General features: G+C 72.8%; 51 protein-coding genes (1 of these 51 running past the window's edge). 28 read left to right on the top strand and 23 right to left on the bottom strand.

Annotated elements, in window-relative coordinates; translation table 11 throughout:
• Positions 1 to 114: the 3' end of a WYL domain-containing protein gene (locus ACFY93_RS10485; protein WP_391355830.1), read on the top strand. The gene continues 606 nt to the left of window position 1, outside the view; 114 of the gene's 720 nt are visible here — the last part of the coding sequence; its start codon lies off the left edge, out of view; the stop codon is at positions 112 to 114.
• A gap of 143 nt (positions 115 to 257) precedes the next feature.
• Positions 258 to 1,151: a GNAT family N-acetyltransferase gene (locus ACFY93_RS10480; protein WP_391355829.1), complete on the top strand. Its 894-nt coding sequence runs from the start codon at positions 258 to 260 to the stop codon at positions 1,149 to 1,151.
• A gap of 1 nt (position 1,152) precedes the next feature.
• Here ACFY93_RS10480 and ACFY93_RS10475 read toward each other — a convergent pair whose 3' ends face one another.
• Entirely contained in the window at positions 1,153 to 3,084 is a 1,932-nt protein-coding gene (locus tag ACFY93_RS10475) for a SpoIIE family protein phosphatase (protein WP_391355827.1), read from the bottom strand.
• Positions 3,085 to 3,147: 63 nt separating this feature from the next.
• Positions 3,148 to 3,828, bottom strand: a complete 681-nt coding sequence (locus ACFY93_RS10470; RefSeq protein ID WP_391355824.1) for a methyltransferase domain-containing protein — start codon at positions 3,826 to 3,828, stop codon at positions 3,148 to 3,150.
• A 563-nt stretch (positions 3,829 to 4,391) separates the two neighbouring features.
• Here ACFY93_RS10470 and ACFY93_RS10465 point away from each other — a divergent pair.
• The 3 genes from ACFY93_RS10465 (at position 4,392) to ACFY93_RS10455 (ending at position 7,235) form a co-directional block, all read left to right on the top strand.
• Positions 4,392 to 4,733, top strand: coding sequence for a hypothetical protein (locus ACFY93_RS10465; protein ID WP_391355821.1), 342 nt, complete (start codon positions 4,392 to 4,394; stop codon positions 4,731 to 4,733).
• Positions 4,734 to 5,004: 271 nt separating this feature from the next.
• On the top strand, positions 5,005 to 5,922 hold the full coding sequence (locus ACFY93_RS10460) for an NAD-dependent protein deacetylase (protein ID WP_391355818.1): 918 nt from the start codon (positions 5,005 to 5,007) through the stop codon (positions 5,920 to 5,922).
• A 272-nt stretch (positions 5,923 to 6,194) separates the two neighbouring features.
• Positions 6,195 to 7,235 (top strand): VWA domain-containing protein, encoded by a 1,041-nt coding sequence (locus ACFY93_RS10455; RefSeq protein WP_391355816.1) that lies wholly within the window; start codon positions 6,195 to 6,197, stop codon positions 7,233 to 7,235.
• A gap of 56 nt (positions 7,236 to 7,291) precedes the next feature.
• Here the strand turns inward: ACFY93_RS10455 and ACFY93_RS10450 are convergent, their stop codons facing one another.
• From ACFY93_RS10450 to ACFY93_RS10440, 3 genes are all read right to left on the bottom strand, one after another.
• Positions 7,292 to 9,346: a SpoIIE family protein phosphatase gene (locus ACFY93_RS10450; RefSeq protein WP_391355813.1), complete on the bottom strand. Its 2,055-nt coding sequence runs from the start codon at positions 9,344 to 9,346 to the stop codon at positions 7,292 to 7,294.
• Between the two features lie 331 nt (positions 9,347 to 9,677).
• Positions 9,678 to 11,042: a PQQ-binding-like beta-propeller repeat protein gene (locus tag ACFY93_RS10445; RefSeq protein ID WP_391355810.1), complete on the bottom strand. Its 1,365-nt coding sequence runs from the start codon at positions 11,040 to 11,042 to the stop codon at positions 9,678 to 9,680.
• A complete protein-coding gene (locus ACFY93_RS10440) occupies positions 11,039 to 11,590 on the bottom strand; it encodes a SigE family RNA polymerase sigma factor (RefSeq protein WP_391355808.1) in 552 nt (183 codons plus the stop codon). The genes ACFY93_RS10445 and ACFY93_RS10440 overlap by 4 nt, the downstream gene beginning before the upstream one ends.
• Positions 11,591 to 12,177: 587 nt before the next feature.
• On the opposite strand from ACFY93_RS10440, the gene ACFY93_RS10435 reads away from it, so the two are divergent.
• The 4 genes from ACFY93_RS10435 to ACFY93_RS10420 are packed head-to-tail and all read left to right on the top strand — an operon-like array spanning position 12,178 to position 16,065.
• Entirely contained in the window at positions 12,178 to 13,302 is a 1,125-nt protein-coding gene (locus tag ACFY93_RS10435) for a GH3 auxin-responsive promoter family protein (RefSeq protein ID WP_391355806.1), read from the top strand.
• Positions 13,299 to 14,162, top strand: a complete 864-nt coding sequence (locus tag ACFY93_RS10430; RefSeq protein WP_391355804.1) for an SAM-dependent methyltransferase — start codon at positions 13,299 to 13,301, stop codon at positions 14,160 to 14,162. Before ACFY93_RS10435 ends, ACFY93_RS10430 begins: the two co-directional genes overlap by 4 nt.
• Positions 14,159 to 15,328 carry a hypothetical protein gene (locus ACFY93_RS10425; RefSeq protein WP_391355803.1) on the top strand — a complete coding sequence of 390 codons (1,170 nt, stop codon included), beginning with the start codon at positions 14,159 to 14,161 and terminating at the stop codon, positions 15,326 to 15,328. The genes ACFY93_RS10430 and ACFY93_RS10425 overlap by 4 nt, the downstream gene beginning before the upstream one ends.
• Before the next feature lie 2 nt (positions 15,329 to 15,330).
• A complete protein-coding gene (locus ACFY93_RS10420) occupies positions 15,331 to 16,065 on the top strand; it encodes a DUF6182 family protein (protein ID WP_391355800.1) in 735 nt (244 codons plus the stop codon).
• A 63-nt stretch (positions 16,066 to 16,128) separates the two neighbouring features.
• On the opposite strand, the gene ACFY93_RS10415 is transcribed toward ACFY93_RS10420, so the two are convergent.
• From ACFY93_RS10415 to ACFY93_RS10400, 4 genes are all read right to left on the bottom strand, one after another.
• A complete protein-coding gene (locus ACFY93_RS10415) occupies positions 16,129 to 16,485 on the bottom strand; it encodes an anti-sigma factor antagonist (RefSeq protein WP_391355798.1) in 357 nt (118 codons plus the stop codon).
• Positions 16,482 to 17,747, bottom strand: a complete 1,266-nt coding sequence (locus tag ACFY93_RS10410; RefSeq protein WP_391355796.1) for a SpoIIE family protein phosphatase — start codon at positions 17,745 to 17,747, stop codon at positions 16,482 to 16,484. Before ACFY93_RS10410 ends, ACFY93_RS10415 begins: the two co-directional genes overlap by 4 nt.
• On the bottom strand, positions 17,744 to 18,556 hold the full coding sequence (locus tag ACFY93_RS10405) for an alpha/beta fold hydrolase (protein ID WP_391355793.1): 813 nt from the start codon (positions 18,554 to 18,556) through the stop codon (positions 17,744 to 17,746). The genes ACFY93_RS10410 and ACFY93_RS10405 overlap by 4 nt, the downstream gene beginning before the upstream one ends.
• 137 nt (positions 18,557 to 18,693) lie before the next feature.
• Positions 18,694 to 19,449, bottom strand: a complete 756-nt coding sequence (locus ACFY93_RS10400; RefSeq protein ID WP_391355791.1) for a helix-turn-helix domain-containing protein — start codon at positions 19,447 to 19,449, stop codon at positions 18,694 to 18,696.
• Positions 19,450 to 19,682: 233 nt separating this feature from the next.
• Between ACFY93_RS10400 and ACFY93_RS10395 the strand changes: the two genes are divergently transcribed.
• The 3 genes from ACFY93_RS10395 to ACFY93_RS10385 are packed head-to-tail and all read left to right on the top strand — an operon-like array spanning position 19,683 to position 22,107.
• Positions 19,683 to 20,348 (top strand): DUF4097 family beta strand repeat-containing protein, encoded by a 666-nt coding sequence (locus ACFY93_RS10395; protein WP_391355788.1) that lies wholly within the window; start codon positions 19,683 to 19,685, stop codon positions 20,346 to 20,348.
• An 11-nt stretch (positions 20,349 to 20,359) separates the two neighbouring features.
• A complete protein-coding gene (locus ACFY93_RS10390) occupies positions 20,360 to 21,319 on the top strand; it encodes an ATP-binding cassette domain-containing protein (protein WP_391355786.1) in 960 nt (319 codons plus the stop codon).
• Positions 21,316 to 22,107, top strand: a complete 792-nt coding sequence (locus ACFY93_RS10385; protein ID WP_391355784.1) for an ABC transporter permease — start codon at positions 21,316 to 21,318, stop codon at positions 22,105 to 22,107. The genes ACFY93_RS10390 and ACFY93_RS10385 overlap by 4 nt, the downstream gene beginning before the upstream one ends.
• Before the next feature lie 91 nt (positions 22,108 to 22,198).
• On the opposite strand, the gene ACFY93_RS10380 is transcribed toward ACFY93_RS10385, so the two are convergent.
• Both ACFY93_RS10380 and ACFY93_RS10375 read right to left on the bottom strand, forming a co-directional pair.
• A complete protein-coding gene (locus tag ACFY93_RS10380) occupies positions 22,199 to 23,074 on the bottom strand; it encodes a GDSL-type esterase/lipase family protein (protein ID WP_391355782.1) in 876 nt (291 codons plus the stop codon).
• 128 nt (positions 23,075 to 23,202) lie between these two features.
• Entirely contained in the window at positions 23,203 to 23,733 is a 531-nt protein-coding gene (locus tag ACFY93_RS10375) for a MarR family transcriptional regulator (RefSeq protein ID WP_391355779.1), read from the bottom strand.
• A 74-nt stretch (positions 23,734 to 23,807) separates the two neighbouring features.
• Here ACFY93_RS10375 and ACFY93_RS10370 point away from each other — a divergent pair, with 74 nt between their 5' ends.
• The 4 genes from ACFY93_RS10370 (at position 23,808) to ACFY93_RS10355 (ending at position 28,479) form a co-directional block, all read left to right on the top strand.
• A complete protein-coding gene (locus tag ACFY93_RS10370) occupies positions 23,808 to 25,922 on the top strand; it encodes an MMPL family transporter (protein WP_391355777.1) in 2,115 nt (704 codons plus the stop codon).
• Positions 25,923 to 26,024: 102 nt separating this feature from the next.
• Positions 26,025 to 27,398 (top strand): FAD-binding domain-containing protein, encoded by a 1,374-nt coding sequence (locus tag ACFY93_RS10365; protein WP_391355775.1) that lies wholly within the window; start codon positions 26,025 to 26,027, stop codon positions 27,396 to 27,398.
• Between the two features lie 210 nt (positions 27,399 to 27,608).
• Positions 27,609 to 27,827 (top strand): hypothetical protein, encoded by a 219-nt coding sequence (locus ACFY93_RS10360; RefSeq protein ID WP_391355773.1) that lies wholly within the window; start codon positions 27,609 to 27,611, stop codon positions 27,825 to 27,827.
• 367 nt (positions 27,828 to 28,194) lie between these two features.
• The gene (locus ACFY93_RS10355) at positions 28,195 to 28,479 is read left to right on the top strand and encodes a hypothetical protein (protein WP_391355771.1); all 285 of its coding nucleotides are present in this window, start codon (positions 28,195 to 28,197) and stop codon (positions 28,477 to 28,479) included.
• A 45-nt stretch (positions 28,480 to 28,524) separates the two neighbouring features.
• Here ACFY93_RS10355 and ACFY93_RS10350 read toward each other — a convergent pair whose 3' ends face one another.
• The 3 genes from ACFY93_RS10350 to ACFY93_RS10340 all read right to left on the bottom strand — a co-directional run bounded on the left by ACFY93_RS10350 (position 28,525) and on the right by ACFY93_RS10340 (position 31,122).
• Positions 28,525 to 29,688, bottom strand: coding sequence for an oxygenase MpaB family protein (locus ACFY93_RS10350; RefSeq protein WP_391355768.1), 1,164 nt, complete (start codon positions 29,686 to 29,688; stop codon positions 28,525 to 28,527).
• 110 nt (positions 29,689 to 29,798) lie between these two features.
• Positions 29,799 to 30,854, bottom strand: a complete 1,056-nt coding sequence (locus ACFY93_RS10345; RefSeq protein ID WP_391355766.1) for a polyprenyl synthetase family protein — start codon at positions 30,852 to 30,854, stop codon at positions 29,799 to 29,801.
• Complete coding sequence (locus ACFY93_RS10340; RefSeq protein WP_391356234.1) at positions 30,844 to 31,122, bottom strand: polyprenyl synthetase; 279 nt, start codon at positions 31,120 to 31,122, stop codon at positions 30,844 to 30,846. The genes ACFY93_RS10345 and ACFY93_RS10340 overlap by 11 nt, the downstream gene beginning before the upstream one ends.
• Positions 31,123 to 31,376: 254 nt before the next feature.
• On the opposite strand from ACFY93_RS10340, the gene ACFY93_RS10335 reads away from it, so the two are divergent.
• The 5 genes from ACFY93_RS10335 to ACFY93_RS10315 all read left to right on the top strand — a co-directional run bounded on the left by ACFY93_RS10335 (position 31,377) and on the right by ACFY93_RS10315 (position 37,110).
• Entirely contained in the window at positions 31,377 to 33,065 is a 1,689-nt protein-coding gene (locus ACFY93_RS10335; protein ID WP_391355764.1) for a hypothetical protein, read from the top strand.
• Positions 33,066 to 33,321: 256 nt separating this feature from the next.
• Positions 33,322 to 33,465 (top strand): hypothetical protein, encoded by a 144-nt coding sequence (locus ACFY93_RS10330; protein ID WP_391355762.1) that lies wholly within the window; start codon positions 33,322 to 33,324, stop codon positions 33,463 to 33,465.
• A 1-nt stretch (position 33,466) separates the two neighbouring features.
• Positions 33,467 to 35,617, top strand: a complete 2,151-nt coding sequence (helR, locus tag ACFY93_RS10325) for an RNA polymerase recycling motor ATPase HelR (protein WP_391355760.1) — start codon at positions 33,467 to 33,469, stop codon at positions 35,615 to 35,617.
• A 111-nt stretch (positions 35,618 to 35,728) separates the two neighbouring features.
• Entirely contained in the window at positions 35,729 to 36,469 is a 741-nt protein-coding gene (locus ACFY93_RS10320; RefSeq protein WP_391355758.1) for an SDR family oxidoreductase, read from the top strand.
• 119 nt (positions 36,470 to 36,588) lie between these two features.
• Positions 36,589 to 37,110 carry a DUF4396 domain-containing protein gene (locus ACFY93_RS10315; RefSeq protein ID WP_391355756.1) on the top strand — a complete coding sequence of 174 codons (522 nt, stop codon included), beginning with the start codon at positions 36,589 to 36,591 and terminating at the stop codon, positions 37,108 to 37,110.
• Between the two features lie 50 nt (positions 37,111 to 37,160).
• On the opposite strand, the gene ACFY93_RS10310 is transcribed toward ACFY93_RS10315, so the two are convergent.
• Positions 37,161 to 37,967, bottom strand: coding sequence for a methyltransferase domain-containing protein (locus ACFY93_RS10310; protein WP_391355753.1), 807 nt, complete (start codon positions 37,965 to 37,967; stop codon positions 37,161 to 37,163).
• Positions 37,968 to 38,115: 148 nt separating this feature from the next.
• Positions 38,116 to 38,931, bottom strand: coding sequence for an inositol monophosphatase family protein (locus tag ACFY93_RS10305; protein ID WP_391355752.1), 816 nt, complete (start codon positions 38,929 to 38,931; stop codon positions 38,116 to 38,118).
• 229 nt (positions 38,932 to 39,160) lie between these two features.
• Here ACFY93_RS10305 and ACFY93_RS10300 point away from each other — a divergent pair, with 229 nt between their 5' ends.
• Both ACFY93_RS10300 and ACFY93_RS10295 read left to right on the top strand, forming a co-directional pair.
• A complete protein-coding gene (locus ACFY93_RS10300) occupies positions 39,161 to 40,183 on the top strand; it encodes a substrate-binding domain-containing protein (RefSeq protein WP_391355749.1) in 1,023 nt (340 codons plus the stop codon).
• A 437-nt stretch (positions 40,184 to 40,620) separates the two neighbouring features.
• Entirely contained in the window at positions 40,621 to 41,757 is a 1,137-nt protein-coding gene (locus tag ACFY93_RS10295) for a cellulose binding domain-containing protein (protein WP_391355745.1), read from the top strand.
• A 25-nt stretch (positions 41,758 to 41,782) separates the two neighbouring features.
• Here ACFY93_RS10295 and ACFY93_RS10290 read toward each other — a convergent pair whose 3' ends face one another.
• On the bottom strand, positions 41,783 to 42,916 hold the full coding sequence (locus tag ACFY93_RS10290) for a cupin domain-containing protein (RefSeq protein ID WP_391355742.1): 1,134 nt from the start codon (positions 42,914 to 42,916) through the stop codon (positions 41,783 to 41,785).
• 101 nt (positions 42,917 to 43,017) lie between these two features.
• On the opposite strand from ACFY93_RS10290, the gene ACFY93_RS10285 reads away from it, so the two are divergent.
• Positions 43,018 to 43,935, top strand: coding sequence for an MBL fold metallo-hydrolase (locus tag ACFY93_RS10285; protein ID WP_391355739.1), 918 nt, complete (start codon positions 43,018 to 43,020; stop codon positions 43,933 to 43,935).
• Positions 43,936 to 44,179: 244 nt separating this feature from the next.
• Here the strand turns inward: ACFY93_RS10285 and ACFY93_RS10280 are convergent, their stop codons facing one another.
• The 3 genes from ACFY93_RS10280 to ACFY93_RS10270 all read right to left on the bottom strand — a co-directional run bounded on the left by ACFY93_RS10280 (position 44,180) and on the right by ACFY93_RS10270 (position 47,067).
• Entirely contained in the window at positions 44,180 to 44,656 is a 477-nt protein-coding gene (locus tag ACFY93_RS10280; protein WP_391355737.1) for a spore-associated protein A, read from the bottom strand.
• 220 nt (positions 44,657 to 44,876) lie between these two features.
• On the bottom strand, positions 44,877 to 45,890 hold the full coding sequence (gene ppk2 / locus ACFY93_RS10275) for a polyphosphate kinase 2 (RefSeq protein ID WP_391356231.1): 1,014 nt from the start codon (positions 45,888 to 45,890) through the stop codon (positions 44,877 to 44,879).
• Between the two features lie 85 nt (positions 45,891 to 45,975).
• Entirely contained in the window at positions 45,976 to 47,067 is a 1,092-nt protein-coding gene (locus ACFY93_RS10270) for a YhjD/YihY/BrkB family envelope integrity protein (protein ID WP_391355736.1), read from the bottom strand.
• Positions 47,068 to 47,382: 315 nt separating this feature from the next.
• Here ACFY93_RS10270 and ACFY93_RS10265 point away from each other — a divergent pair, with 315 nt between their 5' ends.
• Positions 47,383 to 49,215, top strand: a complete 1,833-nt coding sequence (locus tag ACFY93_RS10265) for a glycoside hydrolase family 15 protein (protein WP_391355733.1) — start codon at positions 47,383 to 47,385, stop codon at positions 49,213 to 49,215.
• 121 nt (positions 49,216 to 49,336) lie between these two features.
• Here ACFY93_RS10265 and ACFY93_RS10260 read toward each other — a convergent pair whose 3' ends face one another.
• Together ACFY93_RS10260 and ACFY93_RS10255 are read right to left on the bottom strand one after the other, a co-directional pair.
• A complete protein-coding gene (locus tag ACFY93_RS10260; RefSeq protein ID WP_391355731.1) occupies positions 49,337 to 49,834 on the bottom strand; it encodes a peptidylprolyl isomerase in 498 nt (165 codons plus the stop codon).
• Positions 49,835 to 49,998: 164 nt separating this feature from the next.
• Positions 49,999 to 51,564, bottom strand: coding sequence for an alpha/beta fold hydrolase (locus ACFY93_RS10255; RefSeq protein ID WP_391355728.1), 1,566 nt, complete (start codon positions 51,562 to 51,564; stop codon positions 49,999 to 50,001).
• A gap of 92 nt (positions 51,565 to 51,656) precedes the next feature.
• Between ACFY93_RS10255 and ACFY93_RS10250 the strand changes: the two genes are divergently transcribed.
• The 3 genes from ACFY93_RS10250 (at position 51,657) to ACFY93_RS10240 (ending at position 54,590) form a co-directional block, all read left to right on the top strand.
• Positions 51,657 to 52,619: a MerR family transcriptional regulator gene (locus ACFY93_RS10250; protein WP_391355726.1), complete on the top strand. Its 963-nt coding sequence runs from the start codon at positions 51,657 to 51,659 to the stop codon at positions 52,617 to 52,619.
• 182 nt (positions 52,620 to 52,801) lie between these two features.
• Positions 52,802 to 54,187: a diaminopimelate decarboxylase gene (locus tag ACFY93_RS10245; RefSeq protein WP_391355724.1), complete on the top strand. Its 1,386-nt coding sequence runs from the start codon at positions 52,802 to 52,804 to the stop codon at positions 54,185 to 54,187.
• Between the two features lie 34 nt (positions 54,188 to 54,221).
• Entirely contained in the window at positions 54,222 to 54,590 is a 369-nt protein-coding gene (locus ACFY93_RS10240) for a DUF4440 domain-containing protein (RefSeq protein WP_391355721.1), read from the top strand.
• 178 nt (positions 54,591 to 54,768) lie between these two features.
• Here the strand turns inward: ACFY93_RS10240 and ACFY93_RS10235 are convergent, their stop codons facing one another.
• The gene (locus tag ACFY93_RS10235) at positions 54,769 to 55,767 is read right to left on the bottom strand and encodes a polysaccharide deacetylase family protein (protein ID WP_391355719.1); all 999 of its coding nucleotides are present in this window, start codon (positions 55,765 to 55,767) and stop codon (positions 54,769 to 54,771) included.
• Positions 55,768 to 55,897: the final 130 nt, after the last annotated feature.

The following is a 55,897-nucleotide window of genomic DNA, read 5'->3' as shown; positions in this document are numbered from 1 at the left end:
GCCGCGACCGGTGAACGGGCGCGCCCCCACGACCTGTCCGGCCTGCTGCTCGGCTCGGCCGCCTCCGGCGCGCTGCGGCCCACCGCGCTCGCTCCGCTCGCACCCCCGCCGTGACAGCCGCGACTCCTCCTCACCGCCCCTCGCGTGGCCCGCCCGGGCCGGAGCCGGGTCACCTGTCCGGGCACCACGCGGCGGGCGACGGGGACCTGTTCGGGACAAGGCCTCCCGCCGGGTCGTCGCGTCAGGGAACATGAGGCATGCGTTCGGACGACTGGCACCTCACCGAAGACATCGACGACTTCCTCGCCCGAGCCGGCGGCTTCCTGCGCTCGCGCCCCGCCCTGCACAACACGCCGCTGACGGACATCGAGAGAATCCGGACACGCGGGGCCGCGACGCACGGCTCGGACGCCACGGTCTTCGGCCGGCTGGAGTCGGCAGGCGGGGTCCGTGCCGTCTTCTACCGCACCGAGCGCGGCCGCCTGACCCTCACCGCCCTTTCCGCCGAGCAGGCCGGCACTCTCGCCGCCCACCTGGCCCGCCTGGGGCACTCGCCCTCCGCCGTCATCGCGGACCACGACACCGCCACCGCGTTCGCCGGGGCATGGCAACGGCACACGGGTGCGGCATCGGAACGTTTCTGGCGCGCCCGCCTGTACCGTCTCGGCACGCTCACGCCGCCGCAGCCGCGCCCGGCGGGCCGGGGCCGCGTCGCGGGCGAGCGGGACCACGAGCACGTCGTGCGCTGGTGCCGTGAGTTCTGCGCCGACGTCCGGGAGAAGGTCTCCCTGGACGCCATCGATGCCGGCTCCTGGGCCGACACCCGCTTCGCGGACAAGCACTTCACGTTCTGGGAGACCGCGGACGGGGTTCCCGTCTCCATGGCGGGCTCGACGTCGATGGTCGGCGGCATGGTCCGGGTGGACCCCGTCTCCACCCCGGCCGCCCTGCGAGGCCGCGGCTACGCGGGGGCGGTGACGGCGGAGGTGAGCGGGGCCGCCCTCGCAGCCGGCGCGACGGACGTCGTGCTGTTCGCGGACCCGGACAATGCCACCAGCAACGCCCTCTACCAGCGTCTCGGATACGTCCCGGTCACCGACTTCACCGGGTACAGGCTCTCGCACGACGCGCGAGAGGGGCTCCCGCGGTGAATCAGTGAGGCACGTCCCCGGCGGGGGCCGGACGGCCCGGCAGATTCTGTTCGAACCACACCACCTTGCCCGTGCTCACCCGGGTCGCTCCCCAGCGGTCGGCGAGCTGGTCGACCAGCCAGAGGCCGCGGCCGCCCTCGTCGCTCAGTTGCGCGTGCCGCATCCTCGGTACCTGGGGCGAGTCGTCGCCGACCTCGCAGCGCAGCACGTCCGTGCGTACGACCCGCAGGCTGATGGGCTGGTTCGCGAACCGTACGGCGTTGGCGACCACCTCGCTGATGAGCAGCTCGGTGGTCTCCACCAGGGGTTCCAGGTCCCAGCGCCGCAGCACCCTGCGGACGAGCCTTCGGGCCTGTCCCGCGGTCTGCAGGTGTGGGGCGAGGTACCAGTACGAGACGGCTTCCGGACGCAGCCCCTCCATACGGGCCGCGAGCAACGCGACGTCGTCGTCCCGGCCGCCCCGGCCGAGCGAGCCGAGCGCCCGGTCGCAGAGCGCTTCGGGGCCGGGCCGCGCGCCTGCGGGGAAGTCCTCGAGGCGGGCGATCAGGCGTTCGATACCCACTTGCAGGTCGTATCCGCGCGACTCGATGAGGCCGTCGGTGAACAGCATCAGGGTCGTCCCGGGCGGCGCCGGCATCTCGGTGGACTCGAAGGCGCCGCCACCGATGCCGATCGGCAGCCCGGACGGGATGTCCATGACGTCCACGGTGCCGTCCGCCCGCACGAGCAGCGGTGGCGGGTGCCCCGCGTTCGACACGAGCAGGCGCTGCCGCACCGGGTCGTACGTCGCGTACAGACAGGTGGCCATGTGCTGGCTCCCCAGGCGCTCCGCCTGCTCGTCCAGGTGGTGCATGACCTCGTCCGGCGGCAGGTCGAGGCCGGCGAGGGTCTGCACGATCGTACGCAGCTGGCCCATGATCGCGGCCGACGTCACCGAGTGGCCCATCACGTCGCCGATGACCAGCGCCACGCGGTTGCCGGGCAGCGGGATGGCGTCGTACCAGTCGCCTCCGACCTGGGCGGTGCGCGAGGCCGGCAGATAGCGGCTGGCGAGCCGGATGCCGGTGGGTTCGGGCAGCGAGCGCGGCAGCATGGCCCGCTGCAGCGCGTCCGCCACGGAGGCCTCACGCCCGTACAGGACGGCCTTGTCGATGCCCAGGGCGGTGTGCGTGGCCAGCTGGGAGGCCACGATCAGGTCGTCCTCGGTGAAGGCCTCGCGCCGGGCCTCGCGCAGCAGGACGACGCAGCCCATGGGCTGGGCCCTGCACGGCAGCGGGGCCACGATCGACCGCCGTCCCGGTCCGATGGCCGCGGGGACACCGGACGCCGTCAGCATCTCGGACACCGTGCCGGCCGTCGTACCGTCGGCGAAGACGGGACGCCCGGTGCGCAGCAGTTGGGCGAGCCGGGCCACGACAGCCGCAGGAACGGCCGCGCGGCCCGCCCGGGGCGCACCGTACGGAGGCGCCGGGGCGCCCGGGCCGGGGCACGTCTCCGTCCCGGGGCCCTCGAAGCAGTGCGGTCGCAGGACGGTGGCGGCGTCCGGGGTCTCCTCCCCCACGGGCAGAGGGTCGGCCAGGAACACGCAGGCCTGGTCGGCGAAGGCCGGCACGGCCGCACCGACCAGCTCGTTCAGGGTCTCGTCGAGGTTCATGCCGCGGGCGATCCGCCGGGTCGCCACGTCCAGGTAACGGAGCCGGCCGGACTCCAGGCCGCCGAGCAGCGGCCTGGCACCGTACGGCCGTCCGTCCTGTGGTCCGGCGCCCCGCAGCCGGACCACAGGGCCACTGCGCCCGACGGCTCCGGGCAGTGCGCCGTCGCCCCGGGAATCGCGCGTGAGGGACGGGGGCCGGACCGCGTGGACGCCTCGGCGACCACCGGCCGCGGAGCCCGCTCCGGCGGTGTCGTCCTGGGACGGGGAGTGCTTCGTCACGCGGGTCGCTTCCCTTACTCGGCTTCCCTCTGGGTTCCGCTCGTGCCGTCGGCCGGGGCCACCTCAGTCCGCTCGCCTGCAGCGCAGGAAGATGTGTTCCTCCGGCTGGACGTCCGCGCTGGCCGGGGCGTAGCTGTACGAGGCCTCGTCGACGATGACGAAACCCTCCGCCTCCACCACCCCGCGCAGATCGTCCCGCAGGTACCCGGACACGCGGATACGCCCGCCGAGGAAGGGCAGCGGGAAGTCGTCCAGGTCGGCCTCCACCATGGACAGCGTGAACAGGCCACCGGGCCGCAGCAGGTGACGGACCGTGCGGAGGGCGAGGGGGATCTCGGCGCGCGGCAGCATGAGCAGGGAGAAGAAGGCGGCGACCGCGTCGAAGCGGCCCAGGTCGCACGGGCCGCCCGGACGCAGATCGGCGATGTCGACGCGGTGGAACGCCGCCTCGGGCACCCGGTCGCGGGCCAGTTCGACCATCCGGTTGGACAGGTCGACTCCGACGACCTCGAGCCCGGCGTCGGCGAGCTGCCGCGCGGTCGGCAGTCCGGTGCCGCATCCCAGGTCGAGCACGCGGGACCCGGCGGGCAGGGACCGGCTGAGCCATTCGGCGGCCTGGACCTGTCCTTCCTTGTGCGGGAAGGCGTCGTCGTAACGGTCGCCGATGGCGTCGAAGGCCTCGGCCTGGCCCACGCGATCGAGCCGCAGGGCCTGGTAACCGAGATCGTCGGTGGGGCTGCTCATTCGAATCTCCCCTTGGAGCCTCGTGGTGTGATTTTGCCACACGGGATACGGCTGCGAGGTTTGGCAAGCTACCGACCCGCAACGCGCGACACGCCGCAGCGCGCGGAACGGCCGCCATCGAAATGCCTGGTCGAAGCGCTGTGTCACTCCACGGCGACGGTGAGTACCGAGGCGGAGGCACGCACACTCCCGGGTGCCGCCCGCATGCCTCCCGACCCGGCCTGGCCGGGGTGCGCCACGGGGCGCGGGAGGCGGCGGTCGGGCCCGCGGCGGACGGGACGTACGCGGAACAGGGTGCTCCCGCGAACGGGTGACCGCCATCGGGACCGGGCCCGCGTTCGGACGGGCGGGTCCGCCGTTCGGACGGGCGGGGGTCCAGCCCCCAGCCCCCAGCCCCCAGCCCCCAGCCCCCAGCCCCCAGGGTTGAACGCGTTCAAATTCAGTGGGAGTATCGCGCACAACCACACTGGGGGGCGAGCATGACGGACAAGACAGCACGTGAGGCTTAGGCGACCGAGTGGAGGCCCGCCGAACTGACCGCGGCGTCCCTGCTGTGGGCCGCGGTGATCGCCGTCAGCCCTTGGCTGCCCAGCACCCTGGGCATCCTGGATCTGTCGGGCATCACCGCGATTCTGAGCATGCTGCTCTGCGGAATCCTTCCGTCCCTGCTGCTGGGGGCACTCCTCGGACGCGCTCGTGCCTGCCGCCTGCTGGCGGCGTGCGGCGCCGCGGGCCCCCTGCTCTGGATTCTCGACTTCACGGTCTTCAGCGATCCCGATGTCCAGTCGTCGGACGCCTTGGCCGTCGTCATCGCGGCCTTCCTGGCCCTGTGGCTGGTCAGCGCCCCTCTTGCGGCGGGTGCCGCGGCGGGCCGCGGCTGCCGTCGTTGCGGCACGGCCCGGTAGGCGGACAGCGAGCCGGGCGGTAGACGCACCGATCACCGCCCCCGAAAGGGCGCCAACCCCGAGACGCCCGTCTCCTGCACCGGCCTGCTGCCGACGCCGGCACCCTCCGGTCGCTCCGCCCGTACCGGCATGACCCTGCTCGCGCTCACGCACGTGCGTCTGCCTCCCCGTGCCGCCGCGGGGCTCCGGCCGGCGTGGGCGGCCGGGGCCGGGTGCGGATGCGGGGCCGCCGGGGAGGCAGGGGCGATGGCCGGTTCCGTACTCTGGCAGCATGCGGATGCGCCCCACCCTGAGCTGGACCCCCACCCAGGACCTGCCGCCGGGCACCACGGACCCGGAGCCGGTCGCCACGACGCTGAAGACCGGCGGCGTCCTGGTGCTCAGCGGTGCGGGACTCTCCACGGAGTCGGGCATCCCCGACTACCGCGGCGACGGGGGGAGCCTGAGCCGGCACACCCCCATGACCTATCAGGACTTCACCGCCGACGCCCAGGCCAGGCGCCGGTACTGGGCGCGCAGCCACCTCGGCTGGCGCACCTTCGGCCGCGCCCGCCCCAACGCCGGGCACCGGGCCGTGGCCGCCTTCGAGCGCCACGGCCTGCTCTCGTCCGTGATCACGCAGAACGTCGACGGACTGCACCAGGCCGCCGGCAGCGAGGGCGTCGTGGAGCTTCACGGCAGCCTGGCCCGGATCGTCTGCCTGTCCTGCGGCTCCTTCAGCCCGCGCCGTGAACTCGCGGCGCGCCTCGAGGCCGCCAACCCGGGCTACGCGCCGGTGGCCGCCGGTATCAACCCGGACGGTGACGCCGACCTCACCGACGAGCAGGTCGGCGACTTCCACGTCGTGCCCTGCACGCTCTGCGGCGGCGTTCTCAAGCCGGACGTGGTGTTCTTCGGTGAAGCGGTTCCCCGGCGGCGCGTCGAGCACTGCCGGGAGCTGGTCCGGCAGGCGACCGCGGTGCTCGTCCTGGGGTCCTCGCTGACGGTGATGTCCGGGCTCCGGTTCGTCCGCCAGGCGGCCCAGGCCGAGAAGCCGGTGCTGATCGTCAACCTCGACCCGACCCGGGGTGACCCGCACGCCCTCACCCGGGTCGCCCTCCCGCTGGGCACGGCCCTCACCGCCGTCGCCGACCGACTGGGCATCCCCGTCGACGACCGGACGACGGCGGCGGACCCTCGGGTGCGGTGAACCGAGACTTGGGTCCCGGTCCCGGTCTCGGTCCCGGTCCCGGACCTCGGTCCCAGTGTCCCGGGTCCCACAGCACCGCGGCTGGTCCGCCCTCGACGTCAGGGGGCGAACTACCCTTCCACATCAGGCAGTTGGACTGTCCGGTTCACCCGTGGCGCTTCCCGGGCCGGCACGTCCCCGAGTCGGCTCATCGCTCCGGATCGCGACCAAGATCAATTGTCAGTGGCGCGTGAGACGGTAACACCATCGAGTCGGAACGAGGGGGAGCTGCCATGTCCGGAACGCAGAACTACATCAATCACGTTGCCCTTGTACTGGACGCCAGTTCGTCCATGTCGCACCTGAGCAGCAAGGTCGTCGACGTCGCCGACCAGCAGATCGCCTATCTCGCCCGCCGGTCCGGGGAGCTGGACCAGGAAACGCGCGTCACGGTGTACGTCTTCGCCGACAAGGTGGAGTGCGTCATCTACGACAAGGACGTGCTGCGGATGCCGTCGCTGAAGCAGTTGTACCGAGTCGGAGGCATGACCGCCCTGCTCGCGGCCTCCCTCAAGTCGCAGCGGGAGCTGGCGCAGACGGCCCAACTGTACGGCGACCACAGCTTCCTGACGTTCGTCCTGACCGACGGGCAGGAGAACGCGAGCCATCGCGGTCCGGACGCCCCCGCCAAGAACCCGCGCGAACTGGTGCAGGCGGTGGCCGAGATGATCCGGACGCAGGAGGACAACTGGACACTGGCCGTCCTCGTGCCGGACCAGATGGGCAAGCGCGAGGCCATGCAGTGCGGTTTCCCGAAGGACAACATCGCGATCTGGGACGCCACGAGCACACAGGGGCTGGAGGAGGCCGGGCAGGTCATCCGGCAGGCCACCGAGAACTTCATGGTGGCGCGCACCCGTGGCATCCGGGGATCGCGGGCGGTGTTCTCCACGGGCGCGGACGCGGTGAACAGGGACACCATCAAGGCGGCCGGCCTCACCCCGGTCGACCCGTCGGAGTACCAGCTGATACCGGTGGCCCGTGACGCGGCGATCCGGGACTGGGTCGTCGAGTGCGGGCACACGTACCGCACGGGGGGCGCGTTCTACCAGCTGAGCAAGTCGGAGAAGATCCAGGCCCGCAAGCAGATCGCTGTGCTGGAGAAGAAGACGGACCGCGTGTACTCGGGTCCCGAGGCCCGGAAGCTGCTCGGCCTGCCCGACACGGAGGTACGCGTCAAGCCCGACCACAACGACGACTTCACGATCTTCGTGCAGTCCACCAGCGTGAACCGGAGGCTCGTCGCGAACACGCGCCTGCTGCTGATGCTCTGACTTCGGCGCCGCCCGCCCGGCCTTCGAAGGCTCCGCCGTCCCGGGGCGGCATGCGCTCATTCGCTGGGGCTGATGAGGAGGAGGGCGATGTCGTCGCCGGGGGTGGGCGCGTGCCGGACGAGGATGTCGGCCATGGTGTCGAGGTCGTCGGGGTCCGCGTGTTCGATGAGTCCGGCCAGCGCGGCGGTGGCGTCGTCGATGTCGACTCCCGGGGCCTCGACCAGTCCGTCCGTGTACAGGGCGAGCACACTGCCGCGTGGCAGGGCGAAGTCCAGCTGCGGATAGCGGGTGTCGGGTTCGATGCCGAGCAGCAGGCCGGGCGGGACCCGGGGAAGTTCGACGCGCCCGTCGGCATGACGCAGAAGGGGCGCCGGGTGGCCTGCCGTGGCCAGGCAGGCGCGGTGGGTGACGAGGTCGAAGCGGACGTAGGCACAGCTGGTGAACCGGCCCGGGTCCAGATCGATGAGCAGGCGGTTGGCACCGGCCAGGACGTCGTGAGGGGACGCTCCGGCGGTGGCGTGGGCGTGGACGGCGGTACGGACCTGACCCATGAGGGCCGCCGCGTCCACGTTGTGGCCCTGGACGTCTCCGATGGCCGCGCCGACCGTGTGCGCGTCGAGGCGGATGAGGTCGTAGAAGTCGCCGCCGACGCCCAGGCCCCGGGCGGCCGGCAGGTACCGGGCGGCGACCTTCAGGCCGTGGATCTCGGGGAGGGTGTGCGGAAGCAGGGCCGACTGCAGGCGGTGGGCCAGGTGGTCCTTGGCGTCGTAGAGACTGGCACGGTCCAGGGCCTGCCCGATCAGACCGGCCAGTGACGTGAGGACGGCGCGTTCACCGGACGGGAAGACGTGGGGCCGGGCGTAGGCGAGGAGGAGGGAGCCGATGGGGCGGCCGGACGCGATCAGCGGCAGGATCGCCCAGGACGCCATCCCGTCCTCGTGCACGGTGGTCGGGTAGGCGTGCACGAGGTCGGAGAAGGACGCGAAGAAGCCCGGAACGCCCGTGGTCAGGACCTTGACGCCAGGGATGTCCAGGCTCAGCGGGATGGTGTCGAAGCGGCCCATGAGTTCGTCGCTGTAGCCCCGGTGGCCGACGATCCTCAGGCGGCCGTCCTCGGCGGTCATCAGGACCATGGCCTGTGCGCCCAGAGCGGGCAGCAGCTGGTCGGCGGTCTGCTCGACCACGTCCTGCACGCCGACGGCCTCGGTCAGCGTGGAGGCCAGATGCATCAGGTGGTAGAGCACGGTGGCGCGGCTGGGGCCCGCGGGCTGCGACGCGGGGGCCCCGTCGGACGGGTCGCTCCTCGTGATGCGGACGCTGAGGCCGGAGGAGTCCGGGAAGAGCTCGAAGGACAGCCACGCGTCCGGGGGCCGCAGCACGGTGAAGGTCTGCGGCAGGCGGCTGACCAGTGCGGCCCGGTAGCGGTCCTCGACGTGGGGGACGTCCATCCACGGCAGCGCCTCCCAGGGCAGGGCCCCGACCAGTTCGGCCACCTCGGAACCGAGGAGCTCGGCCGCGTCCGGGGTGATGAACGTGATGCGGCCGTTCAGGTCCAGTGCGCAGGAGCCTCCCGGCAGCCGGTCGAGAAAGGCCGAGACGGCGGCCGCCTCGCCCGGTGAGGAAGCGCGCCCGGTCGGCGGCGGCACGATGCGCGGCCGGTCCGTGGGCAGCAGCGGATCTCCGCGCTCCGCGGCCTCGTGCAGGAGGCCGCCCAGGCGGCGGCAGCCGGTTTCGATGGCGTCCCGCTCGTCCGGGCCGAGCTGCGGTGGGTGATCGCCGGGCCAGAGCAGTATCAGCCCGCCCCGGACGGTGCCGCCCCAGGTGACCGGGGCGGCGGCGAAGGCGAAGTCGTACGGCAGCACGAGCGCGAGCCGGGGATAGTGGCGCGCCATCTGCTCCCGGTCCCCGCTCCACACCAGGCGCCGCTCGCGCACGGCGTCCGCCAGCGGCATGGGGTCGGTGAGCGCGACCCGCCTCCAGGGGACCGTCATCTCGTACGGTGCGCCCGCCACCGTCACCAGCCACAAGGCGTTCCCGTCTGGCGCCAGCACGTACAGGAGGCCACCGAACGCACCGCTTTCCCGCACCACGGCGGCGAAGGCGGTGTCCATCAGCTGTCCATCCCGATCCGCGGCGGCTGAGCGCTCGGTCCTGGGCGGTGGTGTCGGCGGTCGTGTCCTGTCGTCTCCGGCAGGGCTGCATGACACCAGCCACACCGAACATCATTCATATACGGACATTATGCCCGTCGCGCCGTGAGGGCATCCAGGCGTCGGAGTGGCATGGGCCGGGGCCCACCGGGTCCTCAAGGTTCACCGGGTTCACCGGGTGATGCGGGATGAGGGGCGCGGTGAGCGGACCCGTGCTCCGGCGATCAGGTGCGGGCCCGGGCCCGCAGAACGGCTCCCCCGCCGGGCCCGCGCCGCGTCCTCTCACCGGGGGCTACGAGCCCGCGGTGGCCGGCCGCGGCACGATCCGGAACAGCTCGCCGCCGACCTGGCCGACGAGCCCGTGGTCGTAGGCCATCAGCTCGGGGGCGATCCCGCCCACCACCGGGCTCTTCGGCAGGTGCACCGCGCCGCGCCAGCGCACCGCACCGCTGTCCAGGTCGAGGCCCACCAGATGACCGGACGGGTCGAGGTAGTACGCCACCCGGTTGCCGAGGTCGACCGCGGCGGCGGAGGGCAGTTCCCGCATCCTGGGGTCGCCCGGCTCCTTGCGCAGCCTCAGCCCCGGGTCGCGCGACCACAGCCGCTCACCGTTCTCGGCCGAGTAGGCGATGACGTCACCGTTCCTGCCGGACGCCAGGATGATGCCGTCCGCGACCTCACCCATCGGCATGCTCTCGACGCGATGCCGCGACACCTTGCCCGTGCCGAGGTCGACGCGCGTCAGCGTGGCCGGCCCGGGGTCACCGAGCCTCTTCCCGTCGGCCGTGCCTCCGAGCAGTACGGCGTCCCCGTCCGAGCCCAGGTACACGCTCGGGCCCTCGACGGTCGCGACGGTCCGCGGCGCGCCGGTCACCGGGTCCAGCCGGACGACGGTGCTGCGCTGCGGGGCCTTCTCGCTGTCCGGCGAGCACATCAGGTACGGGACGCCACCGATCGCGGCCCGGTCGCAGTCGGCCTTCTTCCACGCGTACGTCCACAGCGTCCGGCCCGTCCTGTCGTCCAGCGCGGCCACCTTCTTGAACGTCGGGGTGTTGGCGAGGACCCCACCGTCGAAAAGCACGGCCGAGGACCGGTCGCGGCTGTCGTCGGCCAGCTCGTGCTTCCACAGCACCCGCCGGGTCGTGATGTCGAGGGCGACGACGTCGGTACCGGCCCGGGACGCCCCCGGCGAATGGTCGGCGTAGGTGTACAGCACCTTGTCGCGGACACCGGGAAGCGATCCCGCAGGGGCACTGCCGCCGTCGGCGTGCTCGGCCTCCCGCTGCCACGTCACCTTTCCGGTGCGGACGTCCACGCCGATGCCGTCGTACCGCGTTCCCCGGCAGTAGACGGCACCGGGGCCGGTGGCACAGGCGTCCCAGGACTCGCCGAGCAGCGTGGTCTGCCACAGCAGCTTGCTCTCCTTGCTCACCCGCCAGGCCGGCCGCTGCGTACCGTCGTCGCTTCCCCCGGTGGTGAGGACCGCGCCGAAGGTGAGGCCCACCAGGGCCAGGGCCGCTCCGGAAGCGCGTACGAGGTTGCGCCGACGACGGCGGCGCACGATGCGGTCGGCGATGTGCGCGGGAGCGGTGGGCTGGTCGGGGGTCCACCTGTTCAGGACGTCCCGGATCGCGCGGTCGAGCTGGTCGGCGTTCATGTGTGTGCCCCCTTCGGCATGTTGGTGTTCGGGGCGGTGACGGCGGCCCGCGCCGGGGCCCCGAGTTCGGGCGCGAGCGTGCGCAACCGGGCCAGTGAACGGTGGGTGGTGCTGCGCACGGTGCCCACCGAGCAGCCGAGGATGCCGGCCACCTCCGTCTCGGACAGGTCCTCGAAGTAGCGCAGCACCAGCATTGTGCGCTGCCGCGGGGTCAGCCGGGCGAGCGCCTGCCCCACGGTGATCCGCAGATCGGCGGCGGACGTGCCGTCGGCGACTCCGAGATCTCCCGGCGGCGCGGCGAACGTGGCCTCGCGGTGCGGGCGGCGCAGTCGCCAGCGGCTGATCTGGTGGCGGTACATCACCTTGCGCACGTAGCCGTCCGGGTCCTCGACGTGCCGCCAGCGGCCCAGCGCCTTCATCAGAGCGATCTGCACCAGGTCCTCCGCCTCGTGCTGGTCGCCGCCGGTGAGCAGGTTGGCCAGGCGGAGCAGGGCGCTCCACCGGGCGTCGACGTACTCCCGGAATCTCTCGTGGTCCTGCGGGTCCATGGGCCCCTCCCGTTCAGTGACACCCACAAGGACGCGTGGACGGCGCGGGATCTATGCCTGCGCTGGCGGGGGTTCTCCGCGGGATCCCGCTCGCTTGCCCGGGCGCTGCTTCACGGGCGCCGCCCGACGGTCCATGACCTCGAAGCGGCTGAACCCGCCGTGGCCGGCCGTGTGGACGGGGCCGCCGGTGCGCACCGGCGGCGAGTGGGCATCGCACCTCACCCGGGGCCGCTGCCGCTGTTCCGTCCCCGCGGGGCGGCGGATTCCGGTCCGCGGCCCCTGTTTCGGCGGGCCGCGGTCAACCGTACGGGTAGGGGGCGCTACGGGTTGAGGCGGGGGCGGCGGGACTGCGACTAATGGGTGGGTGCGGGTCGCTGCCGGGCTCGCGTGCCACGGGTCGGCGGTCTGTGCCGTCCGGGCTGCTGTGCCGGTTCGACGAGAAGGACGGTGGACGCCGTATGACCGCACCCCCCACTCCCCGCGGCGCGTCGGAGGCCGCGTTACTCCGGGCAGCGCGGCCGCGTCCCCGGCCGGTCCCGGCCAACTCGCCGGCGGTGACGGGACAGGGGTCACGACCGTTCTGCGTGGTGCTGGGCAGCGACTACGCCGGGAAGTCCTCCGCGCTGGCGGAGGTCTCCCGCCTCGCGCCGGACGTCCGGATGCGGCTGCGGCTGGCGGCCGTCAGCGATGTGCGGTGCGTCATCGGCATCAACCCGGCCATGGTCGCCGCCCTCCCCTATCAACTGCGGTGGTGGTGGCCGCGGCTGGTGAAGGAGATCCGTGACGGCACCGTCGGCGGGCTGCCCCTGTCCTCCCCCAATCCCGGCCGGGCGCGGGAGCTGGAGTCCCTGGCCGAGCGGTTCGGCACCGTGCGCCCCTCCCATATCTGGCCGCGGATGCGCGCGCTGTTCTGCTGGACCACCGGTATGGCGTCGCTCTACCTGCCGCGGCTACGCGAGGAGTTCGGTCCCGGGGTCGCCACGCTCCCGGCGCCCGTCGCGGCCTCCGAGGGGCCGGTGGGGGTGGCGCTCGACCGGCACCCGTCGGCGTGCTCGCTCACCGTGGACGCCGCCGCGTACGAGTTCCTCGACGCCGAACAGGACGTGACGCCGGACGCGGCGACGCTGACGTGGCAGGAACTGGAGGCCGGCCGCGACTACCACGTCGTCTTCAGCCACGTCGGCGGCCTGTACCGGTACGCGGTGGGAGACGTGGTGCGTGTGGTGGACCGTGTGGCGGGGGTGCCGCGGGTCGAGTACGCCGGGCGCGCCACCCGCTCGGACGCCGCCGGCGAGCGGCTGCGGGAGGCGCAGGTGCTGCGGGCGCTGGCGTCGGCGTGCGGCGCGACGGGCCTTGAGGTTCGCAACGCCGCCTGCCGGGTGACCGGCGGGCGGGACGGCCCGCCGTCCTACACGTTCGCGCTCGCGGGCTACGGCGCGTGGTCGGCCGCGGAGACCGCGCGGTTCGCGCGACTGCTGGACACCGCGATCGGAAGGGAGTCGGCCGGCTACCGGGCGGCACGCGGCCGGGAGCGGCTGGGGGCGGTGTCGGTGACGCTGCTGGACGAGGAGGCGTTCCTGCGGGACTGGCACGCGGCCGTGGACGCCGGGGTACGGCCCACGCAGGTGAAGGACCGGCTGTTCAGACAGGACCCGGTCGCGTGGGAACGGCTGACCGGCGCCGCCCGGCCCGGCGCGGAGGGACGGGCATGACCGGCACCCTGGACGCGGTGGAACGGACGTCCCTGCTGACGGCCGCTCTGCGGGCCGCGGAGAGCAGCCGCGACGACCGGCTCTTCGACGATCCCTGCGCCGCGCTGCTGGCGGGCGACACGGGGTTCGCGCTTCTGGGACGGATCCGGGAGGCGACGTACCCGCCCGGCGGGGAACGCAGCGTGCCCAGCACCCCCGACTACAACGCCATCCGCACCCGCTTCCTGGACGACCACCTGCACCGGGTGGCGCGTGCGGACGGCGCCCCGCAGATCGTGCTGGCCCCGGCCGGGATGGACTCACGGGCCTACCGGCTGCGGTGGCCGGCCGGCACGCGCCTGTTCGAGCTGGACCGGCCCGCGGTGCTGGCCCACAAGCACGAGCGGCTGAAGGACGTACGGCCGCGGGCCGAGCGGCGCGCGGTGCCGGTGGACCTGACCTCGCCGGGCTGGGAGGAGGACCTCCTGGCGGCCGGGTACGACCCTCAGCGCCCGTCCGTGTGGCTGCTGGAGGGGCTGCTCCATTACGTCGCCGAGCAGGAGGTGCACCGGCTGCTGGAGCGGGTGGCGGCGCTCATGTCGCCGGGCAGCCGCATCGCCGCCGACCTCGTCAACGCCTCCGCGCTGACGCTGCCCGACGTGCGGCCGCTGCTGAAGGTGTTCGCGGACTGGGGCTGCCCGTGGGTGTTCGGCACCGATGAGCCCGAGGCGCTGTTCGACGCGCACGGCTTCACCGTGCGGGCCGTGCAGCCCGGTGAACCCGGGGCCGACTTCGGCCGATGGCCCGACGAGGTGCCCGCCCGCTCCGTGCGGGGCGTACGACGGGTGTTCTTCGTCCACGGACGGAAACGGCCCGCATGAGCGCCACGACGACCGAGCGCGGGACCGCATCGGACACCGCCGGGCCCCGGCCGGGCCGGCCGCGGGTGCTGCTGGCCCCGATCACCGTCACCCCCTCCAAGCCGCTGACCCCCAGCCACCTCAAGGGCCTGCTGTGGACGGACGTGATGTACCGGGCCACCGGCCTGCTGGCCGACGTCAGCTACCGCTACTCCCCCACCACCTACCACCTCACCGAGCAGACCCTGGGGTTCTGGGAGTACCTCGACCGCACGGTGGGCGACGCCGACTACTCGGACCTGTCGGAGGAGCAGATCGGCGGGCTGTACGTCGGCTACCGGGCAGAGCCCGAGAAGGCGGACGCGAAGGCGCTGCGGCCCTACGCCGAGGCGGTGGAGGACGCGGGATGGGTGCATCCGGCCGGTGCGCGCGTACTGCGGCTGTGGCGCGCGCACTACGCGCGCCTGGGCATGCACGACCCCGGTCTCGAGGCCCACCAGCCGCCCGCGCTGAGCACACGCCAGGCGCTCGACCGGCTGACGGAGTTGGGCTTCTGCCTCGACCTGCGCGCCTGCGGGGGTCCGGTGTACCTGGACGCCACCCGTCACGGTCTGCCGCTGCGGCAGATCGTCGACGCCGACGGGCGGCCCAACTACCTGGCCTGCATGATGCGGGAACTGCTGCCGCTCGTCCCGGACTTCGACGAGGTCGTCCTGCTGTACGACCGTGAGCTGGAGGCCGACTACCAGCTGGTCCAGCGCGTCCTGACCGCCGCCGGGACGACCGTACGGCGGGTCGTACTGGGCCGGGTACCGATCGACGGCCGCATCCGCTCCGCCCGCCACGGCGGCTGGGAGGGACACACGGTGGGCGATCTGCTGGCACGGGCGGGAGACGAAGGCAGCGAGGAGGCGGTGCTGCGCCTGGGCATGCGCCTGTACTTCATCGCGGCGCTCGGCGCGGGCCAGCAGCAGTCCTTCCGCCATGAGGTGCTGGGACAAAGCCTGGCCCGCGCCCGGCGGCTGCTGGCCGGCGACCGGCACCCCGACCCCGCGCCGACGGCCCAGGTGCTGGCCCGTCACCGCAAGGACCATCTGCACGTCAACCCCTACCGCCTGACCTCCGCCCTGCTGGCCAGGCACCGCCCCGCGCCCGCCCGCCGCCTCCTGGAAGCGGTCTACCTGTGATCATGTCCCAGCAGTTGCTGCGTGACGAGAGCGCCCGCCGCGTCCGCGAGGCGCGACCCGAACTGGCCGCCCGCGTCGATCTGTCGACCGACGACGGTCTGCTGGCCGCGCATCAGGAGATCACCGGGACCGGGCAGTGGCCCCGCATGCCCGCGGTGTGTGTGCTGCGTGCCTTCGAGCCCGCCGTCTGGCTGCGCGAGGTGTTCCTGTTCGCCCGCCGGATCGGGCCCGGCGCGGCGGCTGCCTGGCGCCAGGACTTCACCCGCACCGTCTTCCTCGCCGGCAACCCCGGCCATCTGCGCGAGCGGTTCGCCTTCGCCCATGTCGCCGACGACGGCACCGCCGCCTGGCTGGGCCCGGCGCCCGCCGGCGAGAGCACCGCCCTGCGCCGGCTGCTCAAGGTGTTTCCCGCTGACGCCGCGCTGCCCACGATGGCACCCGCGGTGATCGAACTGCCCGCGGACGGCCCGGCCGGCTGCCGCGCCCCCGTCCAGCGCGAACTGCATCTGGCCACCGCCGGACTGACGGTCGGAGCGAGCCTCGTCCATCTGCACCATCTGGTGTGCGAGGCCGTCCTCGACGGTCTCCTGGAACCGGGCGACCGGCTGGCCCTGCGGCCGGTGCCCCGTCTCGTGGGCGTCCGCGGTCCCTTCGCGGCGCTGCGCGTCGGCCCGTCCGACCGGCAGCCGTACCGGCTGCGCGCCCACGCCGCCCTCGGCGCGGGCTCGGTGCCGTGAGGCCCCATCCGTTCGTCGAACGCCGGTCACCGAACACCGGTCCGGCTCGGTCTCGCGGCAGGCTCAGCCGGACGGCGGCGCCCAAGCGGCTGCCGCCTCCTGGGCGGTGGGGTGGGTGGCGAAGACCTGCTCCAGACCGACCATGCGGAACATCCGCAGAACACGGTCGGGAACCGCGGCCAGGGCGATGCCCCCACCGGCCCCGAGGGCGCGGTTGCGGGCGGCGATCAGGACCGTGATGCCGCTGGAGTCGCAGAACGTGAGACCGCTCAGGTCGACGATCAGCTGCTGGCCCCCGCGCAGGTCCAGACGCTCCAGGCAGTCCCGGACCTGTGGGGCGGTGGCGTGGTCGAGGTCGCCGGCCAGCTCGAGGACGGGCCCGGCGGGGGTGCTGCGCGTGGTCAGGGTCAGAGGATTCACTGCTGCTCTTCACTGGGAGGTCGGGGCACGTTGATGGCGAGGACCGCGGTGTCGTCGTCCACGCCGGTGCCGAGGGTGTCGAGCAGGTCGCTCAGGGCCTGGACGGTGTCCGACGCGGTGGTCGGGGACAGCCGCCGCGCGAAGTCCATGAGCGCTTCGTCGCCGTAGCGTCCGCCGGACTGGTCGGTGTGGGCCTCGGTGAGTCCGTCGGTGTAGAGCAGCAGGGTGTCGCCGGGGTCCAGGCGGACGGTGGTCGTGGCGATATGGGCGTCCGGCAGGACACCGACGAGCTGGCCGCCGGGGGTGTGCAGATAGTCGGCGCTTCCGTCGGCGCGCATCAGGAGGGCCGGGGGGTGGCCGCCGCTGGCCAGGGTGATCCGGAAGGCGCCCTCGGCCCCGACGGGAGTGAGCAGTCCGAAGATCACGGTGCAGAACCGCGGGTCCGTGCCGTGGTACTCGTGGTTGAGGACGGTGTTCAGGTTGCCCAGGACGACGGCGGGATCGGGGTCGTAGACGGCGGCGGCGCGCAGCGTGTAGCGGGCCAGTGAGGTGACCGCGGCCGCGGCGGCGCCCTTGCCGCACACGTCGCCGAGGAACAGGCCCCAGGTGCCGTGGGCGAGGGGGAACAGGTCGTAGAAGTCGCCGCCGACCTCGTCGAGGGAGGCGACGTGGTAGTGGGCGGCGACGTCCAGGCCGGGTACGTCGTCCAGGACGGGGGGCAGCAGGGTCCGCTGCAGGGTGGTGGCCAGGATCTTGAGCCGGTCGCGTTCGCGGTCGGCCTCCTGCCGGGCGCGCAGCAGCTCCACCTCGTAGGCGCGCCGGTCGCGGGCGTCGACGACCGTCGTGCGGATGAGCAGCGGCCGTCCGTCCTCTCCGGTCTTGACCGCGGAGGTCACCAGGACCGGCAGCCGGGAACCGTCGGCGGCCTTCAGCTCCAGTGCGATGCCTCTGACCTCGCCCTGCATGGCCAGCAGCGGCGCGAAGTGGGTCTCGTGGTAGAGCTTGCCGCCGACCGTGAGCAGGTCGGAGAAGCGCATGCGCCCGACCAGCTCGTCGCGCCGGTACCCGAGCCAGTCCAGCAGCGTCTTGTTGACCTTGGCGATCCGCCCGTCCAGCAGCGTGGACAGATATCCGCAGGGCGCGTGCTCGTACAGGTCCTCGGCGCTGTCCTCCAGCAGGGAGGACCACGGCTCCGACTCGTCACCGGAGTCGTCTTCCGGGCCTGTCCCGCGGTCATGGCCGCCGTTGGGCTGGAACGTCACCGGGTGACCTTCGCGGCGAAGGAGGCGATCGTCGCGGCGGTCGCCTCCGGCGCGCTGAGCTGCGGGCAGTGTCCGGTGGCGGTGAGGGTGACCAGCTCGCTGCCCTCGATCCGGGCGTGGACGAACGCGCCGACCTCCGGTGGGGCGATGGCGTCGTTCGAGCACTGCGCGATCAGCGTGGGAACCGTGACCGCGGCGAGGTCGCCGCGGTTGTCGGACAGGAACGTGGCCCGGGCGAAGACACGGGCGATCTTCGGGTCGGTGCGGCAGAAGCTGTTGGTCAGCTCCTGCCCCAGCTCCGGCCGCTCGGAGTTGCCCATGATGACCGGGGCCATCGTCGCCGACCAGCCCATGTAGTTCGACTCCAGGGACTCCAGCATTTCGTCGATGTCCTCGGCGCTGAATCCGCCCCGGTAGCCGGTGGCCGGGTCGTCGATGTAGCACGGTGAAGGGGTCAGCAGCATGAGTCCGGCGAAGAACCCGGGCTCCCGCGCGGCGGCCAGCACCCCGATCGACGCGCTCACCGAATGCCCGACGAAGACCACCGGGCCCGCGTCCAGCTCGCGGCAGATGTCGAGCACGTCCTCCGTGTAGCCGTCGAGTCCGGCGTACCGCCCCTCGCTCCAGGCCGACGCGTCCGAGCGGCCCGCCCCCACGTGGTCGAAGACGACCACCCGGAAGTCGCGCTCCAGGGCCGGCACCACCAGGCGCCACATGTTCTGGTCGCACCCGAACCCGTGCGCGAGCATCACGACCGGCCCGTCCTCCCGGCCGGTCACCGTCACGTGATTTCTTGCTCGTACATCCATGCGAACCATCCTCGCACTCCTGGCCCGCGGTCTCTCGGTGTCACCCGGCGGCCGGAAATGAACGCTCCTTGCTCCGCCCCCCCTGACCGTGCCGCCGAGCGTGAGTGCGGCGGCCGCCCGGCGTGGCCGTCGCGCACCTACCCTTGCTCCGCCCTCGGGCCGGTCGTGCCGCCCGGGGCCCCTTCGGGTTTCGTGTGCAGTACCTCTCGGGCCTGGTCCGCGGCGCGGGTGATGCTCTCGGAGATGTAGTCGAGGAAACGGGCGATGTTCTCGAGGCGCGCGGCGGCCGGGGTGCCCGTTCCGAGGACACCGACGCCCTGCCGCGCGATCTCGGCCACCTGCAAGGTGCCGCGGGCGCTGGCGATCATGGACTGGTACCAGACGTCGTCGTCGACGACATAGCGCTCGCGGCGGCGTTCGTCGCGCTCCCGGCGGATGAGCCCCTGGCTGTCGAGGAACGCCACCGCTTTGGAGACGGACGCCGGGCTGACCTCGAGGCGCCGGACGAGTTCGGAGGCGGTGAGACTGCCCGAGTCACTCATGCAGAGACAGGCCAGCACCCGGGCCATCATCCTGGGCGTGCCCGACTGCATGAGGACGACGGTGAATGTCTCCTCGTACTCGCGCACGGCCTCGGGGTCCCGTCCGTGGGCCTGCGGGGGCACCTGCGGCCCCCGGGGCGTGGGCTGCCTGCGCCGGTGGGCGCGGCGCTCGGTGGCGTGGTGGGCCAGGTCGGCGCGGTAGCCGGTGGGGCCGCCGTTGCGCATCACCTCGCGAGTGACCGTCGAGGTGGGGCGGTCGAGACGTCTGGCGATCTCGGCGTAGGCGAGGCCGTCGACCAGCCCCAGCGCGATCTGCCGGCGTTCCTGCTGGGTGAGCCTGCCTCCCGGCATCGCGGTCTCCTCCGTGCTCGTCGTCTTCTCCGCTGACGCTTCAGCATAGCGTTCACTCTCGCTCCATTGCAACGAATGGCCGAGTGAGCGTTGCATTGATTTCCGGATCGTTGCAACGAAATTGCGCTTTTGAGCTGCACGTTCGTTCGTGATACGCAACGAAGCCACTGCTCAAATCATGAACGCAACGTAGCGTTTCCATTATCAGAAACGACAAAGCACAGGAGATACCGATGCCGAAGTTCCCCACCCCCGCCCCGATCGCCGCCGTCCTCGACATCCCCGCGGGACGCATCGAGTTCATCGCCGCCGACCGGACCGACACCGTGGTCGAGGTCCGGCCGCTGGATCCCTCCAAGAGCCGCGACGTGAAGGCGGCCGAGCGGACCGAGGTCGTCTACGGCGACGGCGTCCTGCGCGTCGAGGCCTCGGCGAAGAACCAGATCCTCGGCAGCTCCGGCTCCGTCGAGGTGACGGTCCAGCTGCCGACCGGCTCCCGGGTCGACGCGAAGGCGGCCGGCGCCGAGTTCCGTGGAGTCGGGAGGCTGGGCGACGTCGCCTTCGAGACCTCGCAGGGCTCGGTCAAGCTCGACGAGGCCGCGAGCGTCCGCCTCACCACCGCGGCCGGGGACGTCTCGGTCGGCCGCCTGGGCGGCGCCTCGGAGATCAGCACCCGGAAGGGGGACATCCGGATCGCCGAGGCCATCGGCGGCGCGGTCGTGCTGCGCACCGACGTCGGCGAGGTCTCGGTCGGCGCCGCCCACGGCGTCTCCGCCTCCCTGGACGCCGGCACCACCTACGGCCGGATCCGCAACGCCCTGAAGAACACCGACGGCGCCGCCGACCTGGCCATCCACGCGACCACCGCGCACGGCGACATCGTCGCCCAGAGCCTCTGAGGAGCAACGCCATGACCCACCTGGCCATCGCGGCGAACGGGCTGCGCAAGTCCTACGGCGACAAGGTCGTCCTCGACGGGATCGACCTGGCCGTCCCCGAAGGAACGGTCTTCGCTCTGCTCGGCCCGAACGGCGCCGGCAAGACCACCGTCGTGAAGATCCTCTCCACTCTCGTCTCCGCCGGTGCCGGCAGCGGCGGCATCCACGTCGACGGCCACGACCTGGCCGCCGACCCGCAGGCGGTGCGCGCCGCGATCGGTGTCACCGGGCAGTTCTCCGCCGTCGACGGCCTCATCACCGGCGAGGAGAACATGCTCCTGATGGCGGACCTGCACCACCTCCCGCGGGCCGAGGGACGGCGCACCGCGGCCCGGTTACTGGAGCGCTTCGATCTGGTGGAGGCGGCCGGGAAGCCCGCCTCCACCTATTCCGGCGGCATGAGACGCCGCCTGGACATCGCCATGACACTGGTCGGTGATCCACGGATCATCTTCCTGGACGAGCCGACCACCGGCCTGGACCCGCGGTCGCGCCACACCATGTGGGGCATCATCCGTGAGCTCGTCTCCGACGGGGTGACCGTCTTCCTCACCACCCAGTACCTGGACGAGGCGGACGAACTCGCCGACCGCATCGCCGTGCTCGACGGCGGCGGAATCGCCGCGGAGGGCACCGCCGAGACGCTGAAGCGGCTCGTCCCGGGCGGCCATGTGCGGCTGCGGTTCTCCGACCCGGACGCCTACCGGTCCGCCGCGCTCGGCCTGCCGGACGCCGCCCGGGACGACGAGGCCCTGTCGCTGCGGGTTCCCAGCGACGGCAGCCAGCGCGCGCTGCGCTCCGTGCTGGACCGGCTGGACTCGGCCGCCGTCGAGGCGGACGAGCTGACCGTGCACACTCCCGACCTCGACGACGTGTTCTTCGCCCTGACCGGTGGCGACGTGACGAACCAGCCCAAGGAGACGGTCCGATGAGTTCCTTCTCCCTCGCCGTGCGCGACTCGTCCACGATGCTGCGGCGCAACCTCCTGCACGCGCGGCGCTACCCCTCCCTCACCCTGAACCTGCTGCTCACCCCGGTCATGCTCCTGCTGCTGTTCGTCTATGTCTTCGGTGACGTGATGAGCTCCGGCATCGGCGGTGGCGGCGCGGACCGCTCGGAGTACATCGCGTACATCGTGCCGGGCATCCTGCTGATGACCATCGGCGGCACCGTGGTCGGGACAGCGGTGTCCGTCTCCAACGACATGACCGAGGGCATCATCGCCCGTTTCCGCACGATGGCGATCCACCGCGGGTCGGTGCTCGTCGGGCACGTCGTCGGCAGCGTGCTGCAGTCGGGCGTGAGCGTGGTCCTCGTGGGCGCCGTGGGTGTGGCCATCGGCTTCCGGTCCATCGACGCCACGGTCCTGGAGTGGCTGGCGGCGTTCGGGCTGCTCGTACTGTTCGCCACGGCGCTGACGTGGATCGCGGTCGGCATGGGGTTGATCAGCCCCAACGCCGAGGCCGCGAGCAACAACGCGCTGCCGATGATCCTGCTGCCGCTCCTGTCCAGCGCCTTCGTCCCGGTCGACGCGATGCCCGGCTGGTTTCGGCCGTTCGCCGAGTACCAGCCGTTCACTCCCGCCATCGAGACCCTGCGCGGCCTGCTGCTCGGGACCGGGATCGGCGCCGACGGATGGCTCGCGGCCGGCTGGTGCGTGGGGCTCACGGTGCTCGGCTACTTCTGGTCGACGTCGAAGTTCGGCGGCGACCCGCGCTGACGTGCTCCGCGGCGTCCCCGGCCCGGCGGCCGGGGACGCCGGCGCGCGCGTACGGGTCCCGGGGTGCGCCGGTGACCGGCCCGCGCCCGGTTCAGTCCGTGCGCGTGGTGGAGCGGACCGCGTCGGCGAGCGCCCGGCCCACGGCCCGGGAGCCGTTCGCGTTGGGGTGCAGTGGAGCGGCGGCGTGCATGGGGACCAGTCCCTCGGTGTAGCGGTCGGCGGGCGCGGCGCACGCGTCGTGGCCGACGCTGAGGCGATAGGCGTCCACGAAGGTGGCGTCGTGGTCCCCGGCCGTCCTCTTCAGTGTGGTGCTGAGGTGGTTGATCGCGCCCTGGAGGTAGTCGGCGTCGACGTCCCAGACGGGCTGCCTCGGGTAACAGCCGCCGGGACGGAAGTAGTCGCCGTAGCCGACGACGAACACCGTCGCGTGCGGGGCCCGCTGGTGGATCCGGTCCAGGACGTCCGCGAACTTCGGTGCCCACGCGTCGACGGCGGCCTTCACCGTGTCCACGCCGCCCCGGGTGTGCGTGGCCGCGCAGCTGACACCGGCGGGTTTGGGCAGCAGGTTGACGCAGTCGAGCGCCAGGGTCATCAGGCCGACGTCGTTGGCGCCGATGGTGATGCTGACGACGTCCGTGTCCTCGTCGAGGGCGTCGTACTGGGGGGCGGTGCCCGGGTGCTGCGGCGTGCTGAGGTCGTCGGCCGTGGCCGCCGAGCAGCTGACGTCGGTCAGTCCGGCGCCGAGCGCCTGGGCCGCGATGTGCGGGTAGTCGGCGAGGGAGCGCAGGCACAGCGGGTCCGAGGTGTCGGCCGGCGGCACCAGCGGGGCGGAGGCGAACGAGTCCCCCAGGGCCACGTAGGTGAGGGGCTCGGCGGTCTCGGCGGCGGCGGACGGCAGGGCGGCGGGCAGGGCCAGGGCTGCCACGGTCACGGCAGCCGTGAGCGCGGTACGCGGACGGGAGATCACGGACGGCTCCTCGGACGGTCGGTGGTGCACGCGGTCGACAGGATCAGCATGTACCGCCCGGACGATCACGGTGCCGGCCAACGCGCGGATGGCCCCTGAAAGTGCGTGCGCCGCCCACGGCCACGCGTTCACCCTTCCGGCTGATGCCGTACCTCAGGCGGGGCGCCCTGACGCAGCAGGAGCAGTTCCTCGTTCATCTCGGTGAGGAAGCGGACGACGACCGCCAGTTCCTCGGGGGTGAAGCGGCCGCGTGCGCGGTCGGTGCTGCGGGCCAGCGGCCGGAAGTACTCCCTGGCGAGGCTTCTGGCCGCCTGGGCGTAGTGCAGATGGACCACGCGGCGGTCGTCGGCCGCGCGAACGCGTCTGATGTGCCCCGCCTGTTCGAGCCGGTCGAGGCAGGCGGTCACCGCGCCGGAGGTGAGGTTGAGCTGTTTGCGCAGCCGGCCCGGCGTCATCGGCTCGCCCGCCGGGTCCGTGTCGGCGTCCAGGACGGCGATCAGCGCTTGCATGTCGGTGAGGTGCAGGCCCTGCGCCTGGGCGAACTCGTAGGCGATGCGGTTGAACTCGGCGTTCATCCGGCGCAGCAGGGCAGCGAAGGACTGCAGCCCTGTGGGGTCGTCGCCGGGTGGGGGTGGTGTGGGAGTGCCGGAACCGCTCATGCTCGGAGTATAAGATCACTCAATCATTGAGATTCTTGATTGATGATTCATCTTGTCTGCGTCTGGGGATGCCTGTGAGAACTGCGCCACGCCGGGTCCGGTGGATCCTTCCCCTCGTCCTGCTGTTCGTCTGGCTGGGAGTGGGCGGCACTCTCGGTCCCTACGCGGGCAAGCTGGGCGAGGTGGCCACCAACGATCAGGCGGCCTTCCTGCCGCGCAGCGCCGAGTCCACCCGGGTGCTGCGGGCGCGCGAGGCGTTCGACCAGTCCGAGACGCTGCCCGCCATCGTGGTCTGGACCGCGGACGGCGGGCACGTCACCCGGGATCAGCGCACCGCCGCCACCCGCGCCCTCGGAGGGCTCCATGAGAAACCCGGAGTCGCCGGCCGCTCCTCGCCCGCCCTGGTCTCCGACGACGAGGAGGCCATGCAGGCGGTCGTCCCGCTGGAGCCCGACCTGGGCAAGGAACTGCCCACGGTCCTCGACGAGGTGCGCGAGGCGGCACAGGGCGTGCCCGGCACCACGGTGCGCGTCGCCGGTCCGGCGGCGAGCCAGGCCGACCTGTCGGACGCGTTCTCGGGCATCGACGGACTGCTGCTGGCCGTGGCACTCGGGGCGGTCCTGCTGATCCTGCTCCTCGTCTACCGCAGCCTGCTGCTGCCGTTCGTGATCATCCTCGGCGCCGTGTTCGCCCTGGGACTCGCCTGCGCCATCGTCTACGTACTGGCCGACCACGACCTGGTCCGGGTGGACGGACAGGTGCAGGGCATCCTCTCCATCCTCGTGATCGGCGCCGCCACCGACTACGCGCTGCTGCTCTCCGCCCGCTTCCGCGAGGAACTGGCCGTACGCGAGGACTCCGCCGCCGCCGCGGCGGCGGCTCTGCGCCGCTCCTTCGGCGCGATCACGGCGAGCGCGGCCACCGTGGCGCTCGGCCTCCTCGCCCTGCTCGCGAGCGACCTGACCAACAACCGTGCCCTCGGCCCGGTCGGCGCCATCGGCATCGGGTGCGCCATGCTCTGCGCCCTCACCTTCCTGCCCGCCGTCCTGGCGCTGCTGGGCCGGACCGCCTACTGGCCCTCCCGGCCGAAGGCGTCGGACGCGTCGGCGGAGGGCCACGGCGTCTGGCGCCGGGTCGCCGCGCGAGTGGACCGGCGGCCGCGCCGTACGTGGGTGGTCACCGCGCTGGGCCTCGCCGCCTTCGCGGCCCTCTCCCCCGCGCTGTCCGCCAAGGGCGTGCCGCTGGACGAACTCTTCGTGAACGACGCGCCCTCCGTCGCCGCCCAGAGGACGCTCGGCGAGCACTTCCCCGGCGGCTCGGGCAACCCCGCCGTCGTCATCACCGACGCCGGCCGCGCCCGGCAGGTGCTGGACGCGGCGAGGAGGACCGAGGGCGTGGCCGACGCCGCCACGGTCTCCGCGTCGGGAAGGCCGGGGACCGGTGAGCCGCTCGTCGTCGACGGCCGCGTCCGGATCGACGCGACCCTGAGCGCGGCCTCCGACAGCGACGCCGCCAAGGAGACCGTCCGGCGCCTGCGCGACGCGGTGCACGCGGTGCCCGGCGCCGACGCGCTGGTGGGCGGCTACACCGCGCAGCAGTACGACACCCAGCGGACCGCCGTCCGGGACCGTACCGTCATCGTGCCGATCGTGCTCGGCATCATCCTGCTGATCCTCGTCCTCCTGCTGCGCTCGCTGCTGATTCCCGTGCTCCTGGTGGCGACCGTCGCCCTCAACTTCCTCGCCACGCTCGGGGTGTCGGTGCTCGTCTTCGACCACCTCCTCGGCTTCAGCGGTACGGACGCGTCGGTGCCGCTCTACGGGTTCGTGTTCCTCGTGGCCCTCGGCGTCGACTACAACATCTTCCTGATGTCCCGGGTACGGGAGGAGGCGCTCGTACACGGAAGCCGGCAGGGCGTACTGCGCGGGCTGACCACGACGGGCGGTGTCATCACCTCGGCCGGTGTGGTGCTGGCCGCGACGTTCGCGGCCCTGATGGTGATCCCGCTGGCGTTCATGGTGCAGATCGCGTTCATCGTGGCCTTCGGCGTCCTGCTCGACACGGTCGTGGTCCGCTCGCTGCTCGTCCCCGCACTGGTGATCGACCTCGGCCCGCGGGCGTGGTGGCCCGGCGCTCTCGCCCGGGGCACGGCGGAGCCGGACCTCAGAGGGCCACTGAAGGACGGCTGAGAGGCCGCTGAGGGGCCGCGGCTGTCTCCGGCGCGTCCGTGGCCGTCGTCGGGTCCGGCGGCGATGATCGGACTCCCGCATCAGCGCACGAGGAGAGGCGTCATGACCGCAGCGATCGTCCTGTTCACCTCGGATCTGCGGCTGCACGACCATCCGCCGCTGAGCGCCGCGCTCAGGGCGGCCGACGAGGTCGTGCCGCTGTTCGTACGGGACCCCGGTGTCCACGCCGCCGGTTTCGACGCGCCCAACCGCCGCGCCTTCCTCGCCGACTGCCTCGCGGACCTCGACGCCTCGCTGCGCCGGCGCGGCGGCCGGCTCGTCGTGCGCACGGGGCCGGTCGTGCGGGAGCTCCGCGCCGTCGCCGGGGAGTGCGGGGCCACCGAGGTGCACATGGCCGCCGGTGGAACCGGCTTCGCCCACCGCCGCGAGGAGCGGCTGCGCGAGGAGCTCGGCCGGCTCGGCGTGGGGCTGCGGGTGCACGACGGCGTGGTGACCGCCGTCGCCCCGGGCACCGTGACACCGGCCGGGTCCGACCACTACGCCGTGTTCACCCCCTACTTCCGCGGCTGGTCGCGGCAGCGGCTGCGGGACACCTGCCCCGCTCCCCGCGCGGTGCGGGTCCCCGGCACCGTGCGCGGCGAACCGCTGCCGACGCGCGAGGAGTTGACCGGGCTCTCGCCGGGGCTCCCGGCCGGTGGGGAGACGGCGGGGCGCGAGCGTTTCTCCCGGTGGGCCCGCACCGGACTGCCCCGGTACGAGGACCGGCACGACGACATGGCGGGCGACGCGACCTCAAGGCTCTCGCCCCACCTCCACTTCGGCACCCTCTCGCCCGTGGAACTCGTCCGGCGGGCCCGCGAGCAGGGCGGCCCCGGCGCCGAGGCGTTCGTGCGCCAGCTGTGCTGGCGGGACTTCCACCACCAGGTGCTGGCGGCACGGCCCGAGGCGTCCTTCCAGGACTACCGCACCCGTCACGACCACTGGCGGGACGAGAAGGAGGCGGCCGCGGACATCGCGGCGTGGCAAGCGGGCCGTACCGGCTATCCGGTCGTCGACGCCGCCATGCGCCAGCTGCGCCACGAGGGCTGGATGCACAACCGGGCACGCCTGCTGACGGCGAGCTTCCTGACGAAGACGCTGTACGTGGACTGGCGCATCGGCGCCCGGCACTTCCTGAGCCTGCTCGTCGACGGCGACATCGTCAACAACCAGCTCAACTGGCAGTGGGCCGCCGGGACGGGCACCGACACCCGCCCCCACCGCGTCCTCAACCCCGTGCTCCAGGGCAGGCGCTACGACCCCGACGGCGCCTACGTACGCCGGTGGGTGCCCGAACTGCGCGACGTGGACGACCGGTTCGTCCACGAGCCCTGGCGTCTCCCGGCGGACCGGCGCGCCCTCCTCGACTACCCGGAACCGCTCATCAGCCTGGCCGACGGACTGGCACGCTTCAAGCACGCCCGCGGACGCGACTGAGGAGCGGCACGTCCCGCCCCGCCATGAGCGCGGCGACCGGGCGCGTCGACCGGAGCGCTCCGGGATGCGCTCCGGGATGCGCTCCGGAATGGGACGTGCGCCATCCGTCCTGACTCGTTCGAGTGATCTTGCGCCGCCCGCCGCGCTCTCCCGCCTGGCCCGAGGGAAGACGTGAGGCCGTAATCGCAGGTCACCGTCTCAGGAGGTCTTATGCGCACGCGCATCGCACTCGCCACGGCTCTGGCCGCCGCCGCCCTTCTCGGCAGCGCCGGCACCGCACTCGCCGACCCGCCCGCGAACCCGATGGACCTGATGAAGCCCGCCCTCGCCGCCCCCGCCCAGGGCGTAGGCCTCGCGGGCGGTCTCATGACGCAGGCCGCGCACCCGATGGAGATGGTGGCCCCGCTGCTGGCGCCCTCGCAGAGCTGACCCGCTCACCCTCCTGCGGGGAGAAGTGCTTGATCCGCCCGTCCGGTGCGGTGCCCTGCGCGGCACGGTCACCGGGCGGGCCTCCGTGGCTTCCGGCCCGGTCGGCGGTGCCCGCCTCCGGTGAGTCGCGGTGGGATGGAACCGCCTCCGGTGAGTCCCGGTGGGTGGCGGGTGACGGTGCCCATCGCCACCGGGCGCCTCATGGGGAGGGGCCGGGAGCTTCCCGGCACGGGCGTGGAAGAAAATCCGGGAAACGTGCCGACGGGATGTCAAGACGACGGCGGCGGCTCCGACCAACCGGTCGAAGGGCCCCGCAGGGGCTCGCGGACCATGAGGAGTACGGGACGAACGCGTCGCGCCCAACCCGATGGTCACCCTCAACCGGGCGATCGCGCTCGCGGAGACCGAGGGCCCGAGGGCGGGGCTGGCCCTGCTGTCCACCCTGGACGGCGACGAGCGGATGACACGGCATCACCGGCTGCTGTCCGTGCGGGCGCATCTGCTGGAGAGGTCCGGCGACATGGCCGGGGCGTACGAGAACTACCGGAGCGCCGCGAAGTCCACGGCGAGCATCGCCGAGCGCCGCTACCTGGAGTCCCGGGCCGGCCGGGTGGCGCGGCTCGCACCCGAGGTGTCCCGGTCACGGCGCTGAGACCCGGTCGACGGCCCGCGAGGACGCGCACCGCCTCCTGTCGCCTCATCGAGGGACCGTGGCGGCGGGCGGCGTCCACCGGCGGGTGGGAGGCACCGCGGAGGAGACGCCGTACTCCTTCCTGAGCTGTTCCGGGATGGCGTAGTGCATGACACGTCCGCGGGTGAGGGAGGACAGTTCGAGGACGGTGGTGAGGTGGCCGAGGCGGTCCAGGGCCCAGGCGCCGAGGGGTGAACGGTCCTCGATGGTCTCCAGTACGCCGAGGAGGTGGGGCGCGGCCTTGACGACGGTGTCCCACGGAGTGCGGTTCACCTGGAGCCAGTCGGCGCAGGTGTCGCCGACGAGGTGGCGGATGAGAGCGGAGACGACGGGGTCGAAGAAGGTGCCGGGTACGACCTCCTCGTAGAGGTCGATCAGCTGCCGGGTCAGGTGGGTGCCCTCCTCGGAGGGGCCCATGTGCCGGACCATGTAGAGGTCGAGGAACCGGCGGGCTTCGTCGAGAGTTGCGGGGACGGCGTCCTGGTCGACTCCGAGCATGGCGCCGACGACGCGCCAGGCGTAGTAGTAGGCGTCCGCCCCTTCCGTCGACATGTGGATACCGAGGCGGTGCAGGCTGTCCAGCACGAGCAGGGAGAAGAACATCTGCCCGCCGATCATGTCCTCCTGGCAGATCGGCGTTCCGTGCGCTTGCGTGTCCCAGCGGTTCTCGCGCGTCAGGTGATGGCGCACGGCGGCGTGCAGGAGGCGGACCTTCTGGGCGGCGGGGACGAAGCGGCTGCCCGCCTCGAAGGCGTCCGGCCGCATCAGGTGGACGGTGAACTGGCCGGTCTCCGCCATCCGTTTGGAGGGGTAGTTCAGCCCGTGGGTGGTGGACAGGAGCTTCGCCACGTGCGGGACGAGGTAGCAGGCGGGCATGGAGGCGAAGGAGAGCGCGGTCGAGATGTGCACGTTGTTGTCGATGAAGAACAGCCGGGCCTTCTCCATCTCGCCCCAGTCCACCCATGCCGGCGGAACGCTGGTGGCCCGGAGGTATGCGCGGGCGACGTCGGGCAGACCCTCCGGCAGCGGAGATCCCGCGGTGGAGACGTAGCGCATCAGGGTGTTGAACGTGCCCACCTCGCCGCGCTCGAAGAGGGTGGCGACGGTGGCGTCGGCGAGTTCGTCACCGGTCTGTCGCAGGGCGTCCATCGATGCCTCGGTGTACGTCATGGCGGGCTCCTTCGTCTGTGCCGGGCGGGGTGGTCCGCGGAGGGTGGGAGGGTCGGCGGGCGGGAGCGCCGGCGGCCGGGGACGGCGGGGAGTGCGGCCCCCGGTGCGGGTCACGAGAGGCGGACCGCCGCCGAACGCGCCAGCACGGTCAGCGCCTCGGCGGCGTGAGGAGGCACGTCCAGCTCGTGGAGTGCGCCGAGGGCCTCCTCGACCCGTGCGGTGATCATGGCCTCGATGCGGTCGGGGGTCTTCAGCCGGGACATCACCTCGCGCACCGCGCGCAGCCCGTCTCCGTCCGGGTCCCGTCGCCCCAGCAGGGCGCGCAACCGCTTCCGGTCGCCCTCCCCGGCGAGGCGCCACGTCTCGGCGAGCAGGGCCGTGGGGCGTTGGCCGCGTACGTCGTCGGCGTTGGCCTTGCCGGTGCGGTCCGGGTCGCCGAACAGCCCCAGCAGATCGTCCCGGAGCTGGAACGCCTCGCCGAGCGGCAGGCCGTAGGCGGAGTAACCCTCGCGCAGGCGCTCACCCGCCCCGGCCAGGGCGCCGCCGATCAGCAGCGGATGCTCGACGGTGTACTTGGCGGTCTTGTACCGGATCACCTTCAGCGACGCGGCGGTGTCCGGGTCGGCCCCGGTGCGCAGGATCTCCAGGCACTCGCCCGCGACGAGCTCCCGGGCCAGCACCGACCACAGTGGCCGGGCCCGCGCGAGGAACGCGGCCGGCAGGCCGCTGGTGGCGAACAGCTGCCCGGCCAGCCCCATCAGCAGGTCGCCCACCAGCATCGCGAGCGACCTGGCGGCGGTGACGGCACGCGGACGACCGCGTACGGCGCCGCGGAGGGCAACATGGGCGGTGGGCCTGCCGCGCCGCAGGGAGCTGTCGTCGATGAGGTCGTCGTGCACGACCGCGGCGGCGTGCACCAGTTCCATGGACGCGGCGGCCCGCACCAGCGCGTCGCCGTCCGGCTGGCCCACGGCGCGCCAGCCCCAGTAGCAGAACGCCGCCCGCAGCCGTTTGCCGTCCGCGACCGCGGCCTCCAGCCGCGTCGCCACCGGGGCCAGCGCCGGATCGATCGCCGCCAACTGGTCGGCCTCCTCGGCCACGAACCGGTGGAGCACCCCGTCGACGCGTGCCCTGAACGCGGCCGGATCCCACCCGTCAGACATCATCGGCGGCCCGCCGAGCCAGCGCGTGCCGGGCGAGGATCTCCAGGTGGGCCGGGGGCACGGAGGCGTACCGGTCCAGCACCAGACGTCCGCGCGCCGTCAGGTCACGCTGGGCCTCGGCCGCCAGCACCGCGGTGTCCGAGCGCCGCAGCAGCCCCCGTACCGTCCCCAGCGCCGTACCCAGCGTGCTCACCGCCAGGTCGGCCAGTCCGGCCGCGAGCAGCACCGCCTGCCCTTCCGGTCCCTCGCGTCGCCCCGCCCCTCGGGTCATCCCCACGCCCCCCACCCACCGCACATCCGGCCGGCGCCGGTCCACGCCGTCCCTCCCAGCTTGGCGGCGCGCCGGGGACCGGAGCGGAGGAATTCACGACCGAGTGACCTGTCGGCCACCCGTACGAAGCTCGTCCGGGTCGTGTCGATCACGCTCCGGCGGCGTTACGGACACGACTCGGCCGTCCCCCGGCCGCCGTCCGCAGCGGAGGTGATCATGACGGTGCGCACAAGTGCCCCGAAGAGGAGACGAGAGTGTTCGGCAAGTCAGCCCGTACGGTCCGGAATCTGGAAGCGACGGGTGTCGGACTGCCCCCGGACCACGCGGTCGTGATCGACGCCCCGGACCCGCGCACCGCCGACGTCCTCGCCGCCGCCCGGCGCGGCGTCCACGCCCCTGCCCGGGCACTGCTCGCCGCCACCCGCGCCGATGCGGACTGGACCCTGCGGCACGCCGCCGCCGAGAGCCTCGCCGACCTCGCGCTGGACGACTCCGCGTGGCTCGACGCCTGGCGAGCGCAGACGCCACAGGATCCGGACCTCCTCGCCGTCGAGGCGTTCCGGCGCGTCGGCGAGGCGTGGCGGGTGCGGACCGGCGCCCGGGCGAAGGACGTGGCGCCGGATCAGTTCCGGGCGTTCTTCGCGCTGCTGGACGACGCGGTGCCGGTCATCGAGGCAGCCGTCGCGGCCTCTCCCGGCGACCCGGTGCCCCACTCCGCGGCGCTCGTCCACTGCATGGGCGCCCAGGCGCCGCGCGACGTCTTCGACGCCTGCCTGGCGCGCGCGCTGGCCTGCGCGCCGCACCACCTGCCGACCCACCTGAACGCCGTGCAGTTCCTCGCCGCCAAGTGGCACGGAAGCCACGAGGAGATGCTCGGCCACGCCGCCCGCGCCGCCGCCGACGCGCCGCCGGACTCACCGGTGCGCGGCCTGGAGGTCGTGGCCATGACGGAGGTAGACCTGGACGTGGACAGCGGTCGCGCCACCGGCGTCCCTCTCGACGCCGAACGGATCGACGGCATCATCGCAGCGGCGTCGGCCTACTGCTCGTCCCGGCCGCCCGAGGACACCGAGGCCCGACTGGTCCGCAATCACCTGGTGTGGGCGCTGAACCGGCAGCGGCGGTGGGCCGGATCGCTGGACACGTACCGTTCCATCGGCCGCTACGCCACCTCCTCGCCCTGGCAGTACGCGGGCGAGCCGCTGAAGGCCTTCCTGCACTTCCGTGACGCCGCCAGGGTGCGGCTGGCGGAGTCCGTACCGCGGGGAGGCACCGTTCCCGCCCCCGCCGTCCCGCTGCCGGAATCGGCGTCCGGCGCGCCCCGGGAGATCGCGTACGTGCCCGCCGCACCGGCGCGCACGGCGCAGGAACTGCTGCTGTGCGGTGCGACCGTCCGCCTCGCGCCCGCCGGGCGGTGGACGCTGCTGGAGCCGGCGCCGTCGCTGGAGACGCCGGGCAAGCGGGGACGCCGCGCCACACTGCTGCGGCTCGACGGTGCCACGGCGATCGCGGAAGCCGCCTTCTCCTCCGCCGGGCTGCCCGTGCTCGTCGCCCGCCTCGACGGAGCCGACGCCGCCGCACTGACCCTCGTGCAGGAGGGCGCCGCCACGGCGGGGCACCGCTGGGCGGGGCCCGGACAGGTGCCGTCGGCGCAGACCGCGCGGGCGCACGCCGACCTGTTCGTCACGGCGGCCGGCGCCGGCGACGCGGGTGCGGTGGCGCGGCTGCTCCGGGACCCGGGAGACCCGGCGGAACTGCTGGTCCGCACCCTCGACGCGCTGGGTCTCCCGCCGCTTCCGGTCGGCTTCGGGGAGCGCGAGGAGGTCCTCTCCACCCACCCGGCCGCCACCGTCCACCGCGCCCGGTCGCTGTGGCAGGGGATGAAGGACTTCATGAGCGACGACAACGACCCGAACCCGAACCTGGACCTCGGCACCCGCTGACCGGTGATTCTCGGGCTCGCGGTGCTCCGCGGCGGGCCCCGTGTCCCCACGCGTCGACGCGTGAGGGTGTCCCTGCCCGGAGGCACGAGGGACCGGACGCATGAGACGCCGGAGAGGAGCAGGGAGGAGAAATGAGTAACAATCACTCCCTGCCACTTTCAACCTATAGCGCACAAGGGGGCTTGCGGCAAGGCCCCTCCCCTGGGTCAGAATCGCGGGCCGAGGTCAGGACCTGCGGAAATGGGAGACTCACAAGGTGCGTGTGCTGTTGTTCGTCAAGGAGTGCTCCGACCCGGGGCAGGTGGCCGGGCACGCACCGGGGGTGCGGGCCGCCGGACCCGAGGCGCGGGTGTGCGCGCCGCCGGCCGTCCCGGCCACCACCTCGAACCGGAGCCGCTGACATGACAACTCCCCTGACCGCCGGCGCGTTCGATCTTCCCGGCCGCCTCTCGGCCAAGGCCGACCCGCGGCTGATCGAGGCCGACGAGCGGCACTTCGCGGCCATGGCCCATACCCTCGAGCAGACGATCACCGAACTGTCCGACAGCCTCGCCACCGAGCTCAGGGCCCCCGGCGGCGTCGGCCGGGAGGCGATGGACCGGGACGCGGAGGTCCACCGGCTGACCGGGCGCCTGCGCGCACTGCGCCGCTTCGGCCTCGACCTGTGCCTCGGACACATCGTCCACGAGGACGATCCCGAGCCGGTGTACATCGGACGCCTCGGCCTCACCGACAGCACGGGGCGGCGGCTGTTGCTCGACTGGCGCTCCCCCGCGGCCGAGCCGTTCTTCGCGGCGACCCACGCCCACCCGATGGGTCTGGCGAGCCGCCGCAGATACCGCTGGACCCGCGGCCGGATCAGCGACTACTGGGACGAGGTGTTCACCGCCGACGGGCTTCAGGGGCATGCCGCACTCGACGACCAGTCCGCGTTCATCGCCAGTCTGGGCACCAACCGGTCGGCACGGATGCGTGACGTGCTCGGCACCATCCAGGCCGATCAGGACGCCGTCATCCGCGCGGGGTCCCGCGGCACTCTCGTCGTCGACGGCGGCCCGGGGACCGGCAAGACCGTCGTGGCCCTGCATCGCGCCGCCCACCTGCTCTACTCCGACCCCCGTCTCGGCCACCGTCGCGGCGGCGTCCTGTTCGTCGGTCCGCACGAGCCCTACCTGGCGTACGTCGCCGACGTGCTGCCCAGCCTCGGCGAGGAGGGCGTGCGGACCTGCACCGTGCGGGACCTCGTCGCCGAGGGTGCCGGGGCCACGGCCGAGACCGACCCGGCCGTGGCCCGCCTGAAGTCGTCCGCGGACCTGGTGAAGGCGATCGAGGCCGCCGTCAGGTTCTACGAGGAACCCCCCACCGAGGGCATGACGGTCACGACCCACTGGTCGGACATCCGGCTGACCGCCACCGACTGGGCGGTGGCGTTCGACGCGGTGGAGGCGGGAACCCCGCACAACGAGGCGCGCGAGCAGATCCGCGACGAGCTGATCACCATCCTCATGGACAGGGACGACAGCGACGCCCCGCCGGATCAGCTCCGCATGTCGCTGCTGCGGGACCGGCAGTTGATGGGGGCCCTCAACCGGGCGTGGCCGATGCTCGAAGCGGGCGACCTCGTCGGAGACCTCTGGACGGTCCCCGCCTATCTGCGCAAGTGCGCTCCCTGGCTCGGCCCCGACGACGTACGCAGGCTGCGGCGCGAGGACGCCCAGGCCTGGACGGTGTCCGACCTGCCGCTCCTGGACGCCGCCCGGCAGCGGCTCGGCGACCCCGGGGCCTCCCTGCGCAGGCGCCGCCACGAGGCCGCCGTCGCCGTCGAACGCGCGCGCAGGGCCGATGTCATCGCCGGCCTGCTGCAGGCCGACGACGACGGGGAGGGCGCGGTGACGATGCTGCACGGCAAGGACCTGCAGGACACACTGATCGACGACAGCGCACGCCCCGGCGCCGAACCGGACCTGCTCGCCGGCCCGTTCGCGCACATCGTCGTGGACGAGGCCCAGGAACTGACCGATGCCGAGTGGCAGATGCTGCTGCTCCGCTGCCCGTCGCGCAGCTTCACCGTCGTGGGTGACCGCGCGCAGGCCAGGGACGGCTTCACCGAGTCGTGGCAGGAACGGCTGAAGCGGGTCGGGCTCGACCGGATCACCGTGTCCTCCCTGAGCATCAACTACCGCACGCCGGAAGAGGTCATGGCGGAGGCCGAGCCGGCCATCCGCGCCGCGCTCCCGGACGCCAACGTGCCGACGTCCATCCGCAGCAACGGGATCCCCGTCGTCCGCGGACGCGTCGGGGACCTGGAGGCGGTCCTCGACGACTGGCTCGCCGCACACGCCGACGGGACCGCCTGCGTCATCGGCGATCCCACGTTCCGGGCCACCTCCCGTGTCCGCTCGCTGACGCCCGCACTCTCGAAGGGGCTGGAGTTCGACCTGGTCGTCCTCGTCGACCCGGACGCGTTCGGTGAGGGCGTCGAAGGAGCCGTCGACCGCTATGTGGCGATGACGCGGGCCACCCAGCGACTCGTCATCCTCACGAGCTCCTGACACCGGCCGCGCCCGGTCGCGCCCTGGACCCCGCCGACGGAGCCCGGCGGCCCCGAACGCCAGGTCCGATTGCCGCCAGCTTCCGGGAGGAGGGCCCGCGATGCTCGAGTCATGAATCGACTTGAGGGAAAAGCGGCCCTGGTGACGGGCGGGAGCCGGGGCATCGGTGCGGCGGTGGCCCTGCGGCTGGCGGAGGAAGGCGCCGATGTCGCACTGACCTACGAGAAGGACGCGGAGCGCGCCGCCGAGGTGGTGGAGCGGATCAAGGCCGGGGGGCACCGGGCGCTGGCGATGCGGGCCGACAGCGCGGTACCCGAGGCGCTCACCGCCGCGGTGGACGACGCCGCCGGGGCGTTCGGCAGGCTCGACATCCTGGTCAACAACGCCGGTGTCTTCCTCGTCGGCCCGCTGGAGGAGATGGGGCCGGCGGAGGTGGACCGCACCCTGGCGGTGAACGTACGTGCGCCGTTCGTGGCGTCGCGGGCGGCCGTGCGTCACATGGGCCGGGGAGGCCGGGTCATCAGCATCGGCAGCAACGTCGGCGACCGGGCCGTCTTCCCGGGACTCGCGCTGTACTCGATGAGCAAGACGGCTCTCGTCGGGATGACCAAGGGGCTGGCGCGGGAACTCGGCCCTCGGGGCATCACGGCCAATCTCGTCCACCCGGGCCCCACCGACACGGACACCAACCCCGCCGACGGGCCGAACGCCGAGGCGATCACCGGCTTCACCGCGCTCGGCCGCTACGCGGAGCCGGCCGAGATCGCGGCGACCGTGGCCCATCTGGCCGGTGCGGACGGCGCGTACATCACCGGCGCCGCCCTCCACGTCGACGGAGGCTTCACGGCCTGACCTCCGCGTGGCCGCGCGGACCCACCCCACGCGCCGGAGCGTGAGGTGATCCCGGAAGACGCGTGGGAACCCGGGACGGGCCACACTGGACGGACGGGGACGGGTGGGAAGGCAGGGTCATGGACGACGGCACGCGGCACACCGGCACCACGCAGGACCGCGCCGCCGCGACCCACGGCGCCGGGCACCGGGGCGCTCACACGTCCGGCGCGTCCTGGTCCACGGCCGCGCAGGCCACGCTGCACTGCCTGACCGGTTGTGCCGTCGGCGAGATCCTCGGCATGGTCATCGGCACCGCCCTGGAATGGGGCAACCTGGGGACCACGCTTCTGGCGGTCGCGCTGGCCTTCGTGTTCGGTTACTCGTTCACACTGTTCGGCATCCGCCGGGCAGGACTCGGACTCAGGGGCGCCGTCAAGGTCGCACTCGCCGCCGACACCCTCTCCATCGCCGTGATGGAACTGGTCGACAACGGCATCATCCTCCTCGTCCCCGGTGCGATGGACGCCCAGCTGCGCGACGGACTGTTCTGGTCGACGCTGCTGGGCGGCCTCGCGGTCGCCTTCGTCGTCACCACGCCGGTCAACAAGTGGATGATCGGCCGCGGCAAGGGCCACGCCGTCGTCCACGCGCACCACTGACCGCCGGCCCGCCCGGCCCGATTCCTGCCTCCCCCTTCCCCGCCCGCGATTCAGACGCGGCGGCCCCACGCGGAGATCATCGGGGAGGTCGCCAGGTCCAGGCGGCCGGAGGCCACGTTCTCCAAGTGTCCGTCGATCTCCTCGTCGGTCGCCAGTCCCGCCGCGACCAGGCGCTCCCTCACCTGCCGGACCGTCGCCGCCTCCAGCACGGCGCACGCCGGGGAGGTGACCGGAAAGTAGGCGTCCGCGGTGACGTCGGCGAGTCCCGCCTCGCGCAGCAGGCGGGGAAGCCTGCGGCCGTACGCGAGGTCGGCGCCGCGGGCCGCCAGCAGCGAACGGAAGCCTCGCCTGAGGCGGTTGGCCAGCTCCTGCTCGGGCCCGTACTCGTCGAGGCAGATCAGCGGCTGCGAGGCGGGGTCGGCGTCCTCCAGCAGGAGCCACCCTCCCGGACGCAGGGCCTCGGCCATCGAGCGCAGGGCCCGGTCCCGGTCCGTCACGTGGACGAGCACCAGCCGGGCGTGGACGAGGTCGAAGCCACCCTCGGGCGGCGCGTCGCGGCCGACGTCGTGGCGCCGCACCTCCACGACGCCTCCGGCCGCCCCGGAGGCCCAGGAGGTGTCGATGTCGGTCGCCAGCACCCTGCCGGCCGGGCCGACCCGGTCCGCGAGCCAGGACACCACCGAGGAACCACCGGCCCCGACCTCCCAGCACCGCCAGCCCGGGGCGATGCCCAGTTCCCCGATGTGCCGGAACGTGGACGCGTCGAAGAGTGCGCCGAGCGCGTCGAAGCGCGTACCGGCTTCCGGCTGGGCGTTGTCGAGAAGGTATCCGGTCTCGCCGGAGGAGGGCGTCGTCATAGGACCAGTGTCATGTCGCACCTGTCCCGCACACACATCAAGGCACGGGCATCTGCGGTGCTCGAAGAGCACGGTCCGCGGCAGTCCCGGCGAAGCAGCGCACACCTCCGGACACGGCGCGCTCCGGGGGCCGCCTGAGGGTTGGGGCTCAGGGCCGGCCCCTGATCATCGACATCAGCAGGCCGTGGGTCTCGGCGTCGGCGGCCGCCACGAGCCCCCGCCCGCCCCGGCCGACCGGGCCGCCGTCGACGCCGGTGACCACGCAGCCGGCGGCCCGGCACAGGGCGATCCCGGCCGCGAAGTGCACGCTCGCCGACAGGTCGCCGCCATCGGTGACGTAGGCCGCGCGCTTCCCGGCCGCGACCCAGGTCAGCGCCAGCGTCGTGGACATGACCCGTGGCCGGAACCCCTCGACGAACCGCGGGTGGGCCAGCAGTTCCACGGCCCGGAAGCCGGGCGCGCCGGGGAACGGCGGATCGAGGTTGACGTCCACCAGCCGGGTGGCGGAGGTCGGGACCAGCGGGGCGTCGGCGCCGTCGTACCGCACCCGGGCGGTCTCACCGTCGGTGAGGAAGACCTCGCCGCTGAACGGATCGGCGACGGCCGCCACCCCGTCGCGCAGCGCCACGTTGACGGCGACCGCCATGGTGCCGGCGGCGTAGTTCAGCGTGCCGCACAGGGGGTCGACCAGCCACTGGCGCGCCGCGCCGGCCGCGCCCTGCCGTCCGCCCTCCTCGCCGAGCACCGCGTCGTCGGGCCGGGCGGAGCGGAGGACACCGAGGATCGCCCTCTCCGCCTCCACGTCGGCGGTGGTGGCGAAGTCCCCGCCCCCTTTGTCGATGCGGGTGAGGCGCTGGCCGTACAGGGTGCGCACCACCTCCGCGCCGGCACGGACGGCGGCTGCCGCGAGTTCGGTGTCGTCGAGCGGCGGGTCTGAGTCGATCACGCGGTGCAGCCTACCCATCGCGTCGCCAACTGCCGTTCATGAGACCCGAGATGAGGTCTCGGCGGCGGTTCACCGGTCGTCCGCCGGGCCATCGTTCCACCGCGCTTCCGCCAGACGCGGGACGCGCCCGGACGGGACTAGTACGGCCGGGAAGAACCGGTGCGCCCGGGAAGGACCGGTGCGGCCGAGACTGGTCGATCAGGGGCAACCTGATCGTAGTATCGGTGATCTCTGGGGGGAGGCAGTCATGGGCAGGCAACGCCCCGGCACGCCGACGCTGGAGGAGGTGGCGGCCCACGCCGGTGTGGGCCGCGGCACCGTCTCCCGTGTCATCAACAACTCCGCGGGAGTGAAGGAGTCGACGCGTCGCGCCGTGCAGCGCGCCATCACCGAACTCGGCTATGTGCCCAATCTGGCCGCGCGCTCGCTCGCGGGCCGGCGTGCGGACGCCGTCGCCCTCGCCATGACGGAGCGGGACTGGCGGCTGTTCGGGGAGCCCTTCTTCGCCGAGACGGTACGGGCCGTCAGCGACGCCCTGGCCGACACGGGGATGCAACTGCTGCTCACCCTGGTGCGCACGGACGTCGAGCGGCGGCGGTTCGTGGAGTTCGCGCGCGGCGGCCGGGTGGACGGAGCGCTGCTGATGTCCGTGCGTGCCGAGGACCGGCTGCCGGACATGCTCGCCGAGTCCGGCCTGCCCACCGTTCTGATGGGGCGCCGTTCGGGCGACGAGTGCGTCACGTACGTGGACGCGGACAACGTGGGGGGCGCCCGTGACGCGGTCGCCCATCTGCTCGGCCGAGGGCGGAGGACGATCGCCTCGATCACGGGGCCGCTCGACATGTACGTCGCCCGGTGCCGGCTGCGTGGCTATCAGGAGGCGCTGGCCCTCGCGGGCATCGAGAACAAGCCGTCCTGGGTGGTGGAGGGCGACTTCACGGAGGAGAGCGGGCGCCGCGGGATGACCGAGCTGATCGAACGGCACCCGGACATCGACGGCGTCTTCGCCGCGTCGGACACCACCGCCGCCGGGGTCCTCGCGGCCCTGCGGGAGGCGGGCCGCCGGGTGCCGGAGGACGTGGCGGTGATCGGCTTCGACGACTTCCCGCTGGCGCAGCACACGGCTCCGCAGCTGACCACGGTCCGTCAGCCGCTGGACGAGATCGGCCGGGCCCTGGTGCGCCTGCTCCTCGAGGAGATGGCGGAACCGGCCGTGGCCTGGCAGCACGTGATCCTCCGTACGGAGCTCGTGCTGCGCGGGTCGGCCTGAGCCGGGGCGCCGGACGGCACCGGGTCGGTGCGGGCCGGTCCCGCCGGCGTCCGCGACGGGCGCGTCGGCACCCCACGCCGTGCCGCCACCCCGAGGAGTCCTCGCAGAGCCTTCGCGTCTTCGCGTCTTCGCGTCTGAGAGACCGCGTCGGCCGGGAGCGGCTTCGTGGACCCGCCGCGTGCGGCGCGGGCGCGCCCGTCGGGAGCGCTCCCAGTTCCAACCCCGGTCCCGGCCGCCGTCCGACGCCCGACCGTACGACCTGTGGTTTCGAGCCGCGTTCGACGCCGACCCGTCCGACATCTTGTCAGGGACATGTACTACTCCCTACAGTCCCTGCCAACCCGCTGGATGGGAGCGCTCCCAGTTCCGCATCTTCCGTCCGGCCCGGGAGCGGAGGTCTCCCGTACAGCTCCGGCCGTCCCCCGAAAAGAGGACCCATGCGATCGTTACCGCACCGTCCCCGCCGTCCAAGCGCCGTGCTCGGCGCGCTCCTCACCGCTCTCGCGGCCATCGCGGCCCTGATGTCCACCGCGTCGGCGGCCCAGGCCGACACGACGATATGTGAGGAGTTCGGTTCGACCACCATCCAGGGGCGCTACGTCGTCCAGAACAACCGCTGGGGCACCAGCGAGGCCCAGTGCATCACCGTGACCGACTCCGGATTCCGGATCAGCCAGGCGGACGGCTCGGTGTCCACCAACGGCGCCCCGAAGTCCTACCCGTCCGCCTTCAACGGCTGCCACTACACCAACTGTTCGCCGGGCACCAACCTCCCGGCGCGGCTCAACACCATCTCCAGCGCCCCCACCAGCAGTTCGTTCAGCTACGTCAGTAACGCGACGTTCGACGCCGCGTACGACATCTGGCTCGACCCGACGCCCCGGACCGACGGTGTGAACCACACCGAGATCATGATCTGGTTCAACAGGACGGGCTCGGTCCAGCCGGTGGGTTCGCAGGTCGGCACGGCGAACGTGGCCGGGCGCTCCTGGGCGGTCTGGTCCGGCAACAACGGCGGCAACGACGTGCTGTCCTTCGTCGCCCCGTCGACGATCAGCAGCTGGAACTTCGACGTGATGGACTTCGTCCAGCAGGCCGTCTCCCGTGGAATGGCTCAGAACGACTGGTACCTGACGAGTGTCCAGTCCGGTTTCGAACCCTGGCAGAACGGCGCGGGGCTCGCCCTGAACTCCTTCTCGTCCAGCGTCAACACGGGTGCCCCCGACCCGGGCGACCCGGGTGACCCCGGGGATCCGGCGGCCTGCGAGGTGACGTACGCGACCAACGTCTGGCAGGGCGGCTTCACGGCGGACGTCAAGGTCGCGAACACCGGCAGCTCACCCGTCGACGGCTGGAAGCTCGCCTTCACCCTGCCCTCCGGCGAGCGGGTCACCAACGCCTGGAACGCCACCCTCTCCTCGACCTCCGGAGCCGTCACGGCGAGCAACCTGGCGCACAACGCGCGGCTCGCTCCCGGTGGCAGCCAGTCCTTCGGCTTCCAGGGCACCTACAGCGGCACCTTCGCCAAGCCGGCCAGCTTCTCCCTGAACGGCACGGCCTGCGCCACCGCGTGACGCGGGCCAGGGCCTCTCGTTGCGGTCAGTCCGGAACGAAAAGACCCTGGGCGCCACTGACGGGCCGGCGGGCGGCCCTCACGCCGACGGGGGCCGCCGGAACGGCACCCGTCGCGCTCCGGTGGGGCGGCACAGGCCGCCCCACCGGAGCCGGTGCGGCCGGTGAACCCGGGGCGGGCTCGCCGGCCCCCGCCCGGTAGCGCCCCGGCGTGGTGCCGAACTCCCGGCTGAAGGCGTGGGAGAGCGCGTACGGCGTGCCGTAGCCGACCCGGCCCGCGACGGCCGCCAGGGAGTCCGGGGTGTCGCGGAGCAGGGTCGCGGCGAGCGTCAGACGCCACCAGGTGAGGTAGGCCATCGGAGGGCGCCCGACCAGGCCGGTGAACCGGCGGGCCAGGGTGGGGCGGGACACGCCCGCCGTGGCCGCCAGCCGGTCGTTGGTCCAGGCGGCGGCCGGGTCCGTGTGGAGTGCGCGCAGGGCGGCGGCCACCACCGGGTCACCCAGCACGGCCGGCCAGACACCGGCCGTGCTCTCGGCCATCCAAGAGCGGATCATGTAGACGAGGAGCAGGTCGAGCAGGCTCGGAACCGCCATACAGGAGCCGGGCCGCTGTGCCTCCAGTTCACCGCCGAGCAGGTCGATGGCGGCCCGGAGTTCGGGATGCCGGCCCACGTGGTGGGGAAGGTGGACGACCTCGGGCAGCTCCGCCATGAGCGGATGCACGTGACTGCGGTCGAGCCGGTATTTGCCGCACAGCAGTTCCACCTCACCGGCCGGGTGCGCGTCACCGGCCAAGGCAGCCTCACCGGCCGCGTCTCCGCCTCCGCCTCCGCCTCCGCCTCCGGTCGAGGAACGGCCCTGCGGGCTCCCGTCGCGTCGCCATCGCTCGAACGGCACCGCGCGGCGCACGGTCACCGGGTCGGCGGGCGCGTCGGCGATGACGTGACCTGTGCCGTGCGGCAGCAGTACGGCGTCGCCGGTGCGCAGCGACACCGGGTCGCCGTCGTCGGGCAGCAGCCAGCAGCCGCCCTTGAGCACGACGTGGAAGCCCGCCCCTTCGTACGGGGCGAGACGCGCGCACCACGTTCCGCCGACCCGCACGCGCTCGGAGGAGGGCCGCCCGACTCGTACGGCCGAGATCGCGTCGCTCACCACGTCCACGCCGTCAGGGTACCGGCCCCCTCAGAGGTGAGACGACCGCGTATCCGCTTGAGCACGGCGGGCATTGAGACGCTCGGGGCTGCCTTCCTAGGGTCGGGGTCATGGAGAACGAGAGCGAACAGACCGTCATGCTGGGCGACGTCGCCGTCACCCGGGTCACCGAGTGGCAGGGCCCGTACGCGCCCGTCCGGGGACTCTTCCCGGAGGTTCCCGCCGAGTCGTGGAGGGACAACAGGAGTTGGCTGGAGCCCGCCCACTGGGACCCGGACAGCGATCAGGCGGTGGTCGCGCTGCAGACCTGGGTGCTGCGCAGCGAAGGGCGGACCGTACTGATCGACACGGGAGTGGGCAACGGGCGGGAGCGGCCGGGCTCACCCTTCTTCCACCACCGGCAGGGCGACTTCCTCGGCCGGCTCGCGCGGGGGGGCGTGGACCCTCTGGAGGTCGACGTCGTCGTCAACACCCACCTGCACGCCGACCACGTCGGCTGGAACACCCGGGCGGTGGACGGACAGTGGACGCCGGCCTTCCCCAACGCCCAGTACCTGATACCGGCCGCCGACGACTTCCACTTCGGACCGGACAACGGGTACGGAGCCGGCCTGCGCGAGGACGACCGGCTCGTCTACGAGGACAGCGTGGCGCCCGTCCACCGGGCCGGGCAGGTCGTGCTGTGGGACGGCGCCCACCGCATCGACGAACACCTCACTCTCGAAGGCGCGCCCGGCCACACGCCGGGCTCGTCCGTCCTGCGGCTCCGGTCGGGAGGTGAGCGGGCGGTCTTCGTCGGCGATCTGCTGCACAGCCCCGTCCAGATACTTCACCCCGCGTGCAGCAGCTGCCTCTGCCTCGACGGGAGCCGGGCGGCGGCCTCCCGTCTCCGGATACTCGGACGGGCCGCCGATGAACGCGAACTCGTGGTCCCCGCCCACTTCGGCGGCGGGGGCGCCGTCGAGGTCCGGCGGGACGGCGGGCGGTTCACCCTGGGCGAGTGGGCGGTCTTCGACGGCGGGCGGTAGCGCCGGGCGTCGTCACACTGGCCAGGAGGCCGCCCCGGGCCGCAGGAAGCGCTGGAGGATCAGGCGCAGTGTGGGCAGTTGAGCGGCCGGGTCGAAGGACGGATCGGTGGACGGCAGTGGCGCGGATGGCGGTTCGGGGCCGGACGCGGGAGTCCGGCGGAGGGGCGACCGCCCCACACGGTGAGTGCGGTGCCGGCCCGACGGTGGTCGGGCGCCGGGCCGGCACCGGCTCGAAGGCGGCGGGTCAGTGCCGGCCGGCCACCCGGGCACCGCAGTTGGTGCCGTTCTTGCCGGCCACCTCACCGGCGATCTCGCCGCGCCAGGTCACACACAGACCACGGGCGTCGAGGTAGACCGGACCGGCGTACGAGGTGTAGTAGCCCTCGTCGACGACGGTGGTGGTCGGCGAGGCGAAGCCCAGTGAGGCGGACATGTGAACGGCGGTCCCGGAGGTGGCGCGCACGGTCACCACGCAGTTCTTGCCGGTCGCGGAGCTGTAGGTGAGGAACACCGTGCCCTTGCTGCCGATGTTCGCCGAGTTGACCACGGAGTAGCCGCTGCCGCAGGCGCCGTTGTAGGCCGCTGCCGTCGCCGCGGGCCGGGCCGCACCGGATGCTGCCGGTGCGGCCGCACCGGCAGCGGGTGCGAAGGCGGCCGCGACGCAGGTGGACGCGGCGACGGCGGCTCCCACCGCGGAGGCACGTCGGATGAAGGTCGTCATGTCTGGTCCCCGATTCCTGTTCTGGTCACCACGCACGGACCGTGACGGCCGGCAACCGGCCGCCGGTCCGCGCCGAGTGGCTCGCACGACGTCAGACCCGTGCGTCGGGCGGGCAGTTGTACGTCCTGTCCGCTGTTACCGACTCATGACAGTACTGTCGGCGATCAGCCCGGGACCGTCACCGGGCCGCGTGGCAAGGGGAGTTCACCAGTTCGCGCGTTCACCCGCGACGAGTGGTGTGAGCGCCCGCGTCGCTCGCGCCGGGGTGGTCGCCGGGGCCCGGGGACGGGTGGGTGAGCGGGGTGGGCGAGAGCACGCTGTTCTCCTCCCCCGGCTCCAGCAGGGTGTCGGCCGCGCCCACGATCAGCGGGTCCGGCGCGCCCACCGCGTCGGGGTCCTTGCTCATGTAGGCGAAGCGCCACAGGAGACTGCGCATCGCCTCCAGCCGGCCGCGCTTCTTGTCGTTGGTCTTGACGACGGTCCAGGGCGCGTACGCGGTGTCCGTGGCGCGGAACATGTCGACCTTCGCGATGGTGTAGTCGTCCCAGCGGTCGAGCGAGGCCATGTCCGTCGGGGAGAGCTTCCACTGCCGGACGGGGTCGACCTGCCGGATCGCGAACCGGGTGTGCTGTTCGCTCCGGGACACGGAGAACCAGAACTTCACCAGCAGGATGCCGTCGTCCGTGATCATCCGCTCGAACTCGGGGCACTGGCGCAGGAACTGCTCGTACTCCGCCTGGGTGCAGAACCCCATGACCCGTTCGACTCCCGCGCGGTTGTACCAGGACCGGTCGAAGAAGACGATCTCGCCGGGTGCGGGCAGATGTGCGATGTAGCGCTGGAAGTACCACTGGCCCGCCTCACGCTCGGTGGGTTTCTCCAGGGCCACCACCTGGGCGCCACGCGGGTTGAGCCGCTCCATGAACCGCTGGATGGTGCCGCCCTTGCCGGCGGCGTCCCGGCCCTCGCAGACCACGACCAGCCGCTGCCCGGTGTCCTTGACCCAGCGCTGGAGCTTCAGCATCTCGATCTGCAGCACCCGCTTGCGCCGCTCGTACTCGGCGCGCCGCATCTTGCGGTCGTACGGATAGTTCTCCCGCCACGTCGCGATCGGCTGCCCCGCGTGGTCCAGGAGGATCGGCTGTTCGGGCCGTGTCTCGTCCACGGTCAGTCCGTCCAGCAACTGAGCGGACTTCGTCCCGGCCCTCCGGCTGGTCCCCTCGTCGTCACGCAACGGCTCTCCACCTCTCTCGCTCACCCGGAAGCTCCCTGCCCATCGTGTGCCACCGAAACCCTCGCGGCATCCGCGCCCGGCGATCTCAGGGCCGCTCACCGCCGGGAGGATCGCCCTCCGGACCGTCCGGACCCTTCGGACCGCCCGGACCCTCCGGACCCTCCGGGCGGTCGGGATGGTCCGGGTGAGGGTGCGGAGGCGGGGGATGCTGACGGAAGTGGACGTTGACGTCCTCGAAGCTCTTGAACGTCTCGGTGACCGCGTACGACTCGTACGCACGCCGGTCGCCCCAGCTCAGCCGGACCTTGTCGGTGAAGGGCGTGAGCAGACTGCGGGGCCACAGCCGCTGTGTCCGCACCGAGCTCACCTCGGCCGCCACGACGAAGACGAGCGCCCCGAGGTAGATCCAGGCGATCAGGCCGAGCACGAGACCGAACATCCCGTACGTGGCGCCCGCCCCCCGCAGGACGTGCCCCACGTAGTACGTCCCGGCCCACTGCAGCACCTGCCACACGAAGGCCGCGCCCAGCGCCGAACCCCACAGCCGCCGTACCGGGATCCTCCGGTGCGTGAGCATCCGGGACGCCAGGATCAGCATCAGCGCGCTCAGTGCCACGGACACCACGGTGATGCCCAGACGCAGCTGGACACCGAAGCGGGTGCCGAAGACGTCGCTCTCCGACGCGGCGACGGACAGCCCCGTGGAGGCGCCGAGGCCGACCGTGGCCACCAGGAGGAACAGCAGGCCCTTGACCCGCGAGCGGAACGGGTCGGGACGGGTGTGCCGGGGCACGGCCCAGATCTTGTTGAGGGCGTACTGGGCGGCCTGCGCGATTCCCAGCCCGCCGTAGAGGCTGCCCAGGATGCCGACCGTCAGGGCGACGCCGTTGCCCTGGAAGGAGTGGATGTTCTGGCCGATCTGGTCGCCGATCACGGGGAACTCGCTGAGAGCGGAGTGCAGCACCTGCCGCTGCAGCTGCTCGTTGTCGTGCAGGAACGCGCCGAGCGCGGTCACCACGATGAGCAGGAACGGGAACAGGGAGAGGAACCCGTAGTAGGTGAGCAGCGCGGCGAGGTAGGTGCCCTGGTCGTCGGCGAACTTGTACACGACGGCCAGCGGCAGACCGACCCACCGGTGACGCCGCTGGAAGGCGTCGATGCGTTGCGTCACTCCCACGCTGCCTCCTGGCCCCGACCCGCCCGTGGTCCCAGGGACCGGCGTACACCTCAGCCCCAACCTGCCCGGTTTGTCCTGGCGGCAATCAGCGGAAACCCGTCGGCCGGCGCCGGTCCGGCGCCCTGCGCGGGGCCGTTTCCGGTGGCCGCGCGCGGGGAACCCGGCACGGATCCGTCCCGACCCGACCCGACCGGTCCCCGTCTCGGCCCGTTCCGTCGGCGGAGGAGGAGACGGAGGTGGCGGGATCCGGTGGTCCGCGGAGGGCTACGCTGGGAGGGCGAGCGCCGGTCGCCCCCAAGCAGGGAGGCTGCATCGATGGACACGTCAGGCGCCCAGGACGGTCTCGGGTGCCGCCGCTATCTGCCGATCTCCGACCATGGACTGATCGGTGACCTGGAGAGCGTGGCGCTGGTGGGGACGGACGGCACGATCGACTGGTACTGCTCGCCCTCGTTCGACTCACCCAGTGTGTTCGCCTCGATCCTGGACGCGGAGCGCGGCGGATCGTTCGCCCTGGCCGCGGCCGTGCCGGCGAGGACCAAGCAGTTCTACTTTCCCGACACCAACGTGCTGATCACCCGGTTCTTCACCGACGGCGGCGTCGGTGAGGTGCAGGACTTCATGCCGGTGGGCGGCGGCGCGACGGAGGCCGAACGGCACCGGCTGATACGGCGCGTCCTGTGTGTACGCGGTTCCGTCCCCTTCCGGGCGCGCGTGGCTCCCCGGTTCGCGTACGGCACCCGGCCGCACACCGTGCGGATGTCCGACGGCATGGCGGTGTTCGAATCAGCGGACATGTCACTCGCCCTGACGGCGACGGTGCCGGCCGAGGCCGACGGCCCGGATGTCGTGGCGGAATTCGAACTGGGCGAGGGCCGGTCCGCTGTGTTCGCGCTCGACCAGGTCGGCGGCGAGGTCACACCGCGCGGATGCGCGGGCACCGAGGCGCAGCAGCAGTTCGCGGCCACCGTGACGTACTGGCGGCGCTGGCTGTCCGCCTCCCGCTACCGCGGCCGGTGGCGGGAGATGGTCCACCGCTCGGCGCTCACGCTGAAACTGCTGACCTACGCGCCGACCGGCGCGATCGTCGCGGCGCCGACCACGAGTCTGCCCGAGCGGTTCGGCGGGGAACGCAACTGGGACTACCGGTACGTGTGGGTGCGCGACGCCGCCTTCTGCGTGTACGCGCTGCTGCGGCTCGGCTTCGCCGGTGAGGCCGAGGCGTTCATGCGGTTCCTGACCCGCCACATCGGGCCGGGTGACGGGCGCGCCTCGGGGCCGCTGCAGATCATGTACGGCATCGACGGGCGCACCGATCTGCCGGAGCATGAGCTCACCCATCTGGAGGGCTATCAGGGCTCCGCCCCCGTACGGGTCGGCAACGCCGCCGCCGATCAGCTGCAACTCGACATCTACGGTGCCCTCATCGACTCGGTCTACCTCTACGACAAGTGGGCCCAGCCCATCTCCAGCGACCAGTGGGACGACGTCTGCGCACTGGTCGACTGGGTGTGCGAGCACTGGGACCAGCCGGACGAGGGGATCTGGGAGACGCGGGGCGGGCGGAAGAAGTTCCTGTACTCGCGGCTGATGTGCTGGGTGGCGATCGAGCGGGCCATCCGGATGGCCCGCCGGCGCGGGCTGCCGGCGGATCTGCCGCGCTGGACCGGGCGCCGCGACGCGATCTACCGGCGGATCATGGAACGGGGCTGGTCCGAGGAGCGGCAGGCGTTCGTCCAGCACGAGGACGACGACGTGCTCGACGCGTCGGTGCTCATGATGCCGCTGGCCAAGTTCATCGCTCCGACCGACCCGAAATGGCTCTCCACGCTGGACGCGCTGACCAAGGATCTGGTGTCCGACTCGCTGGTCTACCGCTACGACCCGTTCTCGAGTCCGGACGGGCTCCAGGGCGACGAGGGGACCTTCTCGATCTGCTCGTTCTGGTACGTGGAGGCGCTGGTGCGCGCCGGCCGGGTCGACGAGGCGCGGCTGGCCTTCGAGAAGATGCTGACCTACGCCAACCATCTGGGCCTGTACGCCGAGGAGATCAGCCACACCGGTGAGCAGCAGGGCAACTTCCCGCAGGCGTTCACCCACCTGGCGCTGATCAGCGCGGCCTTCAACCTCGACCGTGCGCTGAGCTGAGCCGAGGGCCGCCGGGCGGATGCGGTCGTCCTCAGGGCGGGCGCCACGCACGGGAGCCCGGTGCCGGACGCGCGACGGACGCGTGTCCGGCACCGGGCTCACAGCCGGTACGGGAACAGGATCAGGCGCCGACGACGCCGGACTTCGCGATGCGGATGGTCGCCTGGGTGGAGCCGCTGCGGGAGCCCAGGGCCTCGATCGCCTTCACCACGTCCATGCCCTCGGTGACCTCACCGAAGACGACGTGCTTGCCGTCCAGCCAGTCGGTGACGATGGTGGTGATGAAGAACTGCGAGCCATTGGTGTTGGGTCCGGCGTTCGCCATGGACAGCAGGCCCGGCTTGGTGTGCTTCAGCTGGAAGTTCTCGTCGGCGAACTTCTCGCCGTAGATGCTCTTGCCTCCCGTCCCGTCCCCACGGGTGAAGTCGCCGCCCTGCAGCATGAAGGCGGGGATGACCCGGTGGAAGGACGAGCCCTCGTATCCGAAGCCGTGCTCGCCGGTGGCCAGCTCCCGGAAGTTCTTCGCGGTCTTGGGGACCACGTCGTCGTACAGCTTGAAGACGATGCGCCCGGCGGGCTCCTCGTTGATGGTGATGTCGAAGAAAACGTCGTTGCTCATGGGACACATGCTGTCACGTCGCCGATCTCCCGGCACACAGGCACCCGTCCGACGCACCGTCCGGCCGCCGGCCGGCGCCGCGAGACGCCCGGCGCGGGCGGCGGAAACCGCCCGGCGGGGCGGGACGGACGCCGGGCCCCGCCCCGCCGGGCGGGCCGGTCCGGTCAGGCCGTCAGGTGCGCCAGCACCGAGCGCATCGCCTGACGGACGGCGTCACGTGCCTCGTCGGTCGCGTCGACGGTGTCGAAACCGTGGTGTCCGTTCGGCACGTCGATGACCTCGGTCTTCGCCCCGCAGTCCTCGGCCGCTGCCAGGAACTCCTCGACGGTGGCGGCGATCTCCGGCATCTCCCGTCCCACCCGGGTGAGGACGACGGGCAGCGCGCCCGCGCCCGCCACCGCGTCCGCCGGACGGAAGCGGCTGCCGGACAGTCCCCAGTTCGGCAGCGGCGCGATGACCGGGTAGCTGGCCGCCAGACAGCGCAGCCAGGCCGGCGGCGCGCCCAGCCAGTCCGCCGTGAGCAGGCCGCCGCCCGAGAAGAACCAGAGCGCCACCCGGTCGGCGTCCACCCTCGGATCGGCCCGGACCCGCTCCACTGCGGCTCTGACGTCGGCGGCGGAGCGCTCGTAGTCGCCCATGTCGTGCAGCCGGTGGTCGAGGGTCACGGCCACCACTCCCTGCCCGGCCGCGTACCGGGCGTACCCGACGAAGCCCGGCCAGTCCCGGGGCGTCGGCCGGGCGCCGGCCGGCACCGGGCCTCCGTGCACGAACACCACCGCGGGCCAGGGGCCTTCGGCGTCGGGCAGGTACAGGTCGAGGTTCCCGGTCCGCTCCCGGGGCCTCTCCGGCACGTCCAGCACGAACGGCCGCAGGTGGGCGGGGGGCTCGGCGGCGTCGGCCGGCTTCAGCCGGTGGCCCTCGCCGGCCGCGGCCCGCAGCAGCACCTCGGCGAGTTCGGCCGGGCACGACAGCATCGGCCAGTGGCCCGTGGGGAGTTCGAAGAACGTCACCCCGGGACCGGTCAGGGCCCGCAGGGCCGGGTCGCCGAAGCCCACCACCATCTGGAGCATCTCGATGCTCACACCGTTCGCGGTGCACAGCACCCCGGTGGTGGGTACGGCGGCCACCGCGCCGGACAGCCTCAGCGGCTGGAACAGCGTGCCCAGCGGTTGCGGCGCGGCGAGGGCGGTGAGCCGGTCGAGCGCCACGTCGGACACGCCCTCGGTGCTGCCCCAGCGCTGCCACTCCTCCAGCACCGGGGGCGGCAGCTCCCCCGCCGCACCGCCCCCGGACCGCTCCCCCGCCGCCCCGCCGCCGGCCTGCTCCGCCAGCCGCTCCCGCAGGGCCTGGTCGGGCACCGCGGCCAGGGCGGGGACGCCGTCCCTCGGCATCCCGGCGTCGAGGTGGACGATCCGTGAGACGCGATCCGCGCGCCGGTCGGCGGCGCCCAGCGCCGGGTGGATCCCGTAGTCGTGTCCGACCAGCACGATCTCCTCGCCGCCCGCCGTGCCGCCCCCGGCGCCGCCGACGGCGTCGATCACCGCGAGGACGTCCGCGATGTGCGTCTCCAGGTCGACAGGGCCCCCCGCGGCCCCCGCCACGCGCGGCCCGCCGAGCCCGGTGAGGCTCACCGCGTGCACGTCCGCGCCCGCCGCGGACAGCCGTTCGGCCGTCCTCTCCCACACGTGTCCGCCGGTGAACGCGCCCGGCACCAGGACGAATGCCGTCATGAACCTCTCCCCACACGTCGTTGTCCGCGACCGGCCCGATCGTCCGGCCACGCTCGCGGTTACGGTAGGAACTCCCCCTGAGGGAGGTTCAAGTGTTCCCGTCGCCCGACGGCCTGTGCGGCATCGGCGAACTCGCCGAGCACGCGGGCGTCACGGTCAAGACCGTGCGCTTCTACTCCGACCGCGGCCTGCTCCCGGAGGCCCGCCGTAGCGCCGGCGGACACCGGCGCTACGGCCCCGACGCGCTCGACCGGCTCCGCCTGATCCGCTCGCTGCGCGGTCTCGGCCTGCCCGTGGCCGAGATCCGGCGTGTGCTCGACGAGGAGGACACGGCCGGCGAGCGGGGCGGGGCCGGCGGTGTGCTGCGGGACGCCGTCGCCGGGCAGCTCAGCCGGCTCGGCTCCGAGATCAGGGCCCTGCGCTGGCGGGAGGCGGGGCTGCGGCTGGTGCAGGAGTGCCCGCCCGGGGAGCGGGCCGACCGGCTGCGGCTGATCGGCTCGGTGACGGCGCCGCCCAGCACGGCCGCGCTGGCCCGCTTCTGGCATGCCTGGCTGCCGCCGAGGATGCCGGCGCGCTCCATGACCGCGTTCCTGGAGGCGGCGGTCCCGCATCCGCCCGACGACCCCGGTCCGGCCCAGGTCCTGGCCTTCGCCCGCCTGCACACCCTGGTCTCCCGCCCGTGCACGGGCGGGGAGCGGCCTCAGCCCGAGGTGCACCGGGCCGCGGGCACCCGTGGATCGGCCCTGCTGTACGCGGGCCTCGCCGAGGCGTACGAGCTCGCGAGCGACCGGCTCCGGCGGGGCACAGCGCCGTACCCGGGCGCGGAGCTGGACGGCTTCGTGGCCGCGTACGCGTGTGCGTACGGCACCCGGGACACGGCCGGCTTCCGGCGGCGGCTGGTGGGGCAGCTCGCCGGGGACCCCCGGATCGACCGGTACTGGGAGCTGGTGGCCGAGGTCGTCACCCCGCCAGGGGGCCGGCCGGAACCGACTCCCGGAACCGCGCACGACTGGCTGCTCGCGGCGCTGACCGAGCAGACCGCCGCCGCGGCCTGAACCCGAGCCGTACGGTGGCCCCGGAGGCGCATCGCCGTACGGTCCCGAAGCCGTTCGCCGCTTCGGCACGGCTCACGACGACGCGGTGGAGTCCGTTGCCGCCCGCTCGTCCCGATCCCCTCCCCGCCGGCGCCGTCCGCCCCCGTGGGCGGCGGTGCCCTCTCTTCCCGAAGGACCCGGCCGTGACTCCCAGTACCGCGCAGCATCCCACCGGCCCGCGTCGCTCTCCCGAGGCCCGGGTGGCCGACGTGGTCCGCCACGCCGTCCGGGCGGGCCTCCTCGGCGAGGACCGCCCTCTCGCCGGGTTCCTCGACACCGAGGGCATCCGTGCCTCGGTCGACGCCCTGCGGGCGGCCTTTCCCGCACCGCCGGACGTCCTGCACACGTTCGCGGCCAAGGCCGCGTCCCTCGTGCCCGTGCTGCGGCTGCTCGCCGAGTGCGGCATGGGATGCGAGGTGGCGAGCCCCGGTGAGCTGCGGCTGGCCCTGGAGGCGGGGTTCGCGCCCGCCTCGATCGTCCTCGACTCCCCCGCGAAGACCCGTGGGGAGATCCGCCGGGCCCTCGCCCTCGGGATCGCGCTGAACGCGGACAACCTGGCCGAGCTGGACAGGATCGGTGAGCTGCGCGCCCCCGGCTCCTCGTCGGTCGTCGGGCTGCGGGTCAATCCGCAGGTGGGGGGCGGCTCCATCGGGGCCATGAGCACCGCCACCGCCACCTCCAAGTTCGGGGTGGCACTCCGTGACCCGGGGGCCCGGGACGGCGTCGTCCGCGCGTTCGCCGAGCGCCCCTGGCTGACCCGCCTGCACGCCCATGTCGGCTCGCAGGGCTGCCCTCTGGAGCTGATCGCGGAGGGCGTCGCCGAGACCTGCCGGCTCGCGGAGGACATCAACGACGCGGTGGGGCACAGGCAGGTCACCAGCCTCGACATCGGGGGCGGCCTGCCCGTCAACTTCGCCGACGACACCGTCAGCCCCTCCTTCGCGGACTTCGCCGCGACGCTGCGCGCGGCCGCGGCCGGTCTCTTCGACGGCCGGTACTCACTGGTCACCGAGTTCGGGCGGTCCCTGCTCGCGAAGAACGGGTTCATCGGCGCGCGGGTCGAGTACACGAAGGACGCGGGAGGGCGCCGGATCGCCCTCACCCACGCGGGCGCGCAGACCGCCACCCGCACCGTGTTCATGCCCGACGCGTGGCCGCTGCGGGTCGCCGTCTTCGACGCGGCGGGCAGGCCCAAGGACGGCCCGCCGCTCGTCCAGGACGTCGCGGGCCCCTGCTGTTTCGCCGGCGACGTCGTCGCCCACGGCCGGGAACTGCCCGAGCTCGCCGAGGGAGACCTGGTGGTGCTCCTGGACACCGGCGCCTACTACTTCTCGACCCCCTGGTCCTACAACAGTCTGCCCCGCCCCGCCGTGCACGGCTTCGCCCGCACCGGCGCCGGCGACACGGGCGAGGTCCGCTTCGCGACCGTACGGGACGAGCAGACCCTCGACGAGATCGCGGCGGAGAGCGGCCTGGCCCACGTGGACTCCCTGCTCGCCCTGGGAGCGGAGCACCCGGTACAGGGCTGATCCGCCCGGGGTGAGGCCTCTGTAGGGTTCCGGCATGGCGGGCGACGACACGGAGCAGGCGGTACGGGCGGCCGTCGAGGGCGAGTTGCGGCTCCTCGATCCCGGTGTACGTACCTCACCGGCGCTCGTCCTGGAGCTGCTGGACCCGGAGTTCACGGAGATCGGAGCGTCCGGACGCCGGTGGGACGCGAGGTCGATCCTCACGGTCACGAGCAGCGGCGGCGTGTCGCCGCGACACCCGGTCGAGGTCAGCGAGATGTCCGGGACCGTCCTCGCCCCCGGCATCGTGCACCTGACCTACCTCGCCGACCACCGGGGCCGCAGGACGCGGCGGAGTTCCCTGTGGCGGCTGACGGAGGAGGGCTGGCGGATGTACTTCCACCAGGGAACCGTGACAGGCTGAGGAGGCGAGCACTCTCCGCTCACGCGGTTTCGTGCCGGGTGGTTCTGTCCCGGGTGCCACGCCGGGTCGGCGAGCCCGGCTCGCGGTCGCGGGTGTGGCGCGGTGGCCGGGGGCCGCCGCGCCACGGGTGCGCTGATCTTGCGGTGAGCAGGAGGTGGAGCGAAGGGTGGGCCGTGGGTCAGTTCGCGGTGCAGGAGACCGTCGGCCAGGTCCAGGTGCCGTTGGTCTGGATCGTCACCCCGAAGTTGTTGCCGCTGCCGTTCGGCTTGGCCGTCAGCACCTGCGAACTCGGGTAACTCGCGCTGATGTTCCAGGTCGACAGGATCTTCTCCGGCGACGGAACGTTCATCGTCACGGTCCAGTTGCTGGAACCACTCACCGAGACGTTGAGGTTGTACCGGTCACCCCACTTCTCACCGGCGGACAGCGTCGCGGCACAACCACCGCCACCACCGCCACCGCCGCCGCCACCGCCGGTGCCGCCACCGTCGGGAGCCACGGCGCGGCCCGTCTGCGGGGAGATCATGCCCGCGCACAGGCCCTTGGCGGCCAGCGTCTGCGCGATCCGCGGGATCGCGGCGAGCGTGTTGGCGGGCCACTCGTGCATGAGGATGATCTGGCCGTTGCCGAGCCGGCCGACGGCCTGCACGATGGCGTCGGTGCTCGCACCGTTCCAGTCCTGCGAGTCGACGTCCCAGATGATCTCGGTCAGGCCGTACTTGGCCTCGACCGACTTCAGCGTGGAGTTGGTCTCGCCGTACGGCGGGCGGAACAGTTTCGGCGTGCCGCCACCCGCGTTCGCGATGGCCTGCTGGGTCCGGGAGATCTCCGAGTCGATCTGCGACTGGCTCTGCTGGGTCAGGTGCGGGTGGGTGTAGCTGTGGTTGCCGACCCACATGCCCGCGTCGACCTGCGCCCGGACCTGGGCCGGGTAGGAGGCGGCGAACTGGCCCTCGTTGAACATCGTGGCCCGCAGCCCGTTCTGCTTGAGGGCGTTGAGCAGGGCCGGTGTGTGGTCGTTGGACGGGCCGTCGTCGAACGTGAGGCCGACGTACCCGTTGCAGGCGGCGGCCTGAGCGGGGCCGGTGCCGGCGACGAGGGTGCCCGCCACGGCCGTCGCGGCGACGGCCAGGGTCGTGACGAGGGACCTCAAGGACGCTCGTGGTCTGGTTCTCATACGGGGAACCTCTCTGGAATGCTCCGGTCGTCCGGGGTCAGTTCGCGGTGCAGGAGACCGTCGGCCAGGTCCAGGTGCCGTTGGTCTGGATCGTCACCCCGAAGTTGTTGCCGCTGCCGTTCGGCTTGGC

This window comes from Streptomyces sp. NPDC008313 (genome assembly GCF_042956125.1).
Classification (GTDB): domain Bacteria; phylum Actinomycetota; class Actinomycetes; order Streptomycetales; family Streptomycetaceae; genus Streptomyces.
Note: the sequence above shows the minus strand (reverse complement) of the source record. Positions and strands in the feature narration are given on the sequence as shown.

What these genes read in the sequence shown, in the direction of transcription:
- ACFY93_RS10320 (WP_391355758.1), top strand. Translation starts at nt 35,729, where the DNA reads ATGAATCGACTTGAGGGAAAAGCGGCCCTGGTGACGGGCGGGAGCCGG.
- ACFY93_RS10455 (WP_391355816.1), top strand. Translation starts at nt 6,195, where the DNA reads ATGTCCGGAACGCAGAACTACATCAATCACGTTGCCCTTGTACTGGAC.
- ACFY93_RS10425 (WP_391355803.1), top strand. Translation starts at nt 14,159, where the DNA reads ATGAGCGCCACGACGACCGAGCGCGGGACCGCATCGGACACCGCCGGG.
- ACFY93_RS10385 (WP_391355784.1), top strand. Translation starts at nt 21,316, where the DNA reads ATGAGTTCCTTCTCCCTCGCCGTGCGCGACTCGTCCACGATGCTGCGG.
- ACFY93_RS10440 (WP_391355808.1), bottom strand. Translation starts at nt 11,590, where the DNA reads ATGGACCCGCAGGACCACGAGAGATTCCGGGAGTACGTCGACGCCCGG.
- ACFY93_RS10295 (WP_391355745.1), top strand. Translation starts at nt 40,621, where the DNA reads ATGCGATCGTTACCGCACCGTCCCCGCCGTCCAAGCGCCGTGCTCGGC.
- ACFY93_RS10315 (WP_391355756.1), top strand. Translation starts at nt 36,589, where the DNA reads ATGGACGACGGCACGCGGCACACCGGCACCACGCAGGACCGCGCCGCC.
- ACFY93_RS10480 (WP_391355829.1), top strand. Translation starts at nt 258, where the DNA reads ATGCGTTCGGACGACTGGCACCTCACCGAAGACATCGACGACTTCCTC.
- ACFY93_RS10365 (WP_391355775.1), top strand. Translation starts at nt 26,025, where the DNA reads ATGACCGCAGCGATCGTCCTGTTCACCTCGGATCTGCGGCTGCACGAC.
- ACFY93_RS10405 (WP_391355793.1), bottom strand. Translation starts at nt 18,556, where the DNA reads ATGGATGTACGAGCAAGAAATCACGTGACGGTGACCGGCCGGGAGGAC.
- ACFY93_RS10390 (WP_391355786.1), top strand. Translation starts at nt 20,360, where the DNA reads ATGACCCACCTGGCCATCGCGGCGAACGGGCTGCGCAAGTCCTACGGC.
- ACFY93_RS10445 (WP_391355810.1), bottom strand. Translation starts at nt 11,042, where the DNA reads ATGAACGCCGACCAGCTCGACCGCGCGATCCGGGACGTCCTGAACAGG.
- ACFY93_RS10265 (WP_391355733.1), top strand. Translation starts at nt 47,383, where the DNA reads ATGGACACGTCAGGCGCCCAGGACGGTCTCGGGTGCCGCCGCTATCTG.
- ACFY93_RS10360 (WP_391355773.1), top strand. Translation starts at nt 27,609, where the DNA reads ATGCGCACGCGCATCGCACTCGCCACGGCTCTGGCCGCCGCCGCCCTT.
- ACFY93_RS10400 (WP_391355791.1), bottom strand. Translation starts at nt 19,449, where the DNA reads ATGCCGGGAGGCAGGCTCACCCAGCAGGAACGCCGGCAGATCGCGCTG.
- ACFY93_RS10235 (WP_391355719.1), bottom strand. Translation starts at nt 55,767, where the DNA reads ATGAGAACCAGACCACGAGCGTCCTTGAGGTCCCTCGTCACGACCCTG.
- helR (WP_391355760.1), top strand. Translation starts at nt 33,467, where the DNA reads ATGACAACTCCCCTGACCGCCGGCGCGTTCGATCTTCCCGGCCGCCTC.
- ACFY93_RS10350 (WP_391355768.1), bottom strand. Translation starts at nt 29,688, where the DNA reads ATGACGTACACCGAGGCATCGATGGACGCCCTGCGACAGACCGGTGAC.
- ACFY93_RS10355 (WP_391355771.1), top strand. Translation starts at nt 28,195, where the DNA reads ATGGTCACCCTCAACCGGGCGATCGCGCTCGCGGAGACCGAGGGCCCG.
- ACFY93_RS10340 (WP_391356234.1), bottom strand. Translation starts at nt 31,122, where the DNA reads ATGACCCGAGGGGCGGGGCGACGCGAGGGACCGGAAGGGCAGGCGGTG.
- ACFY93_RS10470 (WP_391355824.1), bottom strand. Translation starts at nt 3,828, where the DNA reads ATGAGCAGCCCCACCGACGATCTCGGTTACCAGGCCCTGCGGCTCGAT.
- ACFY93_RS10255 (WP_391355728.1), bottom strand. Translation starts at nt 51,564, where the DNA reads ATGACGGCATTCGTCCTGGTGCCGGGCGCGTTCACCGGCGGACACGTG.
- ACFY93_RS10310 (WP_391355753.1), bottom strand. Translation starts at nt 37,967, where the DNA reads ATGACGACGCCCTCCTCCGGCGAGACCGGATACCTTCTCGACAACGCC.
- ACFY93_RS10285 (WP_391355739.1), top strand. Translation starts at nt 43,018, where the DNA reads ATGGAGAACGAGAGCGAACAGACCGTCATGCTGGGCGACGTCGCCGTC.
- ACFY93_RS10420 (WP_391355800.1), top strand. Translation starts at nt 15,331, where the DNA reads ATGTCCCAGCAGTTGCTGCGTGACGAGAGCGCCCGCCGCGTCCGCGAG.
- ACFY93_RS10260 (WP_391355731.1), bottom strand. Translation starts at nt 49,834, where the DNA reads ATGAGCAACGACGTTTTCTTCGACATCACCATCAACGAGGAGCCCGCC.
- ACFY93_RS10280 (WP_391355737.1), bottom strand. Translation starts at nt 44,656, where the DNA reads ATGACGACCTTCATCCGACGTGCCTCCGCGGTGGGAGCCGCCGTCGCC.
- ACFY93_RS10450 (WP_391355813.1), bottom strand. Translation starts at nt 9,346, where the DNA reads ATGGACACCGCCTTCGCCGCCGTGGTGCGGGAAAGCGGTGCGTTCGGT.
- ACFY93_RS10430 (WP_391355804.1), top strand. Translation starts at nt 13,299, where the DNA reads ATGACCGGCACCCTGGACGCGGTGGAACGGACGTCCCTGCTGACGGCC.
- ACFY93_RS10395 (WP_391355788.1), top strand. Translation starts at nt 19,683, where the DNA reads ATGCCGAAGTTCCCCACCCCCGCCCCGATCGCCGCCGTCCTCGACATC.
- ACFY93_RS10460 (WP_391355818.1), top strand. Translation starts at nt 5,005, where the DNA reads ATGCGGATGCGCCCCACCCTGAGCTGGACCCCCACCCAGGACCTGCCG.
- ACFY93_RS10240 (WP_391355721.1), top strand. Translation starts at nt 54,222, where the DNA reads ATGGCGGGCGACGACACGGAGCAGGCGGTACGGGCGGCCGTCGAGGGC.
- ACFY93_RS10375 (WP_391355779.1), bottom strand. Translation starts at nt 23,733, where the DNA reads ATGAGCGGTTCCGGCACTCCCACACCACCCCCACCCGGCGACGACCCC.
- ACFY93_RS10305 (WP_391355752.1), bottom strand. Translation starts at nt 38,931, where the DNA reads ATGGGTAGGCTGCACCGCGTGATCGACTCAGACCCGCCGCTCGACGAC.
- ACFY93_RS10345 (WP_391355766.1), bottom strand. Translation starts at nt 30,854, where the DNA reads ATGATGTCTGACGGGTGGGATCCGGCCGCGTTCAGGGCACGCGTCGAC.
- ACFY93_RS10300 (WP_391355749.1), top strand. Translation starts at nt 39,161, where the DNA reads ATGGGCAGGCAACGCCCCGGCACGCCGACGCTGGAGGAGGTGGCGGCC.